The organism is Dactylosporangium sp. NPDC000521, from assembly GCF_042898305.1.
Taxonomy (GTDB): Bacteria; Actinomycetota; Actinomycetes; order Mycobacteriales; family Micromonosporaceae; genus Dactylosporangium.
In genome coordinates this window covers 616,298-664,613 of the sequence record NZ_JBIAYW010000003.1, presented here as the reverse complement: position 1 = coordinate 664,613, position 48,316 = coordinate 616,298, and the positions used below count along the sequence as shown (strand labels likewise).

Genomic DNA, 48,316 nt, shown 5'->3' with positions numbered 1-48,316 from the left:
ACCGCAGCGGACGGAGCGCCCGGCTCAGCGACCGTGACGCGCGAAGCAGCCGGCACGGCGACCGCGCCGCATGAAGCAGCCGGCTCAGCGACCGCGGTGGCCGGCGGCGGGGCGGGGAAACGGCCGGAGAGGAGTGCGTCGATCTCGGCGGCGTACGTGTCGCGGCCGTCGACGAGCAGCCCGGGCAGCAGGTCGCCGAACGCGTTGACCTCGGCGACGGCGTGGGTGCTGTAGTCGCGGCCGAACATCAGGTCCACGCCGACGTGCAGGCTGCCGGGGAAGCAGGCCGCCGCCGCCTCGCACGTGCGCATCGCCGCCGCCCAGTGCTCCTCGCCCGCGGCGGCCCGGACGCCGGGCAGGTCGCCGCGGGCGTTGCCGAGGTGCAGGTTGGTCATCGGGGACCGGCCGGTCCGCACGACGACATGGCTGACCCGGCCGGCGACGACGAGCACCCGCAGGTCGAACACGAGCCCGTCGTGCGACGCCTTCGGCAGCCACCGCTCGACGTGCAGGCCGTCGACGGCGAGCCGGTCGACGATCGCGGCGATGGCCGGCTCGTCGGTGTACCTGTGCACCCGCAGCTCGTTGTAGAGCCGGCCGCCGTCGAGGACCGCGGACGTGTACGCGACGACCCGTCCCCGCTCGCGAGCCCCGCCGAACCCGAGCGCGACGACCCCCGACGCCGACGACCCGTGCGGTGGCTTGACGAACACCCGCTGCCAGCCGCGCTCACGAATCTCCTGGTAGCCGGCCGCGGCGAACGCCTCGGGCACCGCCACGCCCCTGGAGCGCAGCAGCGCGTGGCACCGCCGCTTGTCGAACATGACGTCGAGCTCGTCGACCGCGGTCAGCAGCGGCACGCCCCACGCCTCGACCCGGCGGGCCGCCGCGACGAGGCCGCGGTGCCAGGCGGCGAGCCCGACGATCTCGCCGTGGGCGGCCTCGCTCGCCGCGCCCCGCAACAGCCGGTCGGTCTCGGCGTCCTCGCCCGGCGACTCCAGCCGGACCCAGCTCGACCCGCCGCCGTCGACCCGCGCACCGGCGCAGACGTCGCGCCAGCTCACGACCGTGGGCTCGGGGAGTCCCGCGGCGACGGCCGCGTCGCGGAACAGCCCGACGCGCCGGTTGCCGGGAACGCCGACGACGGTGATGGTGGTCATTCCGACACTGCCGTGTAGCGCTCGCCGTCGTCCTCCTCCTGCTCGTCGGACAGGTCGACGTCGACGCCGGGCAGCTCGGCCCGCAGCCGGTCGGCCAGCTCCGCCGAGACGAAGTGGTGGGACAGGTCGAGCCGGCGCAGGTGGGTCAGCGGCTGGCCGAGCAGGAGCGCCTCGGCGCCCTGGTCGGAGAGGATGCCGAGGGACAGGTCGATCTCCTCGAGGCGGGGCACGACGGGCGCGCCGGCGAGCGCGGCCGCGACCTGGTCGGCGATCTCGGCGTTGCGCAGCGCGAGCCGGCGCAGCCGGGGCAGGCCCGAGCCGCTGAGGATCGGCGTGAGGTCCTCGACTGTGATGTCGCCGCCGTACTGACTGACGCCGAGCCACAGCTCCAGGTCGGTCAGCGCCGGCAGGTGCGAGTCGACGACGCCGCGGAGGAAGGCCGCGGGCAGGCCGCCGCTCTCCACCGCCAGCTCACGCAGGCGCATGTGCCGCACCGGCGACAGCTGCAGCCCGTCGGCGCCGCGGATGCGCAGGATCTCCAGGCCCGGGAACGCGGCGAGCAGCGGCGCCACGTCGGTGTGGTTGATCCAGGAGATCTCGCACTCCTCGCCGGTCATCTCGCCGATGAACAGCGCCCGCAGGTGCGGCAGCCGGGCGCGGGCGGCGATGAGCAGGTGCAGGGGCGGCGCGGTGTCATACGCCTCGCCCCACTGGCCGATCACGAACGCGTGGATGGACTCGCCGCCGACGACGTCGAGGCACCGGTCGAGGATGGAGCCGAACACCTCCTCGCTGTCCTCATACTCCGTCTCGATCCGCCACGCGACGGCGCTGCGCGGGGTCCCGGCCCTGTCCAGCTTGTCGACGACGCCGGGCCCGAACTGCACTACCGGAAGCCCGGCGAACGTCGTGATGTGCCTCATGCGCGGGACCCTAACAGGACCCCCCGACAATTCCCGGCGACCGGCGGGGCAGCTGCGGCGCGGCGAACCGCCAACCCCGCGTGAGCAGCTCGTCGCAGGCCGCGAGCGCTGTGCGCAGTCGCGTCCGGTACGTCCCCGTCAGCTCGATCCACGGGACCCGGCCGGCGGCGAGCTCGGTGCGGAACCGGTCGGTCATCCACCCTCGCAGATGCTCGCCGTCGCGCATCCCGTCGTCCTCGAAGGGCACGCCGTCGTCGGAGGTCAGCAGGTACAGCGCGGGCTCGCGGGCGGCGGCGCGGACCTCCGGCGAGGCGGAGCCGAGGTAGCGCTCCTCCCAGACCGCGGTGGCGAACGCGTCGGTGTCGCAGATGAGCAGCGGCCCGCCGGCCCGGGCGGCGGCGTCCTCCGCGGCATTCTGTTCGCGCACCACGGTCAGGAAGTCCTCGCGGTCCCAGACGAGGTCCTCGACCTTGACGCCGCCGGCCATCTTCAGTTCGGTGAGGGTCCGCCCGTACTCCGGCACCCAGCGCGTGCCGGCGAACGCTCCGCCGCGCAGCCTGAGCTGGGCGGCGAGCGCCCGCGCGAGGGTGGTCGTGCCGGTCGACTCGGCACCGACGACGACCACCCTTCGGGCCAGCCAGCCGCGCACCGGAGGGGCCAGGAACGCCCAGTTGGCCACCGGATCGGCGCGGACGGCCGTGCCGGAGACCGGCGCACCGCGCCTTGGCGGGTCGACCGCGACGTGCCGCGCATCGAACCGTCGGGCGAGCTCATCACCGTACAACTCGGATGAGAAGACAAGGTCGACCCGCTCCGGACCGACGGCCCGGCGGAAGACCTCGTAGTGCGCCTGCCAGATGTCGGGGTCGTCGTAGTCGATCGGCAGGTCGCAGTAGACGCCGGCGAAGCGGACGTGCGGGCTGGCCGAGTGGACCTCGCGCAGCCATTCGAGGCGGGTTTCGAGCGGGATGGACTCGGCGCTCGACGGTGCGACGACGACGGTGACTCGGTCGCATGTACGGGCAGCGGCGTCGATGAGCAGGTGGTGGCCGGCGTGCGGCGGGTAGAACTTGCCGACGACGAGGCCGTGGGTCACGCCGGCACCGTCTCGCGCCGCGCGTCGAGGGTCTGCCGCCAGGCCCGCAGCCCCATGAGACACAGGGCGAGGAAGGCGAGGTAGAGCACGGCGGTGAGCCACAGGTCCTTGTACCCGTAGAGCGGCACGTAGACGACGTCGACGGCGATCCACAGCCACCAACTCTCGACGAGCCGCCGGGTCTGGCCGTAGGTCGCGAGCAGGGAGAGGGCGGTGGTCGCGGCGTCCGGCCACGGCACGGTCGAGCTGGTGAAACGGTCGAGGTACCACCACAACACCACGGTGAGTGACACACCGGCGACAGCGAGTGCACCCCATTCGACGCGGGTCGTGCGACGGACTACCGTCGTGGCACCCGGACGCCACCGCCACCAGCCGTAGGCGCCGAGCACCACATAGACCACCTGAAGCCACGCGTCGCCATAGAGGCCGACGTGCCAGAACGCGACCATGAGCAGCAGCACGTTGGCGATGCCGACGGGCCAGTTCGCGATGTGCTGCCGCACGACCAGCCAGACCGTGACCAGCCCTGTCAGGAATCCCAGCAGCTCCGCCCACGTGGTGGGGGCACCGAAAGCGTGGAAGGCAGTGGATGTGAGCCAGTCGAGCACGATGTCCCCTAACCTGTCCGAATGGTTCTGGAAGTTGCACTCATCGACGTGCTCGCGGGCCGCGAGGAAGAGTTCGCCGCCGCGTACAGCAAGGCCCACACGCTGCTCGCGACCACCTCCGGCTGCCGGTCCGTGCGCATGACCCGCGGCGTCGAGTCGCCGACCCGGTTCGTGCTGCTGGTGGAGTGGGACTCGGTGGACGCGCACCTGGACAACTTCCGCGCCACCGACCGCTTCACGCAGTGGCGCGGGCTGCTCGGACCGTTCTTCGACGGCGCGCCGACCGTCGAGCACTTCGTCGACGTGCCCGCCTGACCGGTCAGTCGCCGGCCTTCTTCCACACCGTGAAGTCGAGGTACGTGGTGTAGAGCTGGCCGCTGACGATGGCCTCGCCGGACCGGGGCGTGAACCAGCCGAACCGCTGGTCGCCGGTGCGGACGCAGACCTTCGTGACGGGCAGCAGCGCGCTGAGCAGGACCCGGTCGCTCCACTGGGCGGCCGGGACCGCCGAGCAGACAGCGAGGGTCGGCGCCGCCAGGACGGGAGCGAAGGCCGCGCCGCCCACGGCGGTCAGCCCGAGCGCGCCGGCGGCCACGTCGGCGCCGGACGCCTGCTTGGCGCCGTTGTCGAAGTCGAACGTCTCGTCGGGCTGCCCCGCGAGGACGGTCATCCGCACGGTGCCGGCGCGCAGCACGTCGGTGACGGTGCCCTCCGGCACGGGGCTGGTCACGACGGCGCTCGGGTCGGGGGTGCCGCCGGTACTGGCGGCGGGCGATCCGCCGGCGTCGAGGCTCGGGGACGCGGTGGCTCCGACGGTGGCTCCGGCGGTGGCCCCGGCCGGCGTCGTCGCCTCGGTCATGGGCGCGGTGGCGGCACGGTTCTCACCGGTCGGTGTCTGCGTGTCGCCGGACGACTCGCGGGTGGCGAGCACCCCACCAACCGCTGCGGCAAGGAGCACGATCAGGCCGATGACCAGGGCGGCGATCCGCCAGCGGCGGCCGGGCGCCTCCTGGGGCGGCTCGGCGACCTCGGGCTGCGGCGCCTCCTGGGGTTCTTCCTGCGGTGCCCGCCGCTCTTCCTTCGGGGGAGTCGCCTGCCTGGGGACGATCGCGTACGCCGAGGTCGGCCAGCCGGACCCGCCGTCGAGCGGCGAGTCCGACATCCAGCCACGCCGGCTGCGGGGTCGCGGTGGCGACCCGTTGACCTGGTCGTGGCTCGGCTCCGTCGGCGGATCCTGCCGTGGGGGGTGTCCCGGCTCCATGCAGCGCGTCCTTCTGGTCCTGGCGGCGGTGCAGTTCGTGCACTTGCGCACGGCACTCGTGCACTCGCCCGGGCAGAGTATCGCTGACAGCCCGCGCCTCGCGCCACGGCTGATGGCGTGGATGACCCACCTTTCGGGTGTCCGCCTGCACCCACTCGGGTCGCCTGGTCAGCGCGCCAGCATCTGTGCGACCGCGTTCGCCCCCGACGCCGCATACCAGCCGCTGACCGCGAGTATCGCCAGCGCGGCGGCCGCGGCGAAGATGCCCGCCGCCTCGGTCGTCGACCGGCGCAGCGAGCGGCCGCGGCGGTGCCGTGGTCCGCCTTCGGCGGCGTCGGTGGTCGCAAGAATCATGGTGATGTCACGGCGCCCCAGGCCCGGCCGGCCGATGCAGTGTCGCCCCTGTGTCATGTTCGCCCCGCTATGTTGTCTTCCTCAGCACGGAGGTTATCTCCGCAAATGCCGCTTTTCGCGCTGCACACGCCGGAGATCACCTGTCCGGTGCGCGGCCGGTTCGTCAGCTCTGCTGTGATGGGCGGATGAGGATGGTGGGGCTGACCGGCGGCATCGGTGCCGGTAAGAGCGCCGTGGCGGAGCGGCTGGCCGCGCTCGGTGCCGTGATCATCGACGCGGACCGGCTGGCGCGCGAGGTCGTGGAGCCCGGCACGCCCGGCCTGGCCGCGGTCGTCGAGGCGTTCGGCGACGGCGTGCTCACCGCGGACGGCGCGCTCGACCGGGCCGCGATGGCGAGCCGGATCTTCGGCTCCGACGAGGCGCGCGCGACGCTGGAGGGCATCGTGCACCCCCTCGTCCGGGCACGGACGGCCGAGCTGGTCGCGGCCGCGCCTGACGGCGCCGTCGTCGTCAACGACGTGCCGCTCCTCGTCGAGAAGCAGATGTCCCGCCTGTACGAGACGGTGGTCATCGTGTTCGCCTCGCTCCCCACGCGGCTGGACCGGCTGGTGCGGTTGCGCGGGATGACGCCGGAGGAGGCCAGGGCCCGGATCGCGGCGCAGGCGACGGACGAGCAGCGGCGGGCGGTCGCGGACGTCTCGATCGTCAACGACGGCACGCCGGCCGAGCTGGACGCGGCGGTTGCGGCGGCCTGGCCCTTGATCGCCGGTACCGCCTGATTTCGCGCACCCGCTCGCCCGGGCACGGACGGCCGAGCGGGTGCGGCGCGGTGCGGTGGGGCATGGCGCGGTGCGGTGGGGCGCGGTGCAGTGGGGCACGGCGCGGTGGGGTGCGGTGCGGTGCGGCGGACGAGGCGGTCGCGGTGCTTCGGCTGTGGCGCAGGGGCGGTCGTGGCGCTTCCCCGGCCGACGGCGCAGGGGCGCTCGCGGCGGCCGGTCGCGCGTGTCGCGCGATCCATCCACGGTGCGCTCGCCGGCCGTGACGGGCCGGGGCAGCAACCTGGCGCCGGGAGGGCCGGACCGAGTGATTGCCGGCCTGCTCTCCGGTCGGCCGCCGCGAGCGGCCTACGGCTCTACGGTAGCCCGGTGATCTTCCCCACACAATCGTCAGGTTGAATACGATCGACCACCCAGGGCGAGGAAGCCGAAAGTTGTCATACCCCCCGCGTACGGTTGGGTCATGGCGCTCGACATCCCCCGCTTGGACAACCGCTTCGAGGTGGTCAGCGAATACGTTCCGTCCGGCGACCAGCCCGCCGCCATCGAGCAGCTGGCGCGTCGCATCCGGTCCGGCGAGCGGCACTCGGTGCTGCTCGGTGCGACCGGCACCGGCAAGAGCGCGACGACCGCGTGGCTCGTCGAGCGGCTGCAGCGCCCGACACTCGTGCTCGCCCACAACAAGACCCTCGCCGCGCAGCTGGCCACGGAGTTCCGCGGCCTCATGCCCAACAACGCGGTCGAATACTTCGTCAGCTACTACGACTACTACCAGCCTGAGGCATACATCCCGCAGACCGACACCTACATCGAGAAGGACTCGTCGGTCAACGAGGAGGTCGAGCGGCTGCGTCACTCCGCGACGATGAGCCTGCTGACCCGCCGCGACGTCATCGTGGTCGCGACCGTCTCCGCGATCTACGGTCTGGGCACGCCCGAGGAGTATCTGGACCGGGCCGCCAAGGTGACCGTCGGGCAGGAGCTCGAGCGCGACAAGCTGCTGCGGCGGCTGGTCGACATCCAGTACACCCGCAACGACCTCGCGTTCAACCGTGGCACGTTCCGGGTCCGCGGCGACACGCTGGAGATCATCCCCGCCTATGAGGAGCTCGCGATCCGTATCGAGTTCTTCGGCGACGAGATCGAGCGACTGTCCTACCTGCACCCGCTGACCGGCGACGAGATCCGCCAGGTTGACCAGCTGATGATCTTCCCGGCGACGCACTATGGCGGTGGCCCTGAGCGCATGGAGCGGGCAATCTCCCAGATCGAGGTGGAGCTGGAGGAGCGCCTCGCCGAGCTCGACCGCGAGGGCAAGCTGCTGGAGGCCCAGCGGCTGCGCATGCGCACCACGTATGACATCGAGATGATGCGCCAGGTCGGCTTCTGCAACGGCATCGAGAACTACTCCCGCCACATCGACGGCCGCGAGGCGGGCAGCCCGCCGCACTGCCTGCTCGACTACTTCCCCGACGACTTCCTCACCGTCATCGACGAGTCGCACGCCACCGTCCCGCAGATCGGCGGCATGTATGAGGGCGACGCATCACGGAAGCGGACGCTCGTCGAGCACGGGTTCCGGCTGCCCAGCGCCCAGGACAACCGGCCGCTGCGCTTCGACGAGTTCGAGGAGCGGATCGGCCAGACCGTCTACCTGTCGGCGACCCCCGGCCCGTGGGAGCTCGGCCGCACGCAGGGCGAGTTCGTCGAGCAGGTCATCCGCCCGACCGGGCTGGTCGACCCACAGGTGATCATCAAGCCCACCAAGGGCCAGATCGACGACCTCATGCACGAGATCAACCAGCGGGTCGAGCTCGACGAGCGGGTCCTCGTCACTACCCTGACGAAGAAGATGGCCGAGGACCTCACCGACTATCTGCTGGAGCACGGCATCCGGGTGCGCTACCTGCACTCCGAGGTCGACACCCTGCGCCGCGTCGAGCTGCTGCGCGAGCTGCGTCGCGGCGAGTTCGACGTGCTCGTCGGCATCAACCTGCTCCGCGAAGGCCTCGACCTGCCCGAGGTGAGCCTGGTCGCCATCCTCGACGCCGACAAGGAAGGCTTCCTGCGCTCCGGCACCAGCCTCATCCAGACCATCGGCCGCGCGGCGCGTAACGTCTCCGGCCAGGTCCACATGTATGCCGACAAGATGACCCCGTCGATGACCCTCGCCATCGACGAGACCAACCGGCGCCGCGACAAGCAGATCGCCTACAACCTCGCCAACGGCATCGACCCCCAGCCGCTGCGCAAGAAGCTCGGCGACATCCTCGACGACATCTACCGCGAGGCCGAGGACACCGCCGGCGCCGTCGGCGGCCACGGCCCAGGCGGCGCCATCACCGTCGGCGGCGGTCGCCAGATGAGCCGCGGCAAGTCCCCCGAGAACACCCGCGCCCGCCAGAAGGGCGGCGGCACGAAGGGCTCCGCGGGCGCCGCCACCCCAGCCCGTGCGGGCATGGCCCGCGCCGAGCTCGCCACCCTCATCCAGGACCTCAACGACCAGATGCTCGGCGCCGCCCGCGAGCTGCAGTTCGAGCTCGCCGCCCGCCTCCGCGACGAGGTCGCCGAGCTCAAGAAGGAGCTCCGCGCCATGGACGTAGCCGGCGTCAAGTAGCCCACGTCGGCCCCACCCGCCGCTCTCTCCTGCTGCGTATGGGCGGCGCTTCCACCTGCCGGAAGCGCGGTTCGCCGCCTTCCGGCGGGCAGCGCTCCACGCTTGCAGGCGGCGACGCCTGCTGCCGGCGGCATCTGCTACCGGCGGCGAGCAACGCTCCACACCTGCCGGCGGCGGCACCGCCCGCTGCCGGCGGCGGTGACGCCTGTTGCCGGCGGCGGTGACGCCTGTTGCCGGCGGCGGTGACGCCTGTTGCCGGCGGCGGTGACGCCTGTTGCCGGCGGCGGCACCTGCTGCCGACGGCGAGCAACGCTCCACACCTGCCAGCGGCGGCACCGCCCGCTGCCGTCAGCGGTGACGCCTGTTGCCGGCGGCGGCGCCCGCTGCTGTCGACGGGCAATGCTCCACACCACTCGGAGCATCGCAAGCCAGTCCCGGAGCCATCGGCCGAGGCGAATTCGACCGGCTCCGAACGAGGGAACGTCAGCACCTGCACATGGCGCCCAACCGGTGGCGAACCGGGCAAAGGCTGCCAGACCCGTCGCAGCGTCCAGAGGGCCGGCAACGCCCGTGGCGGACCTGGTCTCCACCTCACCAGCAAGCGGCCTGCGACTCGAGTGCGACGCCGTCTCGGAGCCTCCGTCGAGTGGCCCGCGGTCAGCGCCGTACCTGGTGGAGACAGGGAGAGGCCCCGTAGCCGAATCCGGCTACGGGGCCTCTCCTGATGTTCTGCGAACCGTCAGCTCTTGCCGCCGGCCAGCTTCTCGCGCAGGGCCGCGAGGGCCTCGTCCGTCGCGAGGGTGCCTGCCGGCTCCTCCGGGGCGCGAGCCGCCGTCGGGGTCGACGAGGTGACCGGGCCACCGCTCGTCGCGCCGGCCGCGGCGGTGGCGGCGGGCTCGGCGGCGTCGGCCTGGCGGGCCGTCTGCACCTGCTTGGTGTGGGCCTCCCAGCGCTGGCGGGCCTCAGCGTACTGCTGCTCCCACGCCTCACGCTGCTTCTCGAAGCCGGCCATCCACTCGGCGGTCTCCGGGTCGAAGCCCTCCGGGTAGATGTAGTTGCCCTGCTCGTCGTACGTGGCCGACATGCCGTAGAGGGTCGGGTCGAAGTGCTCCTCGCCCTCGACAAAGCCCTCGTTGGCCTGCTTGAGCGACAGCGAGATCCGGCGACGCTCGAGGTCGATGTCGATGACCTTGACCATGACGTCGGAGCCGACCTGCACGACCTGCTCCGGGATCTCCACGTGGCGCTCGGCCAGCTCGGAGATGTGCACCAGGCCCTCGATGCCGTCGTCGACGCGGACGAACGCACCGAACGGCACGAGCTTGGTGACCTTGCCCGGGACGATCTGCTGGATCGCGTGGGTGCGCGCGAACTGGCGCCACGGGTCTTCCTGGGTCGCCTTCAGCGACAGGGAGACACGCTCACGGTCCAGGTCGACGTCGAGCACCTCGACCTCGACCTCCTGGCCGACCTCGACAACCTCGGACGGGTGGTCGATGTGCTTCCAGGACAGCTCGGACACGTGCACCAGGCCGTCGACGCCACCGAGGTCGACGAACGCACCGAAGTTGACGATCGAGGACACGACGCCCTTGCGGACCTGGCCCTTCTGCAGCTTGTGCAGGAACTCGGTGCGCACCTCGGACTGGGTCTGCTCGAGGTAGGCCCGGCGGGACAGGACCACGTTGTTGCGGTTCTTGTCCAGCTCGATGATCTTCGCCTCGAGCTCGCGGCCCACGTACGGCTGCAGGTCGCGGACCCGGCGCATCTCGACCAGGGACGCCGGCAGGAAGCCACGAAGTCCGATGTCGAGGATGAGACCACCCTTGACCACCTCGATGACGGAGCCGCGAACGATCCCGTCGTCTTCCTTGATCTTCTCGATCGTGCCCCACGCCCGCTCGTACTGCGCGCGCTTCTTCGAGAGGATCAGACGCCCTTCCTTGTCCTCCTTCTGGAGGACCAGGGCTTCGATGTGGTCACCGACCGACACGACCTCAGCAGGGTCGACATCATGCTTGATCGACAACTCGCGCGAGGGGATGACACCCTCGGTCTTGTAGCCGATGTCGAGCAGGACCTCGTCCCGGTCGACCTTGACGACGGTGCCTTCGACGATGTCGCCGTCGTTGAAGTACTTGATGGTCTCGTCGATCGCGGCGAGGAACGCCTCATCGGACGCGAGTTCGTCGACGACCTTGTTGCTGCTGGCGCTCGAGGTGGCCTCGATGCTGCTCGTCATGTGGGTTGTTGCTCCGGTCGGTGGGTGACTTCGGTGGACCTGCGCTCCCGCGGACCATCGTCGGGGCACAACCCGCCTGTCGCAGTGCAGGATCAATGCATTGGAAGCTCAGGATGTGTCAGACGATCGTGAGCCTGCTCCATGCCGAGGCGCACAACCCACGAGTGCACCGATCAGCCTACCCTGCGCAATACCACATGGTCCAACCCTCCCCCAGACCCGATCCGCCGACTTTTGCGGGGCCTACCGTTGCAGTCCATGGAAACGTCACCAGACGCAGGCGTCACACGACGCGCAGTGAACCCAGCCGAGAGCCGCCGCGCGAGCCGGGGCTGGTGGGACGCTGACGCCGACGCCTACCAGGCCGAACACGGCGTGTTCCTCGGTGACGCCGACTTCGTCTGGTGCCCGGAGGGCCTGCGTGAGGTCGACGCCCGACTGCTCGGCGACGTCACCGGCAAGGACGTCCTGGAGATCGGCTGCGGCGCGGCGTCGTGCTCACGCTGGCTGCGCACCCAGGGCGCGCGGGTCGTCGCCAGCGACCTGTCCGCCGGCATGCTGCGGCACGCCGCCGCCGGGAACACCCGATCGGGTGTACAAGTGCCACTCCTGCACGCCGACGCGACGGCCCTGCCGTTCGCCGAAGGCGTATTCGACATCGTGTGCACGGCCTTCGGCGCCATCCCGTTCGTCGCCGACTCGGGTCGCGTCATGCGGGAGGTGTACCGCGTGCTGCGCCCCGGCGGCCGTTGGGCGTTCTCGATCACCCATCCGATGCGGTGGGTGTTCCTGGACGACCCAGGCGAAGGCGGCCTGGTCGCGGTGCACTCCTACTTCGACCGCCGCGCCTATGTCGAGGAGGACGAGAAGCACGTCCCGACGTACGTCGAGCAGCACCGTACCCTCGGCGACCGCATCCGCGAGCTCGTCGCGGCCGGCTTCGTCCTCAACGACCTCATCGAGCCCGAATGGCCCGACGACCACAACGGCACCTGGGGCCAGTGGAGCCCCCTGCGCGGCAAGATCTTCCCCGGCACCGCGATCTTCGTCGCCACCAAGCCGACCTGACGGCAGCCCAGTGACGCGACCGCGTCATAGTCCACGAGTAGGCTCAAGCCCCACAAAATGCTGATTTTTCCGGTTTAGCGGGCGCGAAGCGCCTGATAAACCGGAAAAAGAGGTCCCGCTCGGAGCAAGTGCTTGACAACCGCCGACAAAAACAGATGAACGGTTGCATATGCGAGGAAAGAGCGCAGAGCATCCGATTGTGCGGACGAACCGTGCGGACGCAGCCGGCGAGCGGAATCAACAGGGGCACGTGGACCGCGACTCGGCCGGCGGTCGAACCCGGAAGGTTGGTGAGGCGGGGCGACGGAGAACGCGGCCGTCGAACGGACCGGCCACACCGAGCCGCTCAGCGACCGAGCCGCCAAGCCGAGCCACCACACCGGGGTAACGAAACCGGACGACCGGCACGCCAGCACGGGCGCGAAGCCGCTCAGCGACCGAGCAGACGAGCCGAGCCACCACGCCGGGCAACGAAGCCGAGCCGTTGAAGCGGTGAGCACGGAACAGGTGAGCCGTTGAACCGGTGAGAACGGGAGCAGGCGAGCAGGGAAGCCCCCGGGCGACACCGACCGCCGGTGTCGGCCCGCGGGCGGGGCGACACCGGCGGCGAGTGGCGTCGGGTCGGGTGGGTCAGTGGGCAGTGGTCAGTGGTCGGCTTCGTTCCAGTCGCGGCCTGAGCCGACCGAGACGCCCAGGGGGACGTCCAGCGGGTAGGCCTCGCCCATCTGCTGGCGGACGAGGGCCTCGACGGCGGCGCGCTCGCCTGGGGCGACCTCGAACACCAGCTCGTCGTGGACCTGCAGGAGCATGCGGGACTGCAGGCCGGCCTCGCGCAGGGCGGCGTCCACATGGAGCATGGCGACCTTGATGATGTCGGCGGCGGAGCCCTGGATGGGGGCGTTGAGGGCCATGCGCTCGGCCATCTCGCGCCGCTGGCGGTTGTCGCTGTTGAGGTCGGGCAGGTAGCGGCGGCGGCCCAGGACGGTCTCGGTGTAGCCGTCGCGGCGGGCCTGGACGACGATCTGGCGCAGGTAGTCGCGGACGCCGCCGAACGTGGCGAAATACTCCTCCATGAGGACCGTGGCCTCGGCGGGGGTGATGCCGAGCTGCGAGGCGAGACCGTAGGAGGACAGGCCATAGGCGAGGCCGTAGTTCATGGCCTTGATCTTGCGGCGCTGGTCGGGGACGACCTCGTCGGCGGGGATCGAGAAGACCGAGGAGGCGGTCGCGGCGTGGAAGTCGAAGCCCGAGTTGAAGGCCTCGATCAGCGCCTCGTCCTTCGACAGGTGGGCCATGATCCGCATCTCGATCTGGCTGTAGTCGGCGGTGAGCAGGGACTCGAAGCCTTCGCCGACGATGAAGGCGCGGCGGATCTGCCGGCCGTCCTCGGTGCGGATGGGGATGTTCTGCAGGTTGGGGTCGGTGCTGGAGAGCCGGCCGGTGGCCGCGACGGTCTGGTAGTAGGTGGTGTGGATGCGGCCGTCGTCGCTGACCGACTTGAGCAGGCCGTCGACGGTGGTCTTGAGCTTGGCCCAGTCGCGGTGGCTCAGCAGGTGCGCCAGCAGCGGGTGCTCGGTCTGCTTGTGCAGGTTCTGCAGCGCCTCGGCGTCGGTGGTGTAGCCGGTCTTGATGCGCTTGGTCTTCGGCAGGCCGAGCTCGTTGAACAGGATCTCCTGCAGCTGCTTGGGCGAGCCGAGGTTGAACTCCCGGCCGATCACCTCATAGGCGCCCTGCGCGGCGGCCTTGACGTTGCTGGCGAACTTCGCCTCCAGCTCGCTGAGGTAGTCGGTGTCGGCGGCGATGCCGACCCGCTCCATCTCCGCCAGGACGGTGACCAGCGGCAGCTCGACCTCGGCGAGCAGGCGGGCGGAGGAGTCGCCGTCACGCCGCAGCTCCTCGGCGATCGCCTCGGCGAGGTCGAGGGTGGCGCGGGCGCGGAGCATGAGATTCTCCTCCGCCTCTCCCGTGTTGCCACCCAGGCCGTCGAGCGCGAGCTGGCCGGTGTCCGGGGCGTCGACCCGCAGCTCGCGCTTGAGGTAGCGCAGCGCCAGGTCGTTGAGGTCGTAGGAGCGCTGGTCGGGGCGGGCCAGGTAGGCCTCGAGCGCGGTGTCGCTGGCGACGCCCTCGAGCTGCCAGCCGCGGGTGCCGAACGCGAGCCGGGCCGGCTTCACGTCGTGCAGCACCTTGGGCCGGTCGGTGGCGGCGAGCCACTCCCCCACGGCCGCGTCGTCGGCGGCGTCGAGCTCGGTCGGGTCGAACCAGGCGGCCGGGCCGCCGGCGACGGCGAGGCCGATGCCGGTGACCTCGCCGGTGCCGCGGCCGAACTTGCCGGCGACGGCCACGCCGACCCGGGTGCCGGCCGGGGCGTGCTCGGTGAGCCAGGTGCCGATGCCCTCGCGCAGGACCGTGCCGGACAGGTCGAAGCCGCTCTCCGCCTCGGGCTCCACGGCGTCGAGGTACTGGTAGAGCCGGTCACGCAGGATGCGGAACTCCAGGGCGTCGAAGACCTGGTGGACGGCCTCGCGGTCCCAGCCGCGCCAGAGCAGCTGCTCGGGGGCGACCGGCAGCTCCAGGTCGTCGACGAGCCCGTTGAGCTCATAGTTGCGCATGACGTCGGCGAGGTGGGCGCGCACGCTCTCGCCGGCCTTGCCCTTGATCTCGTCGACCCGGGCGATGATCCCGTCGAGGTCGCCGAACTGCAGGATCCACTTGGCGGCGGTCTTGTCCCCGACGCCGGGAACGCCGGGGAGGTTGTCGCTGTCCTCGCCGACGAGCGCCGCCTTCGCCCGGTAGAGCGACGGCGGAATGCCATAGCGCTCCTCGACCTTGGCGGGCGTCATGCGGTCCATCTCGGAGACGCCGCGCTTGAGATAGAGCACCGTCACGAGGTCGGTGACCAGCTGGAAGGCGTCGCGGTCGCCCGTGATGATCGACGTGGGGATGCCCTGCGCGACCGCCTCCCGGGCGAGGGTCGCGATCACGTCGTCGGCCTCGTAACCCGGCTTCTCGATGAAGGGGATCCGCAGCGCGTTGAGGACCTCCTTGATCAGGTCGAGCTGGCCGGAGAACTCCGGCCGGGTCGTCGAGCGGTTGGCCTTGTATTCCGCATACTTCTCCAGGCGGAAGGTCTGGCGTGACACGTCGAAGGCGACCGCCACGTGCGTGGGCTTCTCGTCCCGCAACATGTTGATCAGCATCGACGTGAAGCCGAAGACGGCGTTGGTCACCTGCCCCGTCTTCGTGGAGAAGTTCTCCGCGGGGAGGGCGAAGAACGCCCGGTAGGCGAGAGAGTGCCCGTCGAGCAGCAGGAGCCTGGTGTCCTCTGTTGAACCCGTCACACCCTGAAGCCTAGTCGGGGGGTATGACACTTCTCCGCACAGGACCGCCCGAGGACCCCGCGCAGTGACGCGACAAACCGATTCCCGCGACGGTTGCGAACAGGAAGATTACGACTGCGCAACTTCCTAGGGCGTGTTGGCCTGAAGGCCTAGTGCCAGCTCCGGAGTTTCATTAGGTTCTGCCCCTATCAGCGTCTTGGCATCTAGGCGCAACCACGCCTACCGCGCTGTAAAAAGGAGACAGGTGATGATCCGCCCCAACCTCGCATGGCGCTCGGTCGCCGTGCTGAGCGCTGCCGTCCTGGCACTCAGTGCCTGTGGTGAAGATGCAGATAAGCCCAGCACGGGCGCGACCACCGGTGGTGCCACCCCCGGCGACGGCGTGCTGAAGATCGGCACCATCCTGCCGCAGACCGGCTCGCTGGCGTTCCTCGGCCCCCCGGAGTTCGCGGGCGTCGACGTCGCGATCAAGGAGATCAACGCCAACGGTGGCGTCCTGGGCAAGCCCGTCACGATCCAGCACATGGACTCGGGCGACACCTCCACGGACATCGCCACCCAGTCGGTCAACAAGCTGCTCACGGACAAGACCGACGTCATCATCGGTGCCGCCTCGTCGTCCGTCTCGCTGTCCGTGATCGACAAGATCACCGGCGCGGGCGTGGTCCAGATCTCGCCGGCCAACACGTCGACGGCGCTGACCACCTACAACGACAAGGGTCTGTACTTCCGGACCGCTCCGCCGGACACGCTGCAGGGCCGCGTCCTCGGTGACCTGATCGTCCAGGACGGCAACGCCACCACCGGCATGCTGGTCCTCAACGACTCCTACGGCACCGGCCTCGCCGAGAACGCCAAGGCGGAGATCGAGAGCGGCGGCGGCAAGGTCGCCGTGTCGGTGACCTACGACCCGAAGGCCGCGGACTTCTCGGCCGACGTGGCGAAGATCAAGGCCGCCAACCCGGACGCCATCGCCATCATCGGCTTCGACGAGACCAAGAAGATCGTCCCCAAGCTGATCGAGGCCGGCCTCAAGACCAAGAAGTGGTACTTCGTGGACGGCAACATCGCCGACTACTCGAAGGACTTCGCCCCTGGCACGCTGAAGGGCTACAAGGGCACCCAGCCCGGCGCCGCGACCAAGGACGACTTCAAGAAGCGCGCCCTTGAGATCAACAAGGACCTGAAGGACTGGAACTACGCCGTCGAGTCCTACGACGCCACCATCCTCGCGGCCCTCGCGGCCATCGAGGCCGGCAGCGACAACCCGGGCGAGATCGCGAAGCACCTGATCACCGTCTCCAAGGGCGGCGAGAAGTGCACGGACTTCAAGACCTGCGCCGACCTGCTCAAGCAGAAGAAGGACATCGACTACGACGGCCTGAGCGGCCCGATCTCCTTCAACGACGCCGGCGACCCGGCCGAGGCCACCATCGGTGTCTACACCTACGACGAGAACAACAAGCTCACGTCGGACGTGAAGTACCAGAACGGCAAGATCTGATCTGAAGAATAAAGAGCCCCACCGCCGTCGGCGGTGGGGCTCTTTGTTTTCGTCGCACGGCAGGCAAAGACGGCAAGCAAAGAAGGCAAGCAAAGAGAAATCCCGCGCCCCCGGACGGGGAACGCGGGATTCTCGAGAAGCAAAAACGATGGTTCAGGCGCGAGCGAGCGTGCCCAGGTACAACTCGATCACCCGCGGGTCATTGATCAGATCCTGACCTGACGCCGTGTAGGCATTGCGGCCCTGATCGAGGACGTATCCCCGGTCGCAGATCTGCAGGCAACGGCGGGCGTTCTGCTCGACCATCACGACCGTCACACCGGTCGAGTTGATCTGCTTGGTCCGGAAGAACACCTCGTCCTGCAGCGCCGGCGAGAGACCCGCTGAGGGCTCGTCGAGCAGCAGCACGGTCGGCTCCATCATGAGCGCCCGGGCCATGGCGACCATCTGCCGCTCACCGCCGGACATGAGCCCCGCCCGCTGCTTGCGCCGCTCGGCCAGGGTCGGGAAGAGCTGCGTCACGAAGTCGAAGCGCTCCTTGAAGCGCTTCGGCTTCAGGAACGTGCCCATCTGCAGGTTCTCTTCGATGGTGAGGGTCGCGAAGACGTTGTTGGTCTGCGGGACGAAGCCGATGCCCCGCTCCACCAGCGCGTGCGCCTTCATGTTGGTGATGTTCTCCCCGCGCAGGGTCACGGCCCCCGAGCGGATGTTGACCAGGCCGAACATGGCTTTCAGGAGGGTCGACTTGCCGGCGCCGTTGGGGCCGATGATGCCCACGAGCTCGCCGTCGTGCACGTACAGGTCAGCGCCGTTGAGGATGTTGACGCCGGGCAGGTAGCCCGCGACGACGTCGTCGGCCCGCAGGACCGCCCCGTCGGCGTGTGCCAGGTGGTCGCCACGGTCGACGATCTCGTTGCTGGCGACCGGGGCGTCGTCCTCGATCGGAACGGTCATGCCGTCCCCCTCTTCGGGTCGTCTTCAGGAGAAACAGAAAGCTCGTCGACAGCGCCGATCAGGGTCACCTCGCCGTCGGATTCGTCCAGCGTAGAGGCGTCCACCTCCTCGCCGCCGACGGTCTTGACCGCGCCGTCGTGGTGCGCGCCCAGGTAGGCGTCGATCACGCGCGGGTCGGCCATGACCTTGTCCGGGGTGCCCTCGGCGATGACGCCGCCCTGCCCCATGACGATGATCCAGTCGCTGATGTCGTGGACCATGTCCATGTCGTGCTCGACGAACAGCACGGTCATGCCGTCCTCACGCAGCTGCTTGACGTGGCCGAGCAGCGACTGCGTCAGCGCCGGGTTGACCCCGGCCATCGGCTCGTCGAGCATGACCATCTCCGGCTGCACCATGAGCGCCCGGGCCATCTCCAGGAGCTTGCGCTGGCCGCCGGAGAGGCTGCCGGCGAAGTCGTCCTTCTTGGCGATGAGCTTGAACCGGGTCAGCAGGTCCTCGGCGCGGGCGGTGATCTCGGCTTCCTGCTGCTTCCAGGTGCCGGGCAGCAGCGCCCGCCAGAAGCTCTCGCCGCGCTGCCCGGTGGCGCCGAGCCGCATGTTGTCGATGACCTTGAGCTTGGACAGGGCCTTCGTGAGCTGGAACGTGCGCACCATGCCGGCCCGCGCGACCTTGTGCGCCGCGACGCCGGACAGCGACTTGCCGTTGAACGTCCACGAGCCCTCGTCGGGCGCGTCGAAGCCGGTGAGCAGGTTGAAGAAGGTCGTCTTGCCGGCGCCGTTGGGGCCGATGAGCGCCGTGATCGAGCCGCGCTGGATCTCGACGTGCTTCACGTCGACGGCGGTGAGGCCGCCGAAGCGGCGCACCACGTTGTCGGCGACGAGGATCGGGTCGGGTTTCGGGACGCCCGGCTCGCACGGCAGGCCGGCCAGGGCCTGGACGGCACGCGCGCGGGCGGCCCGATCGGACTTCTCAACGTCCATCGAGCATGACCTCCCTCTTGTCGCCGAAGATGCCCTGCGGCCGGTAGATCAGCAGCAGGATGAGGCCGAGGCCGACCAGGATGTACCGGACCGAGCCGGCCTGCGAGGTGGTCATGAACCACTCCGGGAAGACCTTGTTGTTGGAGGCCTCGCTCAGGGCCGAGTCGATGAAGACCAGCAGGACCCAGAAGATCATGGAGCCGACGACCGGGCCGAAGACCCGGGCCGCGCCGCCGAGGATCACGATGGTGTACGCGAAGAACGTGAACTCCGTGCCGTACGTGTCCGGCTGGACCGCCGCCCGGTCGAGGGCGAAGACGAAACCGCCGAGGCAGCCGATGACGCCGCCGAGGACCAGCGACTGCATCTTGTAGGAGAAGACGTTCTTGCCGAGGCTGCGCACGGCGTCCTCGTCCTCCCGGATGGCCTTCAGCACGCGCCCCCACGGGCTGCTCATGAGCAGCCAGACCACGAGGCAGCTGAGCAGCACCAGCGTCCAGCCGACGACCAGGATCCACAGCTCACGGTCGGTGAACGTGATGAGCCCGAGGTCGATGCCCTTGCTGCCGGCGAACGGGTTGAGCTCGTAGAAGTCCTGCGAGAAGCTCTGCAGGCCGTCGGAGGCACCCGTCCACTTGCGCAGGTCGGTGGCGCGGTAGAAGAGCCGGATGATCTCGGCCGCGGCGATCGTGACGATGGCCAGATAGTCCGCGCGCAGTCGCAGCGTCGGGATGCCGAGCAGCAGCGCGAGGACCACCGCCGCGAGCAGGCCGACGATGACGCCCAGCCACAGCGGCAGCCCGAAGGTCGCCACCGTGATCGCGATGCCGTAGGCACCGACGCCGAGGAAGGCGGACTGGCCGAAGTTGAGCAGGCCAGTGTAGCCGAAGTGGACGTTGAGCCCGATGGCCGCGAGGGCGTAAGCAATAGCGGTGGAACCGACGATCGCTTCCAACGACACGCTGAAGATGCTTTCCCAGTTCATGATCGCCCCCTCAGCCGATCCGGGCCCGGCGGCCGAGGATGCCCTGCGGCCGGAAGAGCAGGATCACGATCAGCACCGCGAGGGCACCCACGGACTTCAGCTCGGTCGGGATCCACAGTGTGGAGATCTGGATGAACAACCCGATGACGAGGCTGCCGAGCAGCGCGCCCCAGGCCGTGCCGAAGCCGCCGAGGGTCACTGCGGCGAAGATGAGCAGCAGGATCTGGAAGCCCATCTGGAAGCCGACGCCCTGGAAGGCGCCGAGGATCACGCCGCTGAGCGCGGCGAGGCCGCCGCCGATCGTCCACACGAGGCGGATGATGCGGTCGACGTTGATGCCGGACGCGGCGGCCAGCGCCGGGTTGTCGGCGACGGCGCGGGTGGCCTTGCCGAGCCGGGTGCCGACCAGCGCGAAGGACACCGCGGCGAGGACGACGAGGGCGACGCCGTCGGCGATCAGGTTCTTCGGCGCGATCAGGAAGGGTCCGTACTGCACGCCCGCCTGGGCGTTGTAGTCGGCGAAGTTGCGCGACTCACCGCCGAAGAAGTACAGGAAGACGTAACGGACCAGCAGCGACAGGCCGATCGAGATGATCATCATGGTGACCAGGTTGGTGCGGCGCTTGCGCAGCCAGCCCCAGAACGCGCGGTCCTGGAAGTAGCCCAGGGCGGCGCCGATGGCCACCGAGACGACGCCGGCCAGCACCAGCGGCATCCCGATGGTCACGTTGAACAGGAACGTCATGAGACCACCGAGCGTGACCATCTCGCCGTGGGCGAAGTTGGTCAGGCCGGTGGTCCCGAAGATCAGCGAGATGCCGAGCGCCGCCAGGGCGATGATCAGCGAGAAGTGCAGGCCCGAGTACAGCAGGTCGGCGACGCGGTCGAACGACGACGGGGACGTGTCCTTCGTGCCGGGCTGGTTGTTGCCACCGCCGACGGTCGTGCCGGCCGCGCCGAGCGGGAACAGCACGTTGCGTGCCTGCCCGTCCGCCACGGTGACAGTGGGCAGCACGGGCCGGTTGTTGGTGAGCCCGACCCCGGAGGGCAGCGACGCTACATCGAGTTCCACCTTGTAGGTGCCCGGACCGGTTACCGGAATACTCCACTTGCCCTGCTCGTCGGATGTGGCCTCACCGGCGGGCGCGCCGTCCTGGGTAGACGCCTTGATCTTGACACCGGCGACCGGAGCGCCGTTGTTGGTCAGCGTCCCCTGCAGCGCTTCCCCTTCGGCCCACGCGCTTGTGGCGCCCAGACCGAAGGAGAGCATCACGCAGGCCAGGAAGGCCGTGAGCATGATCACGGCTCTACGCAATGGTGCTCCTCGAATAACTGATGGCAGCAATCGTCCCGACCCTCGGGACTGGCGGATCATAGCCCGCTCCAGAAGCCGATTGCGGTCCGTTACCAAGCCGTTATTCGACCCTGAGCACCACGTGCGCAGACACGCCCTGCGCAGGTAAAAGGTCAGGACTCAGGGGTTACGGTGCTGTTACCGGTGGCGGTTTCCGCGATGATCCGATCGGCCACTTCCCGCATGGTCATTCGGTGATCCATCGCGGTGCGCTGAATCCATTTGAACGCCTGCGGCTCGTTCATCGAGTAGGTCGCCATGAGCTGACCCTTGGCGCGCTCGACCACCTTGCGGGTCTCCAGGCGGTCGGTCAGCGTGGCGACCTCCTCCTCGAGCACCGCCAGCTCGGCGAACCGCGACACGGCGATCTCGACCGCCGGCACCAGGTCGCTCTTCTGGAACGGCTTCACCAGGTAGGCCATCGCGCCGGCGGCGCGGGCGCGCTCGACCAGGTCCCGCTGGCTGAACGCGGTGAGGATGACGACCGGCGCGACGCGCGCGCCGGCGATCTTCTCCGCGGCGGCCAACCCGTCCATGATCGGCATCTTGATGTCCATGATGACCAGGTCGGGCTTGAGCTCCTCGGCGAGGCGGACGGCCGTCTCGCCGTCGCCGGCCTCGCCGACAACGTCGTAGCCCTCCTCGACGAGCATCTCCCGGAGGTCGAGGCGGATGAGCGCCTCGTCTTCCGCGATGAGCACCCGACGGCTCTGTGCCTCGGCCACGCGCAACTCCCGATCCGACTCGACTAACCTGGCTGACACGACTGACGGCGATTACCGCCGGGATCAGACTAGTGGGTACCCTGGTGCGGCGTACCCGTCCCGGTATCCCAATCGGCAGAGGAACGGAGCTCAAACCTCCGACAGTGTGGGTTCGAATCCCACCCGGGGCACGCAAGTTTCACGCGGGAGGCAGCACCACCGGCTCCGCGTCGGCGGTCAGCAGGTCCAGTCCGGCACCGCTGACGACCTGCGCCGGCTGCCGGTCCCGCCCGAGGATCGCGGCCAGCCGCGTGACAGGAAGCCGGTCCGCGCGGCGGGACGCCGCAAAAACGACGTTGCCGAAGCGCCTGCCCCGCAGGAGTTCCGGGCGCACGAGCAGGCAGACGTCGGCGAAGGCGGTGCGCAGGGTGGCCGCCTGCCCCCGGGAGAAGGCCAGGGGCGCGAGGTCCGCGACGTTGACCGCGTAGACCCCCTCCGGACGCAGGATCCGGGCCACCTCCGCGGCGAACGTGACGTCCGACACGCTCTCGGGCATCTGCGCCGCGTCGTACACGTCGCCGATGACGAGATCGTAGGACGAGTCCGGAATGCCGGACACGACCTCCCGGGCGTCGCCGAAGACGAACGTGACGCCGGTGGCGTCGGCGAGCGGCACGACCCGCTGCACGAAGTCGGCGAGCCGCCGGTCCCGCTCGACGATCACCTGCGTGGAGCCGGGGCGCGTGGCGGTGACGTAGCGCGGCATCGTGAAGGCACCGCCGCCCAGGTGCAGCACGGTGAGGGGGCGCGCCTGCGGTGCCATCGTGTCGACGATCGCGGCGATGCGGCGGGTGTACTCGAAGCTGAGGTAGGTCGGGTCGGCGACGTCGACGTACGACTGCTGCACCTCTTCGAAGAGCAGCGTCCAGCCACCCTTGCGGCGCGGGTCGCGCACCAGCCTGGCGTTGCCGAACTCGGTGCGCTCGCCGATCCCGTCGATGATCTCCCGCCACCCGGACATCTAGGCGGGCGCCTCGTCCACGAGCTCCACGGGCGGCCCGTCGGCGTAGCGCGCGGCGAAGAGCGGCCTGCCCTTGTCGACCTCCTGCGTGCCAACGACGACCACCCCGCGCACGAAGTCGGACGACACGCTGTTGACGTGCACGCCCTGCTCCGCCCAGTAGGTGTTGTCGTCGTTGACCTGCTGGTAGCGCTTGTCCAGCTCGGCGGCGGAGAACCGGGCGTCGTGCACGAGCACGCACGACGCGGCGAACGTGGTGGTGATCCACCTGTCCAGGTCGGCGGACGGCTTGCGGTAGACCTCGACGCCGTCGTCGCCGACCCGGGCGCCGGCGAACACGGCCGCGAAGTCGGCCTCGCCCTTCGCGGTGATCTGCGAGACGACGTCCACCGGGTCCGCGGACGGCGACGCGCCGCACCCGGCGGTCTTCACGACCGCACCCGACCCGCCCGAGCCGCCGGGCGACGCGGACGGCGACGGGGCGGCCGACGAGCAGGCCGTCAACCCGAGCAGCAGCGCAACCACGAGTACACGTCGCATCGCCCCCAACGTACCGGAGCAGCCCCACCGCGAACCAAACCGGCGATTACTCTCAGTTCCGGAGCTTCCTGGTCGAACCGACAGGTATGGCCGGCACCACCCTGATCAAGAGCATCGACGACGTCATCGATGCCCGTGCCGTCACGACCGTGTTCCAGCCGATCGTGCGGCTCGACTCGTGGCGCCGCCACCGGCCCGAGGTCGTCGGCTACGAGGCGCTGACCCGCGGGCCCGCCGGCACGCCGTGGGAGGCGCCGCTGGACCTGTTCGACGCCGCCGGCAGGGCCGGCCGCCTCGCCGAGCTCGACTGGGTCTGCCGCGCCGCCGCGTACCGTGCCGCGATCGACGCCGGCCTGCCGCTCGGCCTCACCCTGTTCGTCAACGCCGAGCCCGCCGCGCTCGGCGAGCCGTGCCCGCCGGACCTCGCCCCGGCCATCCTCGACGCCCAGCTGCGGCTGCGGGTCGTCGTCGAGATGACCGAGCGGGCGATCACCGACGACCCGGCGGCCCTGCTCACCGCCGCCGAGGCGTGCCGCGGCTCCGGCTGGGGCGTGGCGCTGGACGACGTCGGCGCCGAGCCCGCGTCCCTGGCGGTCATGCCGTTCGTGCACCCGGACGTCGTCAAGGTCGACCGGCACCTCACCCAGCGGCCCGGCGGGGCCTACGCCGCCCGTGTCGTCAACGCGGTCGTCGCCTACGCCGAACGTACCGGCGCCGCGGTCCTCGCCGAGGGGGTCGAGACCCGCGAGCACGTCGCCGCCGCCCTGGGCATGGGCGCGACGCTCGGCCAGGGCTGGCTGTTCGGCCGGCCGGGGCCGCTGCCGGCGGACGTCGCCGAGCGCAGCGCGACCCTGCCGGTGCCGTTCGTCGCGCCGCCCGCCGGGACGGGGACGAGGACGCCGTACGAGATCGTCGCCGCCCGCCGCCCGACCGCCGAGGCGACGAAGCGGATGCTCATGCCGCTGAGCCGGTACCTGGAGGAGAAGGCGCTCGACGCGGCGGAGCCGCCCATCCTGCTCGGCTGCTTCCAGGAGGCGCGCTTCCTGACCCCCGCGACCGCCCGCCGGTACGCGACCATCGCGCAGACCGCCGCCCTGGTCGGCGTCCTCGGCACCGAGATCCCGAGCGCACCGGTGCCGGGCGTCAGGGGCGCCGCGATCGCCGGTGACGACCCGCTGCGCGGCGAGTGGAACGTGGTGGTCGTCGGGCCGCACTTCGCCGCCGCCCTCGTCGCGCGGGACCTCGCCGACGACGGGCCCGACGAGGACCGGCGGTTCACCTACGCCCTCACGTACGACCGCGACCTCGTGCTCGAAGCGGCCCGTGCGCTGCTGCACTGGATCGTGCCAACATAGGCGGCTATGAAGCGGTTGGCGCCGGTCGTGCTCCTCGCCCTGCTCGCCGCGTGCGGCGACGGTTCCCAGAAGCCGCCCGAGAAGCCGGTCAAGCTGCGGGTCGAGCTGACCCAGGGCCGGGTCGACGAGGTCCGGCACACGGTGCAGATCTCGATGCACAACGAGGGCCCCGCGAAGGTCACCGTCGAGCGGGTCGAGCTGCAGGCGCCGTCGTTCAAGGGGGTCGGGCCGGTCGCGGTCGACGCCCCGCTGCCCGTCGGCGGCCTGCGCGTCGACGTGCCCGTCTCCTACGGCACGGGGATCTGCCAGGGCGACGAGCTCAAGCCGCGCAGCGCCGCCTCCCATGTCGGATTCGCCGTCCGTACCGAGGACGGCAAGCTGCACGACCTGCGGCTGCCGCTGCCCGACCCGGACCCGATGCTCGACAAGCTGCTCGCGATCGACTGCCAGCAGGCGTACCTGGACCGGCGGGTGTCGCTCACGTTCGGCCCCTGGACGCACCTGCCGAGCGGCTGGCTCAACGGCACCGTGGTGCTGAAGCGGGTGGGGTACGCCGGGACGGTCACCCTGCAGGAGTTCGTCGGCAGCATCCTGCTTGAGGTGCTGCCGCTGCCCGCTCGGGAGCAGACGCCGAAGCCGTACGCGGTGCTGCAGCCCGGGCAGCAGGAGGTGAGCGTGCCGATCGTGGTCGACGGCGAGCGCTGCACCCCGCACGCGCTCGCGGAGATCAAGAAGCCGTACGTGTTCCCCGCGTGGCTCAGCCTCGACGGCGGCCCGCCGCTGTACACGGAGCTGAAGATCACCGATGCGGAGCGTGACGCGTTCAAGCCGGTCATCGACGCCTGCGCGGCCGGCCACACGCAGATGTGACGACATACTTTTAAGCCAGACTTAGGCCAGTTGCGATGGGGTACGGCGGCTGCCATGCTCCAGAGCCATGTCCGAGGTCGGTGCGCGCGCCCGCGCGGCGTTGCCCGCGGTCGCGCTGCTGACCCTGGCGACCGCGGCCGTCCTCGGCCTGTCCACGCTGATCGGGACCGCCCCCGCGCCGCCGGCCTGGCGGATCGTGCTGACCCTGGTGGCGGGGCTGCTGCTCGGCGTCGCCGCCACCGACCAGGTCCGCGCCGCGCTCACCGACTGGCAGGGCGCCGCGACCGCCGAGGCCGGGTCGCACCGGCGGGGCCGCCGCGGACCGGCCCCCGTCCAGGACCCGGACCAGCCGCTGGAGAAGCCCGCGCGGCCGAGGCCGAAGCGGCCGTCGTGGCCGCGGATCGGGATCATCGCGGCGGTCGTCGCCGTGCTCGTCGCCCTGCTGTGGGTGCCGCAGGTGCCGGTGCACGGCGTCGCCACCACGGTCTTCACGTTCGGGTTCGGCTACGCCGCGTACGTGCTGCCGGTCCTGCCGCTGCTGCTGCTCTGGCCGCTGCCGCGCCTGCCCCGGGCCACCTGGCCGTGGCAGCTGCCCCTGGTGCCCATCGTCGACCGGCGGCTGTGGACCGGCGCCGAGCTGCGCGACCTGGCCGTCGCCACCGGCCACTACCTGCGCGAACGGGTCCTCACCCGCACCACCGGCATCGCCCTGGCCACGCTCGGCCTGCTGCACCTGGTCCGCGGCAACCCGAGCCTCCTGGACGGCGGCACCTCCCGCGCCGGCGGGCTCGCCGGCTGGCTGCTCGCCGAGCCGCTGCGCCTGGTCCTGTCCACCGGCGGCGCGATCGGCCTGCTCGGCGGGGTCCTCGTCGGCGCCGCGGCGGTCATCGCCGCCTCCGTCGGCCGCGCGTGGGGCACCGTCGCCGGCTACTCGGTGCTCGCCGTCGCGGTCGTGGTGCCGCTGGTCGGCGCGGGCGCCGGGCACTGGCTCGGCTTCGAGTACTACCTGCGCACCGAGCAGGGCAAGGTGGTCGTCGTCGCGGGCCTGTCCCCGTCGCACCGGCAGGCGGTCCACGACACCGCCGTGCCCGTCGACGGCCTGGCACCGTCGCTGGTGGCGCTGCTCGACAAGGGGCTGCAGGTCACCGGCAATGACGACGGCGACCGGATCGCGCGGGCCCTCGCGGACCCGTCCAAGGCGGCGACCGAGCTTTTCGTCGGCGACCAGTTCGAGCTCAAGGCCGGCGAGTGCTTCGACTGGATCGGCGGGTCGTCGCAGCTGCGCTACGTCACGCCCTGCAACGCCGCGCACATCGGCGAGGTCACCTACGTCGGGCACCTGCCGTTCCTGGAGGACCCGGGGCGCGAGGCGGTCGACGCGGCCGCGAAGGCGGTCTGCGAGCAGTCCTACGGCGCGTACCTCGGCGTCCCGTTCGGCCAGTCGTTCCTGCCCCTGGACAAGCCGATGCTCCCGCCGGGCTGGACGCAACGGCCCGTCATCGCGTGCTCCGTCACGTCGGTCGGGCCGTGGACGCTCAAGGGCACGAAGACGGTCGCCGCGCTGCAGCAGAAGGTGCCGTGGGGCGCCGCGGGCGGCTGCAAGGTCGAGGTGCCGGACGCGCTGCGGATCACCGCGGAGCAGCCCAACATCCGCTGCGTCGCGCCCGGCCCGGAGCAGCGGCTCGCGGTGCAGGGCGCCGGCTTCACGATGGACCTGGAGTTCGCCGCGATCGGCAAGGCGGCCGGCGGCGCCAAGATCGGCGCGGCCTGCCTCGACGGCGCCGACCTGGGCAACGGCTACACCTTCGAGGTCGGCCCCGAGGGCATCATCGAGATCTTCAAGCTGACGGGCGGGCAGCCGGCGAGGCTCGCCGCGTCGGCGAAGCCGAAGAACGCCGGCCCGCCGACGACCGCCTCGACGCCGCTGCAGGTCACCTGCAAGCCGGCCGCGGACGGCGGGATCGAGCTGACCGCCTTCTCGACCGGCAACCGCAAGGCGACCGCGGTCGACAAGACCAACCCGGTGACCCGCCTCTCCCCCAGGCTCATGCTGGCCAACGCCGGCGCCGGCGGCGTCGTCATGACCGCCATGATCTTCAGCGCGACCCGCGTCTGAGGCGCAGCCCACGTCCGAGGCGCGACCCGTCGATCGCCCAGGACCCGATGCACGCCGAAGTTTGGAAAGCGAGCGTTCGCTCTACAATCGGAGGATGCCGCGCGTCTCCGAAGCCCACCTCGCCGCCCGCCGCGAACAGATCATCGACGCGGCCACGCGCTGCTTCCTGCGCAACGGCTTCCACCAGACGTCGATGCAGGACGTCATCAAGGAGGCGGGGCTGTCGGTCGGCGCGTTCTACCGGTACTTCGACAGCAAGGCCGCACTGATCAAGGCGATCGCCGGCGAGAAGATCGGGGTGGTGCAGGCGACCGCGGACCACCTGCTGCGGCAGGACCCGCCGCCGCCCGTGCTGGTGGTGATCGACGACCTGCTGCACCAGATCGACATCAACCTCACCGACGACGGCACGGTCCGCATCGCCGTGCAGGTGTGGGGCGAGGCGGTGCACGACCCCGAGTTCGCCGGGCTCATCGCCGAGATCTACGGCCGGATCCGGGGCAACGCGGTCGCCCTGGCCCGCCGTGCCCAGGAGCACGGCCAGCTGCCCGCCGGCGCCGACCCGGTCGCGATCGGCTCGGCGCTCTTCGGGCTCATCCAGGGGTACATCCTGCAGCGGGTGCTCATCGGGGAGGTCGACCGCGAGTCGTACATGAGCGGCATCGCGGCCCTGATGGGGGCCGGCCACCAGGACCGGCCCCCGCAGGTCACGACCGAGTGATCTTGACGTCGTCGACGCCGGCCTCGACCAGGCTGGCGGTGCCGGAGTCGTTCGCCTCGATCAGGATCCGGATAGGCTGCCCGGCGTAGGCGGTCAGGTTCACCGAAGCCACCGCCCACGCGCCGGCCCGGTTCGACGCGGCGCCCGCCTGGCTGAACACGGTCGTCGTGGTGGTGTCGACGACGCGCACCCGCAGGTAGTCGGCGCTGGTGGCGTTGTCGAGGTGGGCCAGGTACCAGGAGAACGTCAGCGTCAGCGTGCCCCCTGACGGCAGTGCCGGCAGCGTGATCGCGGGCGAGCGGATGCTGGTGACCCCGCCGTCCACGTCGTAGGTGCCGGCGCTGCTGCCCGCCGCCGCGCCCGTGACCAGGTCGAAGCTGCCGCTGACGGTGGTGCCGAGCTGCAGCGCGACGCCGGAGCTGGTCGCCGCCGGGTCGCCCCGCTCGAACGCGCCGGCCGTGGCCGTGTCGGTGCCGGACGGGTTGGCGGTCCAGCCGGTGGCCGTCTCGAACGTGTCGCTGTAGACGGTGGTGCCCGGCGGGGCCGGGGTGCTGGTCGCGATGGTCCACACCGCGTACGCGATGGCGTCGCTGTTGCGGTCCAGGGCCGTGTCGTTGATGTTGCCCGTGGTGTCGCAGGAGCGGTGGTAGCAGACGTCGAACGCGGTGCCGGACGTGCCGCCCCACTTCGTGGCCTGCGCCGTGGTCTTGGTGCCCTCCGCGCCGGTGAAGATGCCGTCGGCGGGGATGCCGTTGGCGATGAACGGGCCGTAGTCGGAGCGGCCGTCGAAGTCGGTGCCCTCCGTCGGCACGCCGATCGAGGTGAAGTAGTCCTTCAGCGTCTGCTCGAGGGCTGCCGAGCCGGCGGGGCCGGGGCCGGAGCCGACGCCGTCGGAGTTGTCGCCGTCGTAGAGGAAGTAGCCGGGGTTCGGCGAGCCGACCATGTCGAAGTTCAGGTACGCCTTGATCTTCGCCTTCTCGGCCGCGGAGAGGCTGTTGACGTAGGCGGTCGAGCCGCGCAGCCCGAGCTCCTCCGCGCCCCACCAGCCGAAGCGCAGGTGCTTCGTGGTGCTCAGCGCCTGCCGGGACACCTCGAGGGCGACCTCCAGGTTGGCCGAGGAGCCGGAGCCGTTGTCGTTGATGCCGGGCCCGGCGGTGACGCTGTCCAGGTGCGCGCCGACCATCAGCACGTCGTCGGGGTCGCCACCCGGCCAGTCCGCGATCAGGTTGTAGCCGGTCGCGCCGTTGTAGGTGAACGACTGCACGACCGTGGTGTACCCGGCGGCGTCGAGCTGCCCTTTCACGTAGTTGACCGAGGCCAGGTAGCCGGGCCGGCCATGGGCCCGGTTGCCGCCGTTGGCGGTCGCGATGCTCTGCAGCTGGCTCAGGTGCGCCTTGACGTTGGCGACGGAGATGTTGGGCGCGGCGGCGAGCAGGATCTTCGCCGGCGCCGCGGAGGCGGGCGCCTGCGCCGCGGTGGCGGCCGAGGCCACCGCCAGGGCCACCGCCAGCGCGGCGGTGCGGACCTTCTTCACGTGGACAGCTCCCGGGGGTCGAGGGGGGTCACGGCCCGGCACGAGGGATCAACCGTCGGCTACCTGGCCGCCTGCCATGGTCCCGAGATACATCGAAATGCATCAAGCTTTCGATTCGCCCATAGCATCGATACGCGCATAAGGTGCCGCACATGAACAACCCTTCAGGCACCTCCCGGCGAGCCGTCCTGGCCGCCGCGGCGGCAACGGCGGCGGCACCCTTCGTCGCCGGCGGCAAGGCGGACGCGGCACCCGCGGCGAACCCCAAAACCTGGGACCTCACGCTGCTCGGCACCTCCGACACCCACGGCAACGTCTACAACTGGGACTACTACAAGGACGCCGAGTACGACGACAGCGCCCACAACGACATCGGCCTGGCGAAGGTCGCCACGCTCGTCAACCAGATCCGGGCGGAGCGGCGGGGCAAGGCCACGCTCGTCCTCGACGCCGGCGACACGATCCAGGGCACGCCCCTGGCGACGTACTACGCCAAGCAGGAGCCGATCACCACGACCGGTGAGAAGCACCCGATGGCACGGGCGATGAACGTCATCGACTACGACGCCGTCACCCTGGGCAACCACGAGTTCAACTACGGGCTGCCGCTGCTCGCCCTGTGGATCCGCCAGCTGGGCTTCCCGGCCCTGGCCGCGAACGCGGTCAACGTGAAGACCGGCCGGCCCGCGTTCGTGCCGTACATCATCAAGAAGGTCGACCTGGGTCACGGCGCGCCGAACCTCCGGGTCGGCATCCTCGGGCTCACCAACCCCGGCGTCGCCATCTGGGACCGCGCCAACGTCGAGGGCACGCTCCGCTTCGACGACTGCGTCGCCACCGCCGCGAAGTACGTGCCCGAGATGCGCCGCCGCGGCGCCGACATCGTGCTCATCTCCGCGCACGGCGGCGACAGCGGCAAGTCCAGCTACGGCCCGGAGCTGCCGAACGAGAACCCGTCGGCGCTCATCGCCGAGCAGGTCCCCGGCATCGACGCGATCCTCTTCGGCCACGCGCACAGCGACATCCCGCAGCGCTTCGTGACCAACACGGCGACCGGCGCGCAGGTGCTGCTGTCGGAGCCGTCGCGGTGGGGCCAGCGGCTGACCCGGATGGACTTCCAGCTCAGCCGCGACCGCGGCCGCTGGGTGATCACGTCGAAGGCGTCGACGTCGCTGAACACCAACACGGTCGAGGCCGACCCCAAGGTCGTCGCCGCCGTGCGGGCCCAGCACAACAAGACCGTCGCCTACGTCAACCAGGTCGTCGCGACCTCCACCGAGACGCTGTCGGCGGCCGAGTCCCGCTACAAGGACACCCCGATCCTGGACTACATCAACAAGGTCCAGACCGACACGGTCGTCGCCGCGCTCGGCACGGCGCTGCCGGTGCTGTCGATCGCCGCCCCGTTCTCGCGGACCGCGGTGTTCCCCGCCGGCGACGTCAAGATCAAGGACGTGGCCGGGCTGTACATCTACGACAACACCCTGGAGGCCGTCGTCCTGACCGGCGCCGAGGTGCGCGCCTACCTGGAGTACTCGGCGAAGTACTTCGTGACGCTGCCGGTCGGTGCTCCCGTCGACCCGGCGACGATCAACGACCCGTCCGTGCCGGACTACAACTACGACGTGATCTCCGGCGTCGAGTACGACATCGACATCAGCAAGCCGGTCGGGCAGCGCATCACGCGCCTGGTGCGCCGCGACGACAGCACCGGCACCACCACGCCGGTCGGCGACGCGGAGCAGTTCGTGGTCGCGGTGAACAACTACCGGCGCTCCGGCGGCGGCAACTTCCCCGGCATCGTGAAGCCGCAGGTCTACAACGCGCAGCAGGAGATCCGGCAGCTGCTGATCGACTGGGCGCAGGCGAAGGGCTCGATCAATCCGGCCGACTTCTTCACCCCGAACTGGCGGCTCGTGCGGGACAACGTGCCGGTCTTCGTGTAACGCCATACTCTGGGCGGCATGCAGGAACGGATCTTAGGACGGACCGGAGCCCCGGTCGGCGTGGTAGGGCTCGGCGCGTGGCAGCTCGGCGCCGACTGGGGCGAGGTCGACGAGGACCAGGCGCTCGCGACCCTCGCCGCCGCGCACGAGTCGGGCGTGACGTTCATCGACACCGCCGACGTGTACGGCGACGGCCGCAGCGAGCGCCTCGTCGGGGCCTTCATCAAGGACCGGCCGGGCATCACGGTCGCCACCAAGATGGGCCGCCGGGTGCCGCAGGAGGCCGACCGGTACAACCTCGACAACTTCCGCGCGTGGAACGACCGCTCCCGCGAGAACCTCGGCGTCGACACCCTCGACCTCGTGCAGCTGCACTGCCCGCCGTCGGAGGTGTACTCGACCGACGAGGTGTTCGACGGCCTGGACCTGATGGTGCAGGAAGGCCGCATGAAGGCCTACGGGGTGAGCGTCGAGACGGTCGCCGAGGCGCTGACCGCGATCGCCCGGCCCGGCGTCGCCACCGTGCAGATCATCTTCAACATGCTGCGGCTCAAGCCCCTGGACGACGTGCTGCCCGCCGCGGAGAAGATGGGCGTCGGCATCATCGCCCGCGTCCCGCTCGCCAGCGGCCTGCTGTCCGGGCGCTACGACGAGCACACCACGTTCGGCGCCGACGACCACCGCACCTACAACCGGCACGGCGAGGCGTTCGACCAGGGCGAGACGTTCTCCGGCGTCGACTACGACACCGGGCTCGCCGCCGTGCGCCGGCTCGCGCCGCTCAAGCCCGAGGGGCTGACGATGGCGCAGTTCGCGCTCCGCTGGATCGTCGACCACCCGGCCGTGTCCGTGGTCATCCCCGGCGCCCGCAACGGCGAGCAGGCCCGCGCCAACGCGGCCGTCGGCGGCGCCGACCCGCTGCCCGCCGCCACCCACGAAGCGGTCCGCGAGGTGTACGACGACCTCATCCGCCAGTCGGTGCACAGCCGGTGGTAGGGGGCGACGCTGTGATCACCGGTGAGACGATCGGGGTGGAAGAGGAGTTCCACGTCGTCGACGCGGAGACCGGCGAGCTGTCGCCGTCCGCCCGGCGGATCCTGCGCGCCGCGGACGCCGAGCCGGAGCTGCACCGTTCGATGGTCGAGACGGCGACCGGCGTGCACACCGACCTCACCGCGCTGCGCGCCGACCTGATCGAGAAGCGCCGCTCCCTGGTGGAGTCCGCCGGGCGGCACGGCCTGGCGGTCGTCGCCGCCGGCACGGTCCCCGGCTCGGGCGCGGCTCCGAGCCGGGTCTACCCCGACGAGCGCTACGAGCGCATGGCTCAGGAGTACCGGCAGCTCGTCGACGAGCAGCAGGTCGCCGCGTGCCAGGTGCAGGTCGGCGTGCCCGACAAGGACCTCGCGGTGCGGATCACCCGGCGGATCCGGGAGTGGCTGCCGGCGCTGCTCGCGCTCAGCGTCAGCTCGCCGTACTTCGCCGGCCACGACACCGGGTACGCGTCGTACCGGACGGTCGTCACGTCGCGGTGGCCGACCGTCGGTCCTCCCCCAGACCTGGACTCCGCCGCGGAGTACCAGCGGGTCGTCGACACGCTCGTGGAGAGCGGCGTGATCAGCGACGCGGGCATGGTCTACTTCGACGCCCGCCCGTCGGCGCGGTACCCGACCGTCGAGGTTCGGGTCGCCGACTCGTGCCCGAACGTCGACGACGCGGTGCTGCTCGCCGCGCTCGCCCGCGGTCTCGTCACGGTCGCCGCCGAGGACGACGCCGCCGGCCGGCCCCTGCCGGAGGCGCCGCAGGTGCTGCTGCGGGCCGCGACGTGGCGGGCCGCCAGGTCCGGGCTCAGCGGCCACCTCGTCGACCCGTCGACCCGGTCCGCGCTGCCCGCGATCGCCCGCGTCGACGCGCTGATGGAGCACGTCCGCCCGGCGCTGGAGGCCCGCGGCGAGTGGGAGATCGCCGTCGACCTCCTCGAGGACCTCCGCGGGCGCGGCACGTCGGCGACCCGGCAGCGGGCGGTCAAGGACCACCGCGAGGTCGTACAGTCCCTCGCAAAGGAGACGGCCGAAGGGACAGGCACCGGATGACGCTGCGCGGGCTGCTGGTCGACTACGGCGGGGTCCTCACCACCGACGTGTTCGCCTCCTTCGACGCGTTCTGCGCGCGGGAGGGCCTGCCGCCCGGCACGGTCCGCGACCTCTTCCGCGACGACCCGGCCGCCCGGTCGCTGCTCAGCGGCCTGGAGGACGGCACGCTGCCCGACGCCGAGTTCGAGGCCGGGCTCGCGGCGCTGCTCGGGGGCGCACCGAAGGTGCCCGTCGACGGGGCGCCGGAGGTGCCCGTCGGCGGGGCGCCGGAGGTGCCCGTCGGCGGGGCGCCGGAGGTGCCCGTCGGCGGGGCGCCGGAGGGGCCTGTCGGCGTGGCACCGGAGGGGCTCATCGAGCGGCTCCTCGGCGCCACCACCGCCGACGTGGCGATGCTCGACTTCGTCCGTGCCGCCCGCGGCCGCGGCATCCGCACGGGCCTGATCTCCAATTCGTGGGGTTCGCAGCGGTACGACCGGATCCTGCTGGACGAGCTGTTCGACGGGATCGTGATCTCCGGCGACGTCGGGGTGCGCAAGCCTGACCCGCAGATCTACCTGCTGGGCGCGGCGGCGATCGGGCTGCCGCCGCAGGAGTGCGTCTACGTCGACGACCTGCCGGGCAACCTCAAGCCGGCGCGGGCGCTGGGCATGACGACGGTCCGGCACCGCACCCCGGAGGAGACCCTGGAGATCCTGACGGCCTGCCTGCGGGACGCCCCGGCATGAGTGGGCGTGCGCTCCTGCCGGGCGGGCCGTCGTGAACCGCCGGGCACTCCTGCTCGGCGGTCTCGGCGCCGTCCTGCTCTCGGCCTGCGAGTCGGACGGCGACGGGGCGACCGGGAACCTGCGGATCGCGACCGGCAGCACGGGCGCCGTCTACTACCAGTACGGCAAGGCGATCGCGGACCTCGCGAAGCGCTACCTGCCGGACGTCCACGCCAGCGTCCTCACCACGAACGCGTCGAAGGAGAACGTCGGCGCGATCCTCGCCGGCCAGGCCGAGCTCGGCTTCACCCAGGCCGACACCGCGGGCGAGGGCGACAAGGCCGCGCCGGGGCAGCTCGCCGCGCTCGCCCGCATCTACGACGACTACGTGCACCTCGTCGTCGCCCGGGACAGCCCGATCGAGACCGTCGCGGACCTGCGCGGCAGGCAGGTGTCGGTCGGCTCCGCCGGCTCCGGCACCGCCGGCACCGCCGACCACATCCTCGACGTCGCCGGGGGCGGCCTCAAGGCGAGCATCATCCAGCGGCCGCTCAACCTCGACGACTCGGTCAAGGCGCTGCAGGCCCGCCAGATCGACGCGTTCTTCTTCTCCGGCGGGCTGGCCGTCGGCCTGATCCAGCAGCTGGCGGAGCGGTTCCCGATCCGGCTCCTCGCCCTCGACACGTTCGTCCAGCCGCTGCGCAAGGCGTTCGGCAACTACTACGCGGAGCGGGTCGTGCCCGCCTCGGCGTACCACGGCATCAACCCGACGGTCGCGATCGGCATCGCCAACTATCTCGTCGTGCGGGGGTCGATGCCCGAGCCCCTCGCCTACGGCGTGACGCGGCTGCTCTTCGAGGGCCGCGACGAGCTCGCCAAGGCGCACCAGGCGGCGGCCCGGCTCAACATCCGCTCCGCGATCAGCACTCCGCCCCTGCCGCTGCACCCCGGCGCCGTCCGTTACTACCGCGCGCAGAAGGCCTGAACGGCGACCACCGCCACAGCCACAGCCTCAGGGGCTCGGGAACCACAGGCGCGCGTGCAGGCCGCTGGGCTCGTTGGCGAGCAGGTCCAGGCGGCCCGACGACGCCTCGACGAGGACCGCGACGATCGGCAGGCCGAGGCCGCTGCCGTCGACGTTCTGCGTGCCGGGCGCCCGCCAGAACCGTTCGGTGGCCAGCTCGCGCTGCTGCTCGGTGAGGCCCGGCCCGGTGTCGATCACGTGCACGGCGACGCCGCCCTTGTCGGCGGTGGGGCGGACCGTGACGGTGCTGCCCTCGGCCGAGAACTTGACGGCGTTGTCGATCAGGGCGTCCAGCGCCTGGTCCAGCGCGGTCGTCAGCGCGCGGGCCTTCAGGGCGTGCGGCGGCCGGACGTAGCGCAGCGTGATCTGCTTCTGCGCGGCGACGGGCTGCCACGCGACGACCCGCGCCCACGCGACCTCGCCGGCGTCGATGTCGGCGAGCTCGAAGCGGCCCCGCTCGGCGCGGGCGAGCGCGAGGAGGCTGTCGAGCACCTCGCCGAGGCGTTCGACCTCCTCGACGGCGAGCCGGTGGCCCTCGACGGCCTGCGGGTCGGTGAGGTCGGCGCCGAGGTCCTCGACCCGCAGCCGCACCGCCGTGAGCGGGTTGCGCAGCTGGTGGCTGGCGTGGGAGACGAACGCCCGCTGCCGCTCCAGGGCGTCGGCGACGGTCGCGGCCATCTCGTTGAAGGCGGTGCCGAGGCGGCGCAGCTCCGGCGGGCCGTCGGCGGCGGGCACGCGGGCGGCGTAGTCACCGGCGGCGAGCTCGTGGGCGGCGGCGTCGAGCTCGGCGACCGGGCGCAGCGTCCACCTGGCCAGGGACCAGGCGGCGACGATGCCCGCGAACAGCACGACGAGCCCGCCGCCGGCCAGGACGCTCCAGGTGGTGCGGACGCCGGTGACGCGCCCGCCGACGGGTGAGATGGTGACGACGGCGCCGATGACCTCGCCGCCCCGGCCGACCGGGACCGCGACCACGAAGGGCGCCGTCCGCCACGGCCAGATCGTGCCGTCGTCGCTGGCCTCGCGGCCTTCGAGGGCGCGGCGGGCCTGCCGCAGCACCGCCTCGTCGGCGAGGCCGGCAGGGTCGGCACCGGGGCGGGACGACACGATGCCGACCGCGTCCTGGTTGAGCACGATCGCGGCGATGCCGTAGACTGCGTCGTAGCGGGCCAGCTCGGCGGCGAGCTCGTCGGTCTCGCGGGGTGCCCGCAGCGCCGGCTCGGCGATCGTGGCGAAGCGGCTGGCGTCGGCGAGCCGGTCGGCGACGACCTGCTGGGTGTCGCGGCTCGCGATGCTGAGCGCGAACGGCACCTCGAGGGCGATGAGCACCAGCAGGAGCAGCAGCACGTACGTGGCGACGAGGCGGACCCGCACGGTCAGAGTCCCGGCACGAGGCGGTATCCGACGCCGCGGACGGTCTGCACCAGGCCAGGCACGTCGAGCTTCGCCCGCAGCGAGCCGACGTGCACGTCGAGGGTGTGCCGGCCGACGAAGCTGGTCTGCCACACGGCGAGGATCAGCCGGTCGTACGTGACGACGACGCCCGGCGTGCGGACGAGCACGGCGAGGATCTCGAACTCCTTGCGGGTGAGCGCGACGTCCCGGCCGGCGACGGAGACCTGGCGGGCGGCGACGTCGACCCGGACCGGGCCGGCCGCGAGGACCTCGACGGCGCTCTGCGGCGCCCGCGACGCGCGGCGCAGCACGGCCTCGATGCGCGCGTTGAGCTCCGCCATCGAGTAGGGCTTCACGACGTAGTCGTCGGCGCCGGTCTGCAGCCCGATGACCCGGTCGCGCTCCTCGCCGCGGGCGGTGACGGCGATGATCGCGACCGACTCGTCCTTGCGGCGCAGGGTGCGGCACACCTCGATGCCGTCGCCGTCGGGCAGGTTGAGGTCGAGCAGCACCAGGTCGAACGGCTCGCCGGCGAACGTGTCGAGAGCCGCCTGCGCGGTCGGGCAGTGCGCGACGTCGTGCCCACGCCTGCGCAGGGCGGTGGCCAGCGCGGCCGCCACCCGTGCGTCGTCTTCGACCAGCATCACTCGCATCGTGCGCAATGGTATGCGCAAGGGCGACGGCGCGGGTGCTCAGACGAGGGTCCGCAGCGCCTTCCGGTTGAGCTTGCCGACGCTGGTCAGCGGAATCTGGTCCAGGACGCGGATCTCCCGGGGCCGCTTCGTCGGGGCGAGGTGCTCGCGGGCGTAGGCGTCGAGGTCGTCGGCGGTCGCCGCACCGGGCGCCGTCAGCGACACGAACGCGATCACCTCCTCGCCGAGCCGCTCGTCGGGCCGGCCGACGACGGCGGCCATCGCGACGGCGGGGTGGGCGGTCAGCGCGTCCTCGACGTCACGCGGGTACACGTTGAACCCGCCCCGGATGATGAGGTCCTTCTTGCGGTCGATGATGCTGAGGTACCCGTCGCCGTCGATCGCGCCGATGTCGCCGGTCGCGAACCACCCGCCGGTCACGCCGCTTTCCTGCGCGCCCCAGTAGCCACGCATCACGTTCGGGCCGCGGACGAGGATCTCGCCGTCGTCGCCGAGCCGGACCTCGATGCCTTCGAGGGGCTTGCCGACCGTGCCGCGGCGGGGCGCGTCCAGGGGGCTGCCGCTGACGATCCCGCCGGTCTCGGTGCAGCCGTACCCTTCGAGGACCCGCGCGGACGGCACCAGCCGCTCGAACGCCTCGGCCGCGGCGGGCGGCAGCGGGGCGGCGCCGGAGAACACGAACCGCAGCGCGCTCAGGTCGTGCTCCGCCAGGGGCTGGCCGAGCAGCATGACGATCATCGACGGGACGACGGCGGCGGTCTGCGCCCGCTGCTCGGCGGCGAGCCGCAGCCAGCCGGCCGGCTCGAACCACCGCTGCAGCACGGCGACCGGCGGCTCCGCGGCCTGCATCGCGCCGACGGTGACCATCAGGCCGTAGGAGTGCGACAGCGGCAGGGCGGTGATGCCGGTGTTGAGGCCGGGCGTGTGGGCCGCCTCCCGGGAGACCCGGCCCGCGTGCGCCAGGTTGGCGTGACTGAGCGCGACACCCTTGCTGCGTCCGGTGGTGCCGCCGGTGTACAGCAGTGCCGCGATCTCACCGGGGTCCCGGTCCACGATCGGGATCGGGTCGGCCGCCAGCAGCGCGTCGAAGGACGGGGTGCCGACGACGATCGCGGGCACGCCGAGCTCGCGGCACAGGTCGCCGAACTTCGGCACCAGCTCCGGCGAGGTGACGACGGCGACGGCGCCCGAGTCGCGCAGCACGTGGCCGAGCTCGTCGGCGGTGACGAGGAAGACCACCGGTGTGACCACCGCACCGGCGCGCCACACCGCCTGGTACACCTGCGAAACCTCCGGACAGTTGGCCATGACGACCGCCACCCGGTCACCGGGGCGCACCCCGGCCGCCCGCAGCCCTCCGGCGATGCGGGTCGCGCGCTCGTGCGCCTCCCCCGCCGTGTGCCAGGCGCCCTCGAAGCAGAGTGCGGGGTAGTCGCCGTGCCGGTCGAGGGACGCCTCCGCGAGGCGGGCGAGGTTGGGCATCGACGACCTCCAGTCGCAATGTTTCTACACTGCCTATGCCGATACCTGGGCACTGTCAAGACCTTCGCGAGGGAGCCGCATCATGACGGACCGTCCGATCACCGCCGGCGAGCGGTTCTCCGACGTCGGCGACTGGAACTCCAGCCGGGGCCCCAATGGAAGCGCCGGCCCCAACCTGTGGCGGACGCTGGGCTTCCGGCGCACCGGCTGGGAGCCCGGCGGCTCGACCGTCGAGTGGGACGCGACCGTCGACTACGGCTTCACCACCCCCGGCGGGCCGGTGATCCAGGGCGGCCTGGTGACCGCGATCCTCGACTCGGCGATGGGCGGCGCCTGCTTCACCACGCTGGACCGCGACGAGCTGTTCCTGACCGCGGACCTGCGGGTCGAGTTCTTCCGGCCGACCCGGCCCGGGACGCTGCGCGCCGTGGGCACCGTCCTGCGCCGCACCAGGAAGGTCGTGTTCTGCGCCGCGGAGCTGTACGACGTGGAGGGCACCACCCTGGCGGCCAGCCGCTGCACGCAGGTCCTCATGGCGGCCTGAGTTTTCCACCCGGTTTCGCAGCGTCAAGTTTCTCTCAAGGAACCACGTGCGCGATTCCGCCGGTACGGTCCGAACCGCCACGGTGAACGGGTGGACATCGTGTCAACCGGCGAGCGCTACCGGGCCTCGGCCGTCGCCGCGTTCGAGGCAGCCGTGCTGGTGCGATGTGCAGGGGTGTGTGGCGGAGGAGGACGAGCCCGGGCGCTGGGGGGTGCCCGGGTCCGTTCCGCGTTCACACACGTGCCGGCGGGGGTGCTCGCCGAGTTCAACCGCTCCGTCGCCGCGGACCGGCTGGTCGAGCTGCTGGGGGCGGCCGGCCACTCGGCGAGCGTGCACCGCTACACCGCCGGCACGCGCCACCGCTACGAGATCTTCCGCGTGTTCTGCGACACCGTCTCCGGCACCGCCGGCTTCCTCGACCGCGCCTGGCAGCAGGGGTACGTGGACCTGTGCGGCGCACCCGAGCTGCCCCGGTCGGCCCGCCAGATCCGCCACGGCCGCCTGCTCGCCGAGTCGGCGTGGCGGGGCGTGCTGCTGGTGTCGGGGCCGTCCCGGTCCGGCTCCCCCGGCCTGCGGGTGCCCGACCTGGAGACCGCCACGGTCCTGATCCGCGCCGGCCGGATGATGAGCCTGCCGGTCCGCATGAGCACCCGCCCCGGCGGCCAGCTGCTGCTGGTCATGCCGCAGGAGGCGGCCGCCTAACCCCTGTCCTGGAGCCTTTCGAACTTGCGCTCCAGACCGTCCACCAGGGCCTCCAGGCCCAGCTCGAACGCGCTGTCGTCGACGTGGGTGTGCCGCCCGGCCAGCAGGTGGGCGTCGCGCAGGTGCGGGTAGTCCGTGGCGTACAGGCTGGGATCGTCGACGAAGCCGAGCGCGAACGAGCCCAGCGCCGAGCCGGCGACGAAGAACCGCATGGTCGCGCCGATGCGGGTCGCGTGCCCCGGCGACCACCCGGCGTCCACCAGCGCGCCGTAGACCGCTTCGGCCAGGCGCAGCGACGCGGGCCGGCGGGCCGGGCCGCGGGCCAGGAACGGCACCACGTTGGGGTGTGCGCGAAACGCCGCCCGGTACGCCCGCGCCCACGCCTTCAGCGCGTCCGGCCACGGGTCGCGGCCGAGCATGGACAGGTCGACGCCGGCGACGATGGCGTCGCCGATCGCGTCGACGATCTGCTCCTTCGTGGCGAAGTGGTTGTACAGCGACGGCGCCTGGACGCCCAGCTCGCGGGCCAGCCGCCGGGTGGACAGCGCGTCGAGCCCGTCGGCGTCGACGATCGCGGTGGCGACCTCGACGATGCGGTCACGACTGAGGAGTGGCGTTCTGGGGCGGACCATGGCTACGATCTTAGAAACTAACAGCGTTAGTTAACGGACCGGGTTTCTTGGAGCTCGCATGGACTTCACGCTCAACGACGATCAGCGCGCGATCCGTCAGGTCACCGCCGACCTCGTCAGCCGCGAGATCACCCCGCACGCCGCCGCCTGGGACCGCGCCGAGCAGGTCGACCTCGCGATCGTCAAGAAGCTCGCCGACCTGGGGATCTTCGGCATCACGATCCCCGAGGAGCACGGCGGCAGCGGTGGCGACCACACCACGTACTGCCTGGTCCTGGAGGAGCTCGGCAAGGGCGACTCGTCGGTGCGCGGCATCGTGTCGGTGTCCCTCGGCCTGGTCGCCAAGAGCATCAACGGCTACGGCTCGCCGGCGCAGAAGGCCGCCTGGCTGCCGCGGCTGTGCGCCGGCGACGCCCTGGGCTGCTTCGCGCTGACCGAGCCCGACACGGGCTCCGACGCGGGCGCGCTGTCCACGCGGGCGACCCGGGTCGACGGGGGCTGGCGGCTGGACGGGGCGAAGATGTTCATCACCAACGGCACCTGGGCACAGGTCGCGCTGGTGTTCGCCCGTACCGGCGGACCAGGACCGAAAGGGGTGTCGGCCTTCCTGGTGCCGACGGACACGCCGGGGCTGCGGATCGAGGAGATCCACGGCAAGCTCGGGCTGCGCGGGCAGGCGACCGCGGCGCTGACCTTTGAGGGCGTCACCGTCGGCGAGGACGCGCTGCTCGGCGAGCTCGGTCAGGGCTTCAAGATCGCAATGTCGGCCCTGGCGAAGGGCCGGATGTCCCTCGCGGCCGGCTGCGTCGGCATCATCCAGGGCTGCCTCGACGCCGCCGTCGCCTACGCGAAGCAGCGCGAGCAGTTCGGCCGGCCGATCGCCGCGTTCCAGCTGGTGCAGCAGCTCATCGCCGACATCTCCGTCGAGGCCGATGCGGCGCGGCTGCTGACCTGGCGGGTCGCCGACCTGATCGACCGGGGGCTGCCCTTCGCCACCGAGTCGTCCACCGCGAAGCTGTACGCCTCCGAGGCGGCCGTCCGCTCGGCGAACGCGGCGCTGCAGGTCTTCGGCGGCTACGGGTACATCGACGAATACCCCGTCGGCAAGTACCTGCGCGACGCACGGGTCACTACCGTGTACGAGGGGACGAGCCAGATCCAGAAACTCATCATCGGTCGCGCCCTCACCGGCGTGAACGCGTTCGTCTAGGGGGCCTGAATGAGCGGGCAGCGGAGCGGCTCGGGCCGCTCATCAGCATGGCAGGTTCGGCTCAGGCCGACGCCTGGAGCGCAGCGGAAGGTGGCGGCATGAGCGGGCAGCGGAGCGGCTCGGGCCGCTCATCAGCATGGCAGGTTCGGCTCAGGCCGACGCCTGGAGCGCAGCGGAAGGTGGCGGCATGAGCATCGACGTCTACAACCCGGCGACCGAGGAGGTCATCGGGTCCGTCCCGGAGACCGCTTCCGTGGATCCGGCCGTTGCCGCCGCCCGGGCCGCCCTCGGGCCGTGGTCGGCGCTGCCGCGGGCTGCGCGGGCCGCGCACCTCGCGGCGCTGCGCGACCTGCTCGTCGCGCACGCCGACGAGCTCGCCGGCATCATCACCGCGGAGATGGGCGCGCCGCTGGCCGTCGCCCGCAAGGTGCAGGTGGGCCTGCCGATCGCGGTGCTGTCCTCGATGGTCGACCTGCTCGACCGCGACGAGTGCGAGGAGCGGATCGGCAACTCCCTCGTCGTGCGCGACCCGGTCGGGGTCGTCGCGGCGATCACCCCGTGGAACTACCCGCTACACCAGACGATCGCGAAGCTCGCCCCGGCGCTGGCCGCCGGCAACACCGTCGTGCACAAGCCGAGCGAGGTCGCGCCCCTGTCCGCGCTGCGCCTCGCCGAGCTGGTCCGCGAGGCGGGGCTGCCCTCCGGCGTCTACAACCTGGTCACCGGCTACGGCGACCCGACCGGGGCGGCCCTGGCGGGGCACCCCGGGGTGGATCTCGTGTCCTTCACCGGGTCGACGCGGGCCGGCCGCGCCGTGGCGGCGCTCGCCGCGTCGCATCTGGCGCGCGTCTCGCTCGAGCTCGGCGGGAAGTCCGCCAACGTGCTCCTGCCGGACGCCGACCTGGCCGCCGCGGTGAAGGTCGGCATCGGCAACTGCTTCCTGAACTCCGGCCAGACCTGCACCGCCTGGACCCGGCTCCTGGTCCACGAGTCGCAGCACGACGAGGTGGTCGACCTGGCGGTCGCGGCCGCGGCGAAGTACACCGTCGGCGACCCCACCGACCCGGCGACCCGCCTCGGCCCCCTCGCCTCCGCCGCCCAGCGCGACCGGGTGCGGTCCTACATCGCGCGTGGCGTCGCCGACGGTGCCCGGATGGCGCTCGGCGACGGATCCGTGCCCGACGTCGGGTATTACGTGGCGCCGGTCGTCTTCGCCGACGTCGACCCCGACTCCGTCATCGCACAGGAGGAGATCTTCGGGCCGGTGCTGTCGATCATCCGGTACCGCGACGAGGACGACGCCGTCCGGATCGCCAACGGGACGCCGTACGGCCTCGCGGGCAGCGTCTGGTCGGCGTCCTCCGACCGGGCGCTGGCGTTCGCCCGCCGGATGCGGACCGGCCAGGTCGACGTCAACGGCGGGTCGTTCAACCCCCTCGCGCCGTTCGGCGGGATCGGGGACTCCGGGTACGGGCGCGAGCTCGGCGTCCACGGCTTCGAGGAGTTCACGTCGGTGAAGGCGATCCAGCTGTGACGTCCGCGCTGGTGCTGCGGGCGGTGGACGGTCCCGCCTCGGTCGAGGACGTCGTGCTGAACCCCGTCGGGCCGTCGCAGGTGCGGGTGCGCCTGGCGGCAGCCGGGGTCTGCCACTCCGACCTGTCCCTCGCCAACGGCACCCTCCGCCAGCCGTTCCCCGCCGTCCTGGGGCACGAGGGCGCCGGGGTGGTGGTCGAGGTCGGGTCGTCGGTCTCGGACATCTCGGTCGGGGACCACGTGGTGCTGAACTGGTCGCCGCCGTGCCGCTCCTGCTGGTTCTGCGACGCCGGCGAGCCGTACCTGTGCGCGCACGCGGACGAGGCGCGCGGGGTGCCCTATGCGCGCACCGCGCTCGGAGACGACCTCTACGCGGGGCTCGGCACCGGGGCGTTCGCCACCGAGACCGTCGTCGGCGCGCACGCCTGCATCCCTGTGCCCGCGGACATCCCGCTCGAGGAGGCGGCGCTGCTCGGCTGCGCGGTCCTCACCGGCGTCGGGGCGGTCTTCAACTCCGCCCGCGTCGCCGCCGGCCAGTCCGTGGTCGTGATCGGACTCGGCGGCGTCGGGCTCGCGACGCTGCAGGGCGCCCGGATCGCCGGGGCGTCGACGATCATCGCCGTCGACGCGTCACCGTCGAAGTCCGACCTGGCGCTGTCGCTCGGCGCGACCCACTTCCTGTCCCCCGGCCCGTCCCTCGCCAAGGAGGTGCGCGCCCTGACCTCCGGCCGCGGTGCCGACCACGCGATCGAGTGCGTGGGGCGGGCCGCGACGATCCGGGCCGCCTGGTCCGTGACCCGGCGCGGCGGGCACGCCACCGTGCTCGGCATGGGCTCGACGGCCGACGAGGTCACGTTCAACGCGTTGGAGGTGGCGTACTTCGCGCGGACCCTGACCGGTTGCATGTACGGCAGCACGGACCCGGCCGTCGACGTGCCGATGCTGCTGTCGCACTACCGCTCGGGGGCGCTGAACCTGTCCGGCCTCGTCACCGACCACGTCTCGCTGGACGAGGTGCCGGCGGCGTTCGACCGGATGCGCTCCGGCGTCGGGGGGCGCACGCTCGTCCGCTTCTGAAGCCCGTTGTCCACAAGCGGGGTGTTGTCCACAGCTCCGCCGAGATCGTCGGACGGGACCGATGCGACTGAGGCAGCATCTCAGCCATGCATCGGTCCCGTTCGCAGCTCACCGCCGCAGTCGTGACGTGGCTGCTGTCATGCCTGGGCGTGCGGGCGGGTCGCGGCGGCGGCGGTCGTGCTCAGGATGACGTCGGCGACGAGCGCCGGGGCGTCGCTCATGGGGACGTGGCCGCAGCCGTCGAGGGCGACGTGGCGGGCGCCGGGGAGGCGTTCGCGGGCGACGTCGGCCTGGACCGGCAGGAAGATGCGGTCGCGGGAGCCCCAGGCGACGGTGACCGGGACGTCGGGGCGGGCGGTGTAGGTGTAGGCGCGGCCGTGGCGGGCGACGGCGCCGAAGCCCTTGCCGCCGCGCAGGGCCAGGGTGTCGGCGAGGGCGCGTTCGGCGGTGAGGACGCTCGGGTCGCGCACCAGCCAGCCGAAGGAGAAGGCCTTGCCGAAGCCGGTGCGGTAGAAGACCTTCAGCAATGGCGTGGGGGTGAAGGCGCCGACGCGGTGGCCGCGCAGGATGCTCAGCGCGCGGCGCACCTGGGCGGGCGTGCAGAAGCCGGCGGGCGACAGGGCGGTCGCCGAGCGGGCGTGGCCGGCGGCGGCGAGCTCCAGGGCGATGGCGCCGCCGAGGCTGTTGCCTGCGACGTGCGGCCGGTCCAGGCCCGTCTCGGCGAAGTACTGGGCCAGGGCCGCGACGGCGCTCGGCATGCCCTGGTTGTCGGCCGGGGCGGGCGAGCGGCCGAAGCCGGGCAGGTCGATCGCGATCACGTCGTGGCGTTCGGCGAGCAGGTCGATGACCGGCTCCCAGGCACGCCAGTGGTGGCCGATGCCGTGGATGAGCACGAGCGGCTCACCCGTTCCCTTGCGGACGCTGTGCAGGGTCATGCCGCCACCTCCGCTGCGCTCCCGTGCGGTCATGCGCTCACCTCGTATGCCGTGACGTCGAAGCGCTTCATCCGCTGCCGGAAGCGCCAGGTGGACCCCGGCCACAGGGTCGAGTTGCGGCCGGTCGTGTCGATGTACCAGCTGCTGCAGCCGCCGGTCGCCCAGACCGTCTTCGCCATGCGGCGGTCGACGGCGGCGGTGAAGGCACGCTGCGCCTCCGCCCGCGGCTCGATGCTGCGAGCACGGTCCAGGGTTTTCAGGGCGCCCAGGACGTATTCGATCTGGGCCTCGATCATCAGCACGACCGAGTTGTGGCCGAGGCCGGTGTTGGGGCCGAGCAGGAGGAAGAGGTTGGGGAAGCCGGCGACGGTGGTGCCGCGGTAGGCCCGCGGGCTGCCCTGCCACACCTCGGCCAGGCTGCGGCCGTCGCGGCCACGGACACGTTCGGAGATGGGGAGGTCGGTGACGTGGAAGCCGGTGCCGAAGACGATGGTGTCGACCTCGTGCTCGACGCCGTCGCGAGTGACGATCCCTTGTGGACGGACCTCCGCGATCGGCTCGGTCACCACGTCGACGTTGTCCCGGGTCAGCGACGGGTAGTAGGTGTTGGACTTGAGGACCCGCTTGCAGCCCATCGCGTAGTCCGGGGTCAGCTTGGCGCGCAGCGCCGGGTCGGCGACGGCGGAGCGCAGGTTGCGCAGCGCGATCCGTTGCGCGAGCCGCATCACCGGCGGGCGGAGGAAGCCGATGACGGTGGACTCGATCGCCCAGTAGACGAGCGTGCGCATCAGCCGCTGGGCGCCGGGGACCCGTTCGTACAGGGCGTGCTCCCAGCGGCGCAGTGGGCGTTCGTTGCGCGGCATGACCCACGCGGCGGTGCGCTGGAAGAGGGTCAGGCGGGCGACGGAGGGCTGGATCGCCGGCACGAGCTGGATCGCCGACGCCCCGGTGCCGATGACGGCGACCTTGCGGCCGGTCAGGTCGAGGTCGTGGTTCCAGCGGGAGGAGTGGAAGGTCTCGCCGCGGAAGGTCTCCAGGCCGGCGAGCTTCGGCACGACCGGCTCGTTGAGCGGGCCGCCGGCGCTGATCAGCACGTCGGCGGTCCACTCGCCGCGGGACGTCTCGATCCGCCAGTGCCCGGCGGCGGCGTCCCAGCACGCCAGGCGCACGTCGGTGTCGAAGCGGATGCTGGGCCGCAGCCCGAAGCGGTCCGCGCAGCCGCGCAGGTACTGCCAGATCTCGGGCTGCGGGGAGTAGGTGCTGCTCCAGGCCGGGTTCAGCGCGAAGGAGAACGAGTAGACGTGCGAGGGCACGTCGCAGGCGCAGCCCGGGTAGGAGTTGTCGCGCCAGGTGCCGCCGAGGTCCGCCGCCCGCTCGAAGACGACGAAGTCGTCGTAGCCGCGCTGCTTGAGCCGGATCGCGGCGCCCAGGCCGCCGAAGCCCGCACCGACGATCGCGATCCTGACATGCATGCAGCCTCCCTGGTACCGACTGGTACCAGGGAGGTTACCACCGGGTATCTTCGCGGGGAAGCTACGCGGTCACAGGCCGAGCAGGCGATCGAGGAAGTCGCGGTACTGGCGCACCGCGGCCCGCAGCCGCTCCGTGTCCTCGCCGCCCTCCTGCTGCCAGGCGCTCAGCCGCGCCCGCTGCGACTCGAGTGCGCCGGTGACGGCCGAGACCGCCTCGGTGACGAGCTGGTCGGCCTCACCGGCGACGGACCGCGGGTCGTCGATGAAGCGCAGCTGCAGCTCCCGCCACCGTTCGCGCAGGCCGTCGGCGGCGCCGTCGGCCCAGATCGCCCCGACCGGCACCGTCTCGACCGCGCCCGGCCGCAGCTCCTGCCCGGCCGCGCCCGCCGCGCCGGTGGGGTCGCCGTCCGCCGCTCCCGCCGGCACCGGGACCGCGACGACGTCGCCGGCGTCGAGGGCCTCGCCGCCTTCGAGCGCTTCGCTGCTGGTGCCGTCCTCGCCGGCGGCGACAGGCTCGTCGGTCACAACGGGGTCGTCGGTCAGGACCGGCCCGGCGAGGGTGTCGTCCCGGCGATCGTCGGCGGTGTCGGCGTCGGTGTCATCCGCGACGTCAACGTCCGCGTCGTCGTCACGGCTGTCGGTGGCCGCGTCGTCGTCGGCGCGGGTGTAGGTCGACGCGTCGTTGTCGAAGCGCGCGTCGGTGGAAGCATCGTCGTCGGTGCGCGCGAAGGTGGACGCGTCGTCGTCGGCGCGGGTGTAGGTCGACGCGTCGTTGTCGAAGCGCGCGTCGGTGGAAGCATCGTCGTCGGTGCGCGCGAAGGTGGACGCGT

At 71.5% G+C, this 48,316-nt stretch carries 40 protein-coding genes, 1 tRNA gene and 2 pseudogenes; 20 read left to right on the top strand and 23 right to left on the bottom strand.

Annotated elements, in window-relative coordinates:
- From ACFY3L_RS13210 to pnuC, 4 genes are all read right to left on the bottom strand, one after another.
- The coding region (locus tag ACFY3L_RS13210) for an STM4014 family protein (protein WP_389322279.1) at positions 1-1,160 on the bottom strand (1,160 nt) is incomplete at its 3' end.
- Entirely contained in the window at positions 1,157-2,083 is a 927-nt protein-coding gene (locus ACFY3L_RS13205; protein ID WP_389322277.1) for an STM4015 family protein, read from the bottom strand. The genes ACFY3L_RS13210 and ACFY3L_RS13205, both read right to left, overlap by 4 nt.
- Positions 2,084-2,093: 10 nt before the next feature.
- On the bottom strand, positions 2,094-3,179 hold the full coding sequence (locus tag ACFY3L_RS13200) for an AAA family ATPase (protein ID WP_389322275.1): 1,086 nt from the start codon (positions 3,177-3,179) through the stop codon (positions 2,094-2,096).
- Positions 3,176-3,790, bottom strand: a complete 615-nt coding sequence (pnuC, locus tag ACFY3L_RS13195; RefSeq protein ID WP_389322273.1) for a nicotinamide riboside transporter PnuC — start codon at positions 3,788-3,790, stop codon at positions 3,176-3,178. The genes ACFY3L_RS13200 and pnuC overlap by 4 nt, the downstream gene beginning before the upstream one ends.
- 21 nt (positions 3,791-3,811) lie before the next feature.
- On the opposite strand from pnuC, the gene ACFY3L_RS13190 reads away from it, so the two are divergent.
- Complete coding sequence (locus tag ACFY3L_RS13190; RefSeq protein ID WP_389322271.1) at positions 3,812-4,105, top strand: antibiotic biosynthesis monooxygenase family protein; 294 nt, start codon at positions 3,812-3,814, stop codon at positions 4,103-4,105.
- A 4-nt stretch (positions 4,106-4,109) separates the two neighbouring features.
- Here the strand turns inward: ACFY3L_RS13190 and ACFY3L_RS13185 are convergent, their stop codons facing one another.
- Both ACFY3L_RS13185 and ACFY3L_RS13180 read right to left on the bottom strand, forming a co-directional pair.
- Complete coding sequence (locus ACFY3L_RS13185; RefSeq protein ID WP_389322269.1) at positions 4,110-4,952, bottom strand: hypothetical protein; 843 nt, start codon at positions 4,950-4,952, stop codon at positions 4,110-4,112.
- A gap of 267 nt (positions 4,953-5,219) precedes the next feature.
- Entirely contained in the window at positions 5,220-5,462 is a 243-nt protein-coding gene (locus tag ACFY3L_RS13180; protein WP_389322267.1) for a hypothetical protein, read from the bottom strand.
- Between the two features lie 128 nt (positions 5,463-5,590).
- Between ACFY3L_RS13180 and coaE the strand changes: the two are divergent.
- Both coaE and uvrB read left to right on the top strand, forming a co-directional pair.
- Positions 5,591-6,160 (top strand): annotated as a pseudogene (coaE, locus tag ACFY3L_RS13175) (dephospho-CoA kinase); the annotation flags it as partial.
- A gap of 484 nt (positions 6,161-6,644) precedes the next feature.
- Complete coding sequence (gene uvrB / locus ACFY3L_RS13170; protein WP_389322265.1) at positions 6,645-8,798, top strand: excinuclease ABC subunit UvrB; 2,154 nt, start codon at positions 6,645-6,647, stop codon at positions 8,796-8,798.
- Positions 8,799-9,537: 739 nt separating this feature from the next.
- Here uvrB and rpsA read toward each other — a convergent pair.
- The gene (rpsA, locus tag ACFY3L_RS13165; RefSeq protein ID WP_389322263.1) at positions 9,538-11,136 is read right to left on the bottom strand and encodes a 30S ribosomal protein S1; all 1,599 of its coding nucleotides are present in this window, start codon (positions 11,134-11,136) and stop codon (positions 9,538-9,540) included.
- 162 nt (positions 11,137-11,298) lie between these two features.
- On the opposite strand from rpsA, the gene ACFY3L_RS13160 reads away from it, so the two are divergent.
- Positions 11,299-12,108: a class I SAM-dependent methyltransferase gene (locus ACFY3L_RS13160; RefSeq protein ID WP_389322261.1), complete on the top strand. Its 810-nt coding sequence runs from the start codon at positions 11,299-11,301 to the stop codon at positions 12,106-12,108.
- Between the two features lie 644 nt (positions 12,109-12,752).
- Here the strand turns inward: ACFY3L_RS13160 and polA are convergent.
- Entirely contained in the window at positions 12,753-15,446 is a 2,694-nt protein-coding gene (gene polA, locus ACFY3L_RS13155; RefSeq protein ID WP_389322259.1) for a DNA polymerase I, read from the bottom strand.
- 247 nt (positions 15,447-15,693) lie between these two features.
- Here polA and ACFY3L_RS13150 point away from each other — a divergent pair, with 247 nt between their 5' ends.
- A complete protein-coding gene (locus ACFY3L_RS13150) occupies positions 15,694-16,950 on the top strand; it encodes an ABC transporter substrate-binding protein (protein WP_389322257.1) in 1,257 nt (418 codons plus the stop codon).
- A gap of 153 nt (positions 16,951-17,103) precedes the next feature.
- Here the strand turns inward: ACFY3L_RS13150 and ACFY3L_RS13145 are convergent, their stop codons facing one another.
- From ACFY3L_RS13145 to ACFY3L_RS13125, 5 genes are all read right to left on the bottom strand, one after another.
- Positions 17,104-17,904 carry an ABC transporter ATP-binding protein gene (locus tag ACFY3L_RS13145; protein ID WP_389322255.1) on the bottom strand — a complete coding sequence of 267 codons (801 nt, stop codon included), beginning with the start codon at positions 17,902-17,904 and terminating at the stop codon, positions 17,104-17,106.
- Positions 17,901-18,887 (bottom strand): ABC transporter ATP-binding protein, encoded by a 987-nt coding sequence (locus tag ACFY3L_RS13140; RefSeq protein WP_389322253.1) that lies wholly within the window; start codon positions 18,885-18,887, stop codon positions 17,901-17,903. The genes ACFY3L_RS13145 and ACFY3L_RS13140 overlap by 4 nt, the downstream gene beginning before the upstream one ends.
- Positions 18,877-19,872, bottom strand: a complete 996-nt coding sequence (locus ACFY3L_RS13135) for a branched-chain amino acid ABC transporter permease (protein ID WP_389322251.1) — start codon at positions 19,870-19,872, stop codon at positions 18,877-18,879. The genes ACFY3L_RS13140 and ACFY3L_RS13135 overlap by 11 nt, the downstream gene beginning before the upstream one ends.
- A gap of 10 nt (positions 19,873-19,882) precedes the next feature.
- The gene (locus tag ACFY3L_RS13130; protein WP_389322249.1) at positions 19,883-21,187 is read right to left on the bottom strand and encodes a branched-chain amino acid ABC transporter permease; all 1,305 of its coding nucleotides are present in this window, start codon (positions 21,185-21,187) and stop codon (positions 19,883-19,885) included.
- 152 nt (positions 21,188-21,339) lie between these two features.
- On the bottom strand, positions 21,340-21,951 hold the full coding sequence (locus ACFY3L_RS13125; protein WP_389322247.1) for an ANTAR domain-containing response regulator: 612 nt from the start codon (positions 21,949-21,951) through the stop codon (positions 21,340-21,342).
- Positions 21,952-22,047: 96 nt separating this feature from the next.
- Between ACFY3L_RS13125 and ACFY3L_RS13120 the strand changes: the two genes are divergently transcribed.
- A tRNA-Leu gene (locus ACFY3L_RS13120) sits at positions 22,048-22,121 on the top strand.
- An 8-nt stretch (positions 22,122-22,129) separates the two neighbouring features.
- On the opposite strand, the gene ACFY3L_RS13115 is transcribed toward ACFY3L_RS13120, so the two are convergent.
- Positions 22,130-22,951: a spermidine synthase gene (locus ACFY3L_RS13115; protein WP_389322245.1), complete on the bottom strand. Its 822-nt coding sequence runs from the start codon at positions 22,949-22,951 to the stop codon at positions 22,130-22,132.
- A complete protein-coding gene (locus tag ACFY3L_RS13110) occupies positions 22,952-23,491 on the bottom strand; it encodes a hypothetical protein (protein ID WP_389322243.1) in 540 nt (179 codons plus the stop codon).
- Positions 23,492-23,577: 86 nt separating this feature from the next.
- Here ACFY3L_RS13110 and ACFY3L_RS13105 point away from each other — a divergent pair, with 86 nt between their 5' ends.
- The 4 genes from ACFY3L_RS13105 (at position 23,578) to ACFY3L_RS13090 (ending at position 28,553) form a co-directional block, all read left to right on the top strand.
- Positions 23,578-24,846 (top strand): EAL domain-containing protein, encoded by a 1,269-nt coding sequence (locus ACFY3L_RS13105; protein WP_389322241.1) that lies wholly within the window; start codon positions 23,578-23,580, stop codon positions 24,844-24,846.
- A 6-nt stretch (positions 24,847-24,852) separates the two neighbouring features.
- Positions 24,853-25,716 (top strand): hypothetical protein, encoded by an 864-nt coding sequence (locus ACFY3L_RS13100; RefSeq protein WP_389322239.1) that lies wholly within the window; start codon positions 24,853-24,855, stop codon positions 25,714-25,716.
- A gap of 67 nt (positions 25,717-25,783) precedes the next feature.
- Positions 25,784-27,832, top strand: a complete 2,049-nt coding sequence (locus ACFY3L_RS13095; RefSeq protein ID WP_389322237.1) for a hypothetical protein — start codon at positions 25,784-25,786, stop codon at positions 27,830-27,832.
- 94 nt (positions 27,833-27,926) lie between these two features.
- Positions 27,927-28,553, top strand: coding sequence for a TetR/AcrR family transcriptional regulator (locus ACFY3L_RS13090; RefSeq protein WP_389322236.1), 627 nt, complete (start codon positions 27,927-27,929; stop codon positions 28,551-28,553).
- Here the strand turns inward: ACFY3L_RS13090 and ACFY3L_RS13085 are convergent.
- The gene (locus ACFY3L_RS13085; protein ID WP_389322234.1) at positions 28,540-30,087 is read right to left on the bottom strand and encodes a M28 family metallopeptidase; all 1,548 of its coding nucleotides are present in this window, start codon (positions 30,085-30,087) and stop codon (positions 28,540-28,542) included. The genes ACFY3L_RS13090 and ACFY3L_RS13085 overlap by 14 nt on opposite strands.
- 152 nt (positions 30,088-30,239) lie before the next feature.
- Between ACFY3L_RS13085 and ACFY3L_RS13080 the strand changes: the two genes are divergently transcribed.
- The 5 genes from ACFY3L_RS13080 to ACFY3L_RS13060 are packed head-to-tail and all read left to right on the top strand — an operon-like array spanning position 30,240 to position 35,812.
- Positions 30,240-32,033 carry a bifunctional metallophosphatase/5'-nucleotidase gene (locus ACFY3L_RS13080; RefSeq protein WP_389322232.1) on the top strand — a complete coding sequence of 598 codons (1,794 nt, stop codon included), beginning with the start codon at positions 30,240-30,242 and terminating at the stop codon, positions 32,031-32,033.
- A gap of 18 nt (positions 32,034-32,051) precedes the next feature.
- Positions 32,052-33,029, top strand: a complete 978-nt coding sequence (locus ACFY3L_RS13075; protein ID WP_389322231.1) for an aldo/keto reductase — start codon at positions 32,052-32,054, stop codon at positions 33,027-33,029.
- A gap of 11 nt (positions 33,030-33,040) precedes the next feature.
- On the top strand, positions 33,041-34,123 hold the full coding sequence (locus ACFY3L_RS13070) for a glutamate--cysteine ligase (RefSeq protein WP_389322229.1): 1,083 nt from the start codon (positions 33,041-33,043) through the stop codon (positions 34,121-34,123).
- Entirely contained in the window at positions 34,120-34,848 is a 729-nt protein-coding gene (locus ACFY3L_RS13065; protein WP_389322227.1) for an HAD family hydrolase, read from the top strand. The genes ACFY3L_RS13070 and ACFY3L_RS13065 overlap by 4 nt, the downstream gene beginning before the upstream one ends.
- A 31-nt stretch (positions 34,849-34,879) precedes the next feature.
- Positions 34,880-35,812 (top strand): TAXI family TRAP transporter solute-binding subunit, encoded by a 933-nt coding sequence (locus ACFY3L_RS13060; protein WP_389322225.1) that lies wholly within the window; start codon positions 34,880-34,882, stop codon positions 35,810-35,812.
- Positions 35,813-35,839: 27 nt separating this feature from the next.
- On the opposite strand, the gene ACFY3L_RS13055 is transcribed toward ACFY3L_RS13060, so the two are convergent.
- The 3 genes from ACFY3L_RS13055 to ACFY3L_RS13045 are packed head-to-tail and all read right to left on the bottom strand — an operon-like array spanning position 35,840 to position 39,381.
- On the bottom strand, positions 35,840-37,225 hold the full coding sequence (locus ACFY3L_RS13055) for an ATP-binding protein (RefSeq protein ID WP_389322224.1): 1,386 nt from the start codon (positions 37,223-37,225) through the stop codon (positions 35,840-35,842).
- A gap of 2 nt (positions 37,226-37,227) precedes the next feature.
- Positions 37,228-37,899: a response regulator transcription factor gene (locus ACFY3L_RS13050; protein ID WP_389322222.1), complete on the bottom strand. Its 672-nt coding sequence runs from the start codon at positions 37,897-37,899 to the stop codon at positions 37,228-37,230.
- A 39-nt stretch (positions 37,900-37,938) separates the two neighbouring features.
- Positions 37,939-39,381, bottom strand: coding sequence for an AMP-binding protein (locus tag ACFY3L_RS13045; RefSeq protein WP_389322220.1), 1,443 nt, complete (start codon positions 39,379-39,381; stop codon positions 37,939-37,941).
- An 82-nt stretch (positions 39,382-39,463) separates the two neighbouring features.
- Here ACFY3L_RS13045 and ACFY3L_RS13040 point away from each other — a divergent pair, with 82 nt between their 5' ends.
- Together ACFY3L_RS13040 and ACFY3L_RS13035 are read left to right on the top strand one after the other, a co-directional pair.
- A complete protein-coding gene (locus tag ACFY3L_RS13040) occupies positions 39,464-39,925 on the top strand; it encodes a PaaI family thioesterase (RefSeq protein WP_389322218.1) in 462 nt (153 codons plus the stop codon).
- A 90-nt stretch (positions 39,926-40,015) separates the two neighbouring features.
- Positions 40,016-40,627, top strand: a complete 612-nt coding sequence (locus tag ACFY3L_RS13035; protein WP_389322216.1) for a hypothetical protein — start codon at positions 40,016-40,018, stop codon at positions 40,625-40,627.
- Here the strand turns inward: ACFY3L_RS13035 and ACFY3L_RS13030 are convergent.
- On the bottom strand, positions 40,624-41,259 hold the full coding sequence (locus ACFY3L_RS13030; RefSeq protein WP_389322214.1) for a TetR/AcrR family transcriptional regulator: 636 nt from the start codon (positions 41,257-41,259) through the stop codon (positions 40,624-40,626). The genes ACFY3L_RS13035 and ACFY3L_RS13030 overlap by 4 nt on opposite strands.
- 58 nt (positions 41,260-41,317) lie before the next feature.
- Between ACFY3L_RS13030 and ACFY3L_RS13025 the strand changes: the two genes are divergently transcribed.
- The 3 genes from ACFY3L_RS13025 to ACFY3L_RS13015 all read left to right on the top strand — a co-directional run bounded on the left by ACFY3L_RS13025 (position 41,318) and on the right by ACFY3L_RS13015 (position 45,079).
- Positions 41,318-42,469, top strand: coding sequence for an acyl-CoA dehydrogenase family protein (locus ACFY3L_RS13025; RefSeq protein ID WP_389322212.1), 1,152 nt, complete (start codon positions 41,318-41,320; stop codon positions 42,467-42,469).
- Positions 42,470-42,656: 187 nt separating this feature from the next.
- Entirely contained in the window at positions 42,657-44,003 is a 1,347-nt protein-coding gene (locus tag ACFY3L_RS13020; protein ID WP_389322210.1) for an aldehyde dehydrogenase family protein, read from the top strand.
- Positions 44,000-45,079, top strand: coding sequence for a zinc-binding dehydrogenase (locus tag ACFY3L_RS13015; protein ID WP_389322208.1), 1,080 nt, complete (start codon positions 44,000-44,002; stop codon positions 45,077-45,079). Before ACFY3L_RS13020 ends, ACFY3L_RS13015 begins: the two co-directional genes overlap by 4 nt.
- A gap of 137 nt (positions 45,080-45,216) precedes the next feature.
- Here ACFY3L_RS13015 and ACFY3L_RS13010 read toward each other — a convergent pair whose 3' ends face one another.
- From ACFY3L_RS13010 to ACFY3L_RS13000, 3 genes and pseudogenes are all read right to left on the bottom strand, one after another.
- Positions 45,217-46,047: an alpha/beta fold hydrolase gene (locus tag ACFY3L_RS13010; RefSeq protein WP_389322207.1), complete on the bottom strand. Its 831-nt coding sequence runs from the start codon at positions 46,045-46,047 to the stop codon at positions 45,217-45,219.
- A complete protein-coding gene (locus ACFY3L_RS13005; protein ID WP_389322205.1) occupies positions 46,044-47,486 on the bottom strand; it encodes a flavin-containing monooxygenase in 1,443 nt (480 codons plus the stop codon). Before ACFY3L_RS13005 ends, ACFY3L_RS13010 begins: the two co-directional genes overlap by 4 nt.
- Positions 47,487-47,555: 69 nt before the next feature.
- Positions 47,556-48,316: pseudogene (locus ACFY3L_RS13000) on the bottom strand (hypothetical protein); the annotation flags it as partial.

Excerpts from the sequence above, each read along its gene's own strand:
- ACFY3L_RS13205 (WP_389322277.1), bottom strand. The coding sequence starts at position 2,083 with ATGAGGCACATCACGACGTTCGCCGGGCTTCCGGTAGTGCAGTTCGGG.
- ACFY3L_RS13190 (WP_389322271.1), top strand. The coding sequence starts at position 3,812 with ATGGTTCTGGAAGTTGCACTCATCGACGTGCTCGCGGGCCGCGAGGAA.
- ACFY3L_RS13185 (WP_389322269.1), bottom strand. The coding sequence starts at position 4,952 with ATGTCGGACTCGCCGCTCGACGGCGGGTCCGGCTGGCCGACCTCGGCG.
- ACFY3L_RS13180 (WP_389322267.1), bottom strand. The coding sequence starts at position 5,462 with ATGACACAGGGGCGACACTGCATCGGCCGGCCGGGCCTGGGGCGCCGT.
- uvrB (WP_389322265.1), top strand. The coding sequence starts at position 6,645 with ATGGCGCTCGACATCCCCCGCTTGGACAACCGCTTCGAGGTGGTCAGC.
- ACFY3L_RS13160 (WP_389322261.1), top strand. The coding sequence starts at position 11,299 with ATGGAAACGTCACCAGACGCAGGCGTCACACGACGCGCAGTGAACCCA.
- ACFY3L_RS13150 (WP_389322257.1), top strand. The coding sequence starts at position 15,694 with ATGATCCGCCCCAACCTCGCATGGCGCTCGGTCGCCGTGCTGAGCGCT.
- ACFY3L_RS13145 (WP_389322255.1), bottom strand. The coding sequence starts at position 17,904 with ATGACCGTTCCGATCGAGGACGACGCCCCGGTCGCCAGCAACGAGATC.
- ACFY3L_RS13140 (WP_389322253.1), bottom strand. The coding sequence starts at position 18,887 with ATGGACGTTGAGAAGTCCGATCGGGCCGCCCGCGCGCGTGCCGTCCAG.
- ACFY3L_RS13135 (WP_389322251.1), bottom strand. The coding sequence starts at position 19,872 with ATGAACTGGGAAAGCATCTTCAGCGTGTCGTTGGAAGCGATCGTCGGT.
- ACFY3L_RS13115 (WP_389322245.1), bottom strand. The coding sequence starts at position 22,951 with ATGTCCGGGTGGCGGGAGATCATCGACGGGATCGGCGAGCGCACCGAG.
- ACFY3L_RS13110 (WP_389322243.1), bottom strand. The coding sequence starts at position 23,491 with ATGCGACGTGTACTCGTGGTTGCGCTGCTGCTCGGGTTGACGGCCTGC.
- ACFY3L_RS13105 (WP_389322241.1), top strand. The coding sequence starts at position 23,578 with ATGGCCGGCACCACCCTGATCAAGAGCATCGACGACGTCATCGATGCC.
- ACFY3L_RS13100 (WP_389322239.1), top strand. The coding sequence starts at position 24,853 with ATGAAGCGGTTGGCGCCGGTCGTGCTCCTCGCCCTGCTCGCCGCGTGC.
- ACFY3L_RS13095 (WP_389322237.1), top strand. The coding sequence starts at position 25,784 with ATGTCCGAGGTCGGTGCGCGCGCCCGCGCGGCGTTGCCCGCGGTCGCG.
- ACFY3L_RS13090 (WP_389322236.1), top strand. The coding sequence starts at position 27,927 with ATGCCGCGCGTCTCCGAAGCCCACCTCGCCGCCCGCCGCGAACAGATC.
- ACFY3L_RS13080 (WP_389322232.1), top strand. The coding sequence starts at position 30,240 with ATGAACAACCCTTCAGGCACCTCCCGGCGAGCCGTCCTGGCCGCCGCG.
- ACFY3L_RS13075 (WP_389322231.1), top strand. The coding sequence starts at position 32,052 with ATGCAGGAACGGATCTTAGGACGGACCGGAGCCCCGGTCGGCGTGGTA.
- ACFY3L_RS13065 (WP_389322227.1), top strand. The coding sequence starts at position 34,120 with ATGACGCTGCGCGGGCTGCTGGTCGACTACGGCGGGGTCCTCACCACC.
- ACFY3L_RS13050 (WP_389322222.1), bottom strand. The coding sequence starts at position 37,899 with ATGCGAGTGATGCTGGTCGAAGACGACGCACGGGTGGCGGCCGCGCTG.
- ACFY3L_RS13045 (WP_389322220.1), bottom strand. The coding sequence starts at position 39,381 with ATGCCCAACCTCGCCCGCCTCGCGGAGGCGTCCCTCGACCGGCACGGC.
- ACFY3L_RS13040 (WP_389322218.1), top strand. The coding sequence starts at position 39,464 with ATGACGGACCGTCCGATCACCGCCGGCGAGCGGTTCTCCGACGTCGGC.
- ACFY3L_RS13030 (WP_389322214.1), bottom strand. The coding sequence starts at position 41,259 with ATGGTCCGCCCCAGAACGCCACTCCTCAGTCGTGACCGCATCGTCGAG.
- ACFY3L_RS13025 (WP_389322212.1), top strand. The coding sequence starts at position 41,318 with ATGGACTTCACGCTCAACGACGATCAGCGCGCGATCCGTCAGGTCACC.
- ACFY3L_RS13020 (WP_389322210.1), top strand. The coding sequence starts at position 42,657 with ATGAGCATCGACGTCTACAACCCGGCGACCGAGGAGGTCATCGGGTCC.
- ACFY3L_RS13010 (WP_389322207.1), bottom strand. The coding sequence starts at position 46,047 with ATGACCGCACGGGAGCGCAGCGGAGGTGGCGGCATGACCCTGCACAGC.
- ACFY3L_RS13005 (WP_389322205.1), bottom strand. The coding sequence starts at position 47,486 with ATGCATGTCAGGATCGCGATCGTCGGTGCGGGCTTCGGCGGCCTGGGC.